We start from the raw sequence: 57,671 nt of genomic DNA, 5'->3' as shown, positions 1-57,671 counted from the left end.
AGAGAGAATCAAGTTGGCCGACTGGACACCAATGCTTGCCGCGAAGGGCTTCCATGCAATGGCAGAGCATTGGCTTGATGTGGTAAGGGCCGGAAAGCAATCTCTCTCGTTGACCCAGCGCAACTTGCATAGCCATTTGTTGGCGGAACATGTTGTCCGTGAGGTAAGTAACGGGTGAGTTACATGCGGTATCATGCTTTGTTGTTGGTGGCTTTTTGAACTGTGTCACAAAAAATATTTCGTGTTCAAAACATTTGAAGCGAAATGATTGATAGGTGCTATAACTCACTATAATAGCTGACTATTTTGCTTGGTTGTCTGTTTTTACAGCTAGATCTCTGAGTTGTAATTATAAAATATAAAGAAATATTTCACTGGTATGGTGGCGGGCGAGCTGTTAAAGTGCCGCCCCTCACACACACCGTGAGATTATTATGCTAAGCAATACCCTAAAAGGTAGCGATAAAAAAGTTTCAGTTCTAACGATTGGTTTCTTGGGGCTGTTCCTCCTGTTTTCCCTCTATGATTTGACCCTTATCGGTCAGATCATTGATACCGCTTTTTCCTATTCCACCGCCGCATTTGGCCAGTTTTGGCAGTGGCTGATGGTGACGAACCTCGTTATTGCACTGATGATTGCTGTTAGCCCATATGGCAAACAGCGATTGGGGGCGTCAAATAGTAAGCCTACAATAGGTACCTTCCGCTGGCTGGCGATGATCATGTGTACATTGCTTGCGGGAGGCGGTGTGTTCTGGTCGGCCGCTGAGCCTATCTACCACTTTATGACGATACCGCCGACGTTTGATGGGGTCGATGCACAATCTGCGTCTGCTGTTGTTCCGGCACTGAGTCAAAGTTTTATGCATTGGGGTTTCCTAGCGTGGGCTGCGCTAGGCACCTTGGCAACGATTGTTCTAATGTATGCCCATCATCAGGGCGGGGTAAAACTACGTCCGCGAGCTCTGCTGTATCCTGTTGTGGGCAACAAGTTGGAAAACCACTGGGTCGGTTCCGTTATCGATGCCTGCTCAATTATTGCGGTCGCGGCAGGGACTATCGGTCCGATTGGTTTCCTGGCTTCGCAGCTGGGTTATAGCCTAGAAGTGGTTGCAGGGATTGAAAACAACGCTTCAGCGCAGATGGTCATTTTGGCTGTGGTGGTGTCAATCTACTCGCTTTCAGCCTTTACCGGGATGGACAAGGGACTGCAGTGGTTAAGCCGTTTCAATATTATCGGCGCATTTGCATTGCTTCTAGTGATGTTGGTGTTCGGTCCGACTCAGTTCATCTTCGAGCATTTTGGTCTGGCGTTTGCGTCTTATATTCAGCACCTGCCGGAGATGAGTGTGAATGCCGGAAGTCCTGCGTGGAGTCAATGGTGGACCTGGTTCTTCTGGGGCTGGTTTATTGGTTTCGCTCCGATGATGGCGATTTTCATTGCGCGAATTTCTGAGGGTCGCAGCATACGCGAGCTGATCCTGACGATTGCGGTGGCAGCGCCAATCGTGACCAATTTCTGGTTTACCGTATTGGGGGGGACAGGGATCTTCTTCGAGCTTCAGGTGCCTGGCAGCATTTCGGGGCCGCTTGCCGACTCTGGCCTTCCTGCGGTATTACTGGCATCACTGGCGCAATTACCGTTTAACGAGCTGTTGATTCCGGCATTTTTGGTACTGACAACGACTTTTGTTGTGACTACCGGCGACTCAATGGCTTACTCCATTGCCCTTGTTGTATCGGGTGACAACCAGCCGTCTAAGGCACAGCGTTTGTTCTGGGCCTTGGCGATGGGCATTATCGCTGGGGTGCTGTTGCTGGCAGGCGACGGTGGCTTGAATGCGTTACAATCGTTCATCGTGATCACGGCGGTGCCGGTGTCTATGTTAGTCGCTGTGACCTTGATCACTGGCCCAATCGCGGTGTTGCGAATGCAGGACAAAAAAGCTACAGCCGAGTCCCAGCCGCATTGGGAAACGGCACCTGTTGCCAGTCAGCCGTAGTAAAACCAGTAAGTAGATAAAGCGCAAGCCAAATACATGGCCTGCGCTTTCATTTCACTCAACTACTGACTAGTCACTAGCCTCCCATTCTGGTATATCAAGCCGTTCTCCCTGTCATTTTTGAGCAGTACAGGCCCATCAAGGTCGACCAAGTCAGCTTGGCTGGCAACGGGAAGAGCGGCTTCCATGGCAAGTGAAGTACCAACCATACAGCCTACCATGATATCCAATCCCTGCTTCCTTGCTTGGTCAGCGAGCTTGATCGCTTCGGTCAACCCGCCGGTTTTATCCAGTTTGATGTTCACCATTTCGTAGCATCCGATCATCCCGGCAATGTCATCGCTGGTATGGCAACTTTCATCGGCGCAAAGGGGAATAGGATGCGGGATGCCTTTTAATAACCCGTCTTTGCCGGCGGGAACCGGTTGCTCAATCATGCGAATGTCATAGCTAGTCAATGCCTGGAAGAGCTCTGACAACGGTAGGTTTTCCCATGCTTCGTTGGCATCGAGAATAATCTCACACTCGGGGGCCTGCTCGCGAACGGCAGCAACACGCTCAATTACGTTTTCGGCATCAAGCTTTACTTTGAGTAGTTTTGCACCTTGGAGGCATAACTCGCGTGCTTGCCTAGCCATTTTTGCAGGTGTATCGATAGAAACGGTCAGAGCCGTGACTATTTGAGGCTTAATGTCAAAAAGTGGCGTAGGAAAACTCGTCTCGGCGTTGAATCGCCAGAGAGCACAATCGATAGCATTTCTTGCTGCACCTGCAGGCAATTGGGGAACGAGTTCTTGCTGCACAGCTCGGGCTGACAGGGTTGGGTGTTGTTCAAGCAGTCGATTGAAGTGCTCAATTTGTTCGATCACGCTATCTATACTCTCACCGTACCTGGCATACGGTGTACATTCGGCGCTTGCGCAATGATCGCCTACCTTAAACGTCGCAACGACAACATCTTGGTGGGTGCGGCTACCGCGGGCTATGACAAAGGGTCTTGCGAGCTCAAATCGTTCGTGACGGGCAGAAAATTTCACAACGGATCCTCTTATAGCTGGTGAAGTTGCTCGGCTATGGCTGAAACGCCAAAACGAACAGGATCGGTAACAGGCAACTGATATTGGCTTGCCAACTGCTTGCAGTAGGTCCGGGCCTCGTTTTCGTTTAATGCTGATGTATTGAGGCAGATCCCGACAAATGTTGCCCTTGGGTTGGTTAGACGAGCGGCAGTGAGGTTCGCTGCCATAACAGTGTCCAGCGCTGGCATAGGCATGTGGGGAAGGTGGCGGATATGCTTGCGCCCAACTTCGTGGCATAGCACCATTGCATCAGGCTGAGCACCATGCAGCAGTCCCATACTGACTCCGGCAAAAGCGGGATTGAGCAGTGAACCTTGGCCTTCAATGATATCCCAATCATGATCATTAAAATCAGGGCTAATGGCTTCAGTTGCACCAGAAATGAAATCTGCCACAACGGCATCGATGGCGATACCTTTGCCGGAAATAAAGATACCGGTCTGTCCCGTAGCGCAAAACTGAGCGTCTAGCCCTTGTTGGTTCATCTCTTTCTCTAGGGCGAGCGAGGTGTACATTTTACCAACCGAGCAGTCAGTACCGACGGTAAGAAGGCGTTTTCCCGCACGGGCTTTCCCGTTACCTACCTCAAGCTCACCATCAAAATGGCGAACGTCGAACAGCTCACAGCTATTGGTGCTGGCTCTTTGCGCCAGTAGCCTATTGTCTCCCAAGCGCTGGTGCATACCGGAGGCTAAATTAAAGCCAATATCCAATGCCTGTTCCAGAGTTGGTAGCCAAGTTTGAGGTATGAAGCCACCGGCATTGGCAGTTCCCAGCACCAGAGTCCTTGCGCCTTTCGCATAGGCATCGGCAAGAGAAAGATCGGCCAGCCCGAGGCTGACTGTTTCTGGTGTCAACCTTAGCTGGCCAGTACAGATTTCTGGGCGCCATTGCAGGATCCCTCTGGCTGTCTTGGCGGCAAGAGGGTCTGTAACATCACCGAGAAACAATAAGTAAGGCTGTGGAATTTGCATGATTCATCCTTGGTTCTTTTAGTGTAACGACACCATAATCGAGCCTTGAAAAAAGCACGAATACTTAAATGTTTCAGGGGTATAACATCAGGTTATAGTCGCTCAGTTGCTACATCGTCACTCTTTAGTATCAGCTAACGTTAAAGAAAAAGAACGGTGAAGCACATGACACTAGCTGGAAGGTTACTTAGCTTATTGCTTGGTATTGCGATATCAGGATGTACGACATACGGAAAAGTGGTCAATGACCCTAAGCTCACGCTAACGACAGAAGATACCTACTCGTTAACCACGGCGGCAAAACGGGTCAATGAAGGGGAGGTTACGGTAGCCATTGCAATGTCAGGAGGGGGAACACGGGCTGCAGCACTATCCTACGGTGTCATGAAGGCTCTAAAGGACACGTCTCTGCTGCAGGTGGATGCGTCAAAGCCGGTTATTGATGAACTGGATTTTATCAGCTCGGTATCGGGCGGTAGCTTTACTGCTGCCTATTATGGCCTGTATGGCGACAAACTGTTTTCGGATTTTGAGCAAGACTTCTTATATCACCGAGTGAGCGATGATCTGTTTACACGACTTATTAGTCCCAGAACTTGGTTCGCTACCGGAGGGAGAACCCAGCAAGCCATTGATTACTACCAAGCCAACCTATTCTATGGCGCAACTTTTGCCGATTTGAACCGGCCAAACCGACCCACGGTCGTGATAAATGCTTCAGATCTCGGGGGCGGTGTAAGGTTTTCATTTCTTCAAGAGTATTTTGATCTGCTTTGCTCAGATTTATCGACGTATCCGATTGCCAACGCGGTTACTGCTTCCTCTGCGGTACCCTTGGTTTTTAATCCTGTGGTACTGAGAAACCATGAAGGGTGTGAAGAAAGCCAGTTAATTGCCCTGTCTTTGGGTAACGAGCATAAAGCACATGCTCGGCGTACGCTTGCGGCGCTAAAGAGTTATCAAGATAAGTATGATAGGACCTTTATCCACCTTGTTGATGGCGGGATTTCAGATAATCTCGGTTTGTTGTCATTTTATGATGTCGTTGAGAGCTCTGGTGGCGGTGAGGCTTTTTTCGAGCAGGTAGGAGTGAGAGCCTTACCTCAATTCATCATGATAGTGGTCGATGCTTCGACATCACCAGATTATGAGATGGAGCGCTCAACCCAAGAGCCGACAATCAATGAGACGGTGTCAGCCATGACAGATATCCAACTGCATCGGTTTAACGATACTTCAAAGGCACTTTTTGCAAAAACCATGGAGCAGTGGGCATCCATTTTGTCTAGTGAGGATGTGCAGGTATCGACTTATTTTATTGATATCAATCTGCAAGATGTGACAGATATAAAGAAAAGACATTACCTCAATCAGATCCCGACAGATTTTAGCCTGGAACCTGAGCAGGTTGATGCGCTGATCGAAGAGGGCTACCAACAACTTGTCACTAACGATGAATTTCTGTCCTTCCTTGCTGATTTCAGAACGAGGTAAGAGCCGTAATAGCAAGGTTGGTATTGTTATAAACACCCCCTGCGGGGGAGAGTTCATACCATAAGGGGGATGAGTTTTTAAAATCTGTGTCTTGTGGGTGTGGCCAAGTCTATTATTTACGCTTTTGCTTAGTCTGTGCTTTCACGCGTTTTGAAACAAGGTAGTGCATTGCCATAAGAGAATCGTAGTTCATAAGTTACCTCTATAATTATTAATCTGTAATTAATTTACCATTGCGTAGTGTTATTACTGCCGCAAGAAGAATTTTAGTGTGATGTGTATCACTTTTCAAGTGGTTATTGGTATGCGTAATCACGGGTTGTGAAATTTAATTACAAAAAGTATTGTGTGTGAGATCGGCAGGAGAAATGGCCAATTAACCGGAATTACATTATTAGAATTGGGATAATTCACTATTGACGATGGGGGGCTCTGATAAGCATTGGCGTAGCAGGTCAATAAGCTGATTTGCCGTAGAGGATAATGGGGAATTGTCGGCAAAAAGTAGGCTGACTGAGACCGGTAGCGGCTCAGACAATGGACGCACTGTAAGTTTGTCTCGGTAGTTTTGTGCTGTCCATGGATCAACAATTGCAATGCCCATCCCCTGCATGACCAACTCTGCAGCCGTGGAGTATGAGCGCACGGAAAGTTGGAACTGATGATCGGGGCGGTGGTGCAGGATAGACTGCTTAACTGCCATCCCGAGAGGATCCCGAGCGTCAAGGCCTATTATTGGAGCTATCTCAAGCAGACTGGCAATGGAAATAGCGTATTCTGTACAGGGTAAATCTGTGGGTAATAATGCAACCATTTCAGTATGCTTCAGTACTTGACTGGTGAGCCTAGGGGGAGCGACTTGGCCAAAACTAATAGCAAAATCAAGTTGATTTTCAAGCAGGGCGTTACATAGTTCATCTTGATTACCGGTTGAGATCTCAGCTGAGATGGCTGAATGCTTGCATAGATTGGCGAGTACAGGTGGCAGTAAGCTTGTCGAAAGTACAGGTGGAGCACCGACACGTAAATGAGAGTGACCTTTTTGCAATTTGCACGTGAGTGATTGGAGGCTTCCGAGTTGACGGTAGACTTTTTCGGCTTCCGGCAATAAGGCCAGCGCTTGCTGTGAAGCAATTAAACGGCCTTTGTGGCGGTGAAACAGGGGAAAGCCGAGTTGAAGCTCGGTATGGGCAAGGATACGGGTTATATTCGGTTGCGAGACATGCAGTAATTTTGCTGCGCCTGAAACACTACCTGATTTCATTACAGCGTAAAAAACTTCAATTTGACGTAAATTCAATCGTTGTCCTTATCTCGTTTCGGCTCCAATCCTTTGAATATCAACATAACATATATCCTGTAGGTAGCAACAACCCAGCACCTCTTGCTGGGTTGCTTGCCTGGGTGCAGTTGTTCTGATTGATTATTTGTCAGCGACCGGTACCATAATGTGCACGTAAGGAGTGTCTTTCCACATTACGTAGGGGCCGCCAGAGGAAGGATCATCGGTAATGCCTTCGAGCATTGCTTTAGGGACAATGATCATAAGATGTGGCCCGGTTTCAACATAGTCATCAGCGTTCTTCGGATCAGCATGATAAGGGTCAGAGTTACTGACTCCGGCACCGCGGTCACCTTGAAGCATGTAGGAAATACCAATTTTTGTGGCTGTAAAGTCTTTCTTATTGACCATCGCTGTTAGCATTTCCATCCATACAGCATCGTTACACATTGGCATCCCGTCATTTGGAAAGGTATCGGGCATACATGTCCAACCATTAGAGCCTTCAACAACCACTTTGCCATCAACGACGATTGTTGCTTCATCACTGATAGACGCAGGGGCTGCAGATTTTGCTCTGCCTATTTTTTCTGTCATCAAGTCTTCCGCCATCTTGTCGTCTTCGGCAATGGCTGGAATGACAAACAAGCTTGTTGAAAGCACGGCAGAAACATAAAAAGCTGATTTTAAAAGATTAACCATGATTATTTCTCCACCTTGTCTGAAATCGTCATCATGGATCGAGCTGCCATATTGACATGACACCATAAAGTATAGGGGGTTATCGGTAATTAACAGGGGATTCGTGCTGGTAGCTTGCAAGGTGGGCGAAACAAAAAGCCGCCTCAAGGGCGGCTTTATAAATCTTTAAATTAACGGCTGTAAGTCAGCCAGTGACAACTCAGCGGTTGCCGTTATGCAGCGATTGCCGAGAACTCAGATTTACGTGCATTGAAACGTTCAACCAAATCATCAATGGCTGCCTGGTCGTAAGGCTTCAAGCCGCTCATCAGCATACGCTTGCGACCGGTGCCAACAACTTCACCATTTTCCTTAAAGTGGAAGTTCAAGGTAACGCTACCGCGTTTTCCTTCAACCTCGATTTCGGATTCTGCCAACTCAACAGTAGGAGAGGTCAAATCCAAACGGTCAAAATTGAGTTCCATGCTTTCGTAGATGACCAACGGACGAACGGTATTGATCATAATGTCTTTGGATTTCATCAAAGGCACCATGATGTGCGGGAAGTTCATACCCGAGAACTGAACGTAGCTCTTGGTAACTTGTTCGATAAGCGCTTTGTCTGTGGTGATTTCACCTTCACGTGTCACATGGAGGTACTCTTTGTCTGCATCATCAACAATAGCGAAGTCATTGAAGCAGCTATGTTTCGCTTTCAAGCCGATACCATCATTGATCATGCCGGCAAATTCGAAGCGCATCTTCTTACTGATGCCAGCACGAGAAAGCACAACTGAAAATAGAAGATCCCCAGGAACGCAGAAACGTTTGTTATCTTCATCATGAATGGGATTGAAATCGCCCGCGACTTTTTTTGCAAAGTGACTCGCTTGCTCACGGGTAAAGCTGAATACACCATTCTCTTCTAAGTAATATGAATCTAGAAACATGCCTAACGTACTGATAGTGGATTAATTAAACTGCCAACTATTCTACCTGATATCTTCCCGATAAATGGTCTAGCCAGTGATAGGTGCTAAACCGGGGAGGAAAATCAGCTAATAGTGACTCAAATTTCAATATAGTCTTTGGTCGATTATTATACCAAATCACTAAGTTTGATTGCATTTGTCACATTTATGGATGCTAGTATAGCGCGTAAATAATTTTTTAGTGCAACTCAGTACATAATTTTGTACTATTGCGAAAAACGACCTGAATGACAATAACATACAAATCATTATTAAAAATGATATAAGTCGTTTAATTACCTCCGGATAAGCAATGGTTCAGTTTAACCACTGGGCTGGCACGGAGGGTTCAGACAGGTTCTCAATAATTGACGAACAATGGCTAGGTTACTTTATCTGAGCAATTCCAAGATGCTATGTACAGGCATGGCACAATAAATCATCTTCTAGACGTGTAGAAGCTCAGGAAAAATAAAGTAGCACGGAAGCTGCAAAAAATAAGCACTCAGTAAACGGTGGCTTAAACACCGTTTGCTGAGTGCTCATAATAATGCCAAGCTATCTTGGTATGATGCAGCAAAATCTCGGGTTGGTAGTCTCTGCAACTGCAATAATGCAGTGCAGAGCTCTCATCTTTTCTTTATCTACTCACACTTAAATACGGTTTTCCAACGGGATAACACGTACTTTCTCCCCAACTTCTACTCCTGGCTGCTCTGGCAAAATTTCGATTAAACAGTTTGCTTCGCTCATTGAACGTAAGATACCTGAGCCTTGTTTACCGGCACTTCTTACTGTTAGGCGACCATTGGCATCGATGCCAAAAACACCGCGGCTATATTCGGTACGGCCAGGGCGAGAGCGCAGCTTTTCTTCTGCAACCGCGTTGTAGAAAGGGGCCTGCCAGTCTGTCATCCCCTGAAGCTTGCGGATAGCGGGCTCAACGAACTGCATGAAGGTAACCATAACAGCAACAGGGTTGCCCGGTAGGCCAAAGAAAGGTGTGGTATCAATATGACCAAAAGCGAGTGGGCGGCCTGGTCTCATGTTGATACGCCAGAAATTAATCTGTCCAAGTTTGTCGAGAACCGTCTTGATGTAATCAGCATCGCCGACAGAAACACCGCCGGAAGACAGGATCAAGTCGGCTTGCTCGGCAGCAGTGCGCAACGTCGTCTCGAGCGCTTGTTCACTGTCTTCGATGATTCCCAAGTCAACCACCTCACAACCGATTTTGCTTAGCATGGCATGCAGCGTATAGCGGTTTGAGTCGTAGATACAGTTTTGCTTTTGTGCCTCTCCCGGGTGCTGCACTTCATCACCCGTTGAGAAAATTGCCACTTTGACTGGCGGCCTGATAGCAACAGAGTCCAGCCCAAGGGACGCGATCATGCCGAGCTCAGGGGCTGTAATTTGTGTTCCCGCCTTAACAGCGGCCTGGCCGATGGCTAGGTCTTCACCTGCTTGGCGTACATTTTGCCCCGGCTTAATTGCTCCCATCTTTAGGTCGAAAGTGACGCTGTCACCATTCTGGGAGGCTTGTTCACGCATAATGACAGTATCGGCGTTTTGCGGCACGGGAGCACCAGTCATGATCCGAACCGCTTCACCACCGTTCAGCGGCTTATCATAACTATGCCCAGCCATGACCTGAGCGACGACATGGTAGCTGTCGCGGCCGAGATCGTCGCTGCGAACGGCATAGCCATCCATTGCCGAGTTGGTGTGCTGGGGGACGTTCACAGGCGATAAAATATCAGTTGCGACAATTTGTCCCAATGCAGATTTGAGTTCCACACTTGTCTGGGCCGTTGGTGCGACAATCTGGCGCAAGATCCTATCACGGCCTTCAGAGACTGATAGCATACCTGATGGGTCCAGATCGCTACAGGACAGTGAAGGAGCTGATTGTTGCTTGGCAAAATCGGCGACAAACTGCGTTAGCTTGTCGAGATCATTGATATCCAGTTGCGGCAATTTAGTCTGTGCCGCAACATTTGCTGCAACAGCGATAATGTTGCTGTCTTCAGGAAACAGCCACGGTTTACCAATTTCTTTTCGGTGCAGCTCGATCTTAGGAAAACTAAGTTGTTTGAAGCCTTCGACGAGGATAAGGTCAAGCGCATTGAGATCCAGCTCGGCAATCAACTGGGGTAGGGTTGCCTCTTCCTCGGGTGTCTCTGTGATCATCGCCCGGCGATAACGAGAAGAGATCAGCATCTGTCCGGCGCCAGCTTTGCGCAGCCGGTAGGAATCTTTGCCTTCTTTGTCGATATCGAAGTTATGGTGGGCATGCTTGATGACGGCAACGCGGATCCCTAGCTCGACTAACTTGGGCAGCATAGCTTCTAATAGGGTGGTTTTACCCGTTCCGCTCCATGCGGCAAAGCCGAGTATCGGCAGGGAGGTTTGAATTGGGTTCATAATGCTTGTCCGAATTGTTCTAGTTCTTCTGGCGTATTTAAATTGACGAATGCATTGGGTTGATCAGTGAAATCGACGGTGATCATATTGCATTGGCGATAAAGCAAGATGATTTTACGATCGCCGTTTTCCAAAAATTGTTCCAACTTGGGCAGAATACGGCGGTTAACCAAGGTCACGACCGGTTGGATGTGCTCGCCATCATGGGCGACGGCAATATCGGTGTCGCTATCGCAGGCGCTACACATTCTCGCAACGAGATCATGCGGCAGGGCTGGACAGTCGCATGGTACAAAGCCAATCCACTCGGCATCGAGGTGGTGGAGTGCTGCATGCATGCCACCCAGAGGCCCTGGGTAATTTTTGATGTGATCGCCAAAGACTTTGCCATATTGGCGGTAGGTGTCTTGGTTTCTGTTGGCGTTGATGGTGATAGCAGAGGTTTGTGCTCGCAGGGTATCGATGACATGCTCAATCATCGCGCGTCCCGCAAGCGTGACTAATCCTTTGTCGTTGCCACCCATTCGGCTGGCTTGGCCACCAGCTAAAATGACCCAGCTTGTGTTATCCGGCGTAGGCATATTTGTTATTGTCCTCGTTAACGAGCTGCAATTCGGCTCGTTCAATGAGTTGTGAGTCTGAAATTGTCCATTGGCGACGGCACAGCTCGGTCAGTGCATTCTTCTGGTGGCTGGTAATGACCAGGCTGGTGCCCCGTGATAATAAATCTTTGCACAGTACAACCAGACGGTCTGTCGACTCCTGGTCAAGGCTGGCACTGGATTCGTCCATCAAAAGCACGGCAGGCTTAGTAACCCATGCCCGGGCCATAGCGACACGCTGCCTTTCTCCACCGGAAAGCACAGAAATATGCTCATCGGCCAATGTTTCCAAGCCTACCATACGTAGGGCGTTGATTGCCTCGATACGGCGCTCTCGTCGCTCGCGAATGGTGAATTTAAGACCATAACAGACATTATCCAGCACGGTTCCATCAAACATGTATGGTGTTTGATGCATATATACAACACCATTATTGGATTGGGCACAGAACAAACGGCGTAATAGCGAGGGTTTGTTGATATTGATAGCGCCTGTAGTAGGGCGCTGTAATCCGCTAAGTACTTTTAACAGAGTCGTTTTACCAACGCCGTTGTCACCACTGAGATAGACGGCATCTCGTGGCCCGAGGACAAGGTTAGGAATGTGAAATAACAGCCGGTCTTTGAATCTAACCGATAGGTTTGTGGCCTCGATTGAGAGTTGTGTCATCAAATTCTCCGGCTTAGTTAGTGCGAAGGTGGGCTTTGCCACGCGCCACAGATAGGAAAAAGTTTAGTCCTAATGCCAAAATCAGCAGCACCATTCCTAAAGCAACACCTTGAGCGAAAGCACCTTTGGAGCTTTCTAGGGCAATGGCAGTGGGAATATTCCGTGTTGAGTTGAGGATATTACCACCAACCATCATAGAACAGCCAACTTCCGTAATGACCCGGCTAAATGCAGCGATGATAGCTGCCAGCAAAGGAAAACGGCTTTCCCACATTAGGCTCATGAAGGCTCTGGGCAAGCTGGCACCCAATGTCAGCGAAGTTTCCCAAGCGCGTTTGTCACTGTTTTGGAAGGCGGCGTGCATCATGGACACCAAAATGGGCAAGCAGATCAGCATCTGGCCCAGAATCATCGCCTGCTGAGTAAACAGCATTTTCCAGTCACCCAGCGGGCCTGCCCGCGAAAGCAGCATATAGAGCAAAAGGCCGATCACCACCGTAGGGATGGATTGGCAGGTATTGAATAAAGATAAAATCAACCAGCGACCCGGAAACCGACCATAGGCAAGGGCGAAACTGATCAGCAAAGCTGGCAATAGCACAATGCCAATTGCCAGCAGTGAAACCGAAAATGAAACACCCACGATCCCCCAGAGAGCGGCATCGCCGCTAAACAGCAGTTGGATCGCTTGGTGTGTGGTTTGCCAGATATCCATTTACTGAGTAATAGCATCCGCGACAAATAGCTGTTCGCCGTGTCGCTTGTAGTTGTTGATCATGTTTTGCGCCTTCGAGTTAACCAACCAGTCACTGAAAGACTTGGCACCTTGGTAGTTGATGTCAGGGTAACGGCTCGGGTTAACAAGGATCACCTGGTAAGGGTTGAACAGGCGAGAATCGCCCTGCAGAACAATTTTCAGATCAAGTTTATTCTGGTACGCAAGCCAAGTTCCGCGGTCGGTCATAGTGTATGCCTGCAACTCGGACGCCATATTGAGTGTCGGGCCCATGCCTTGGCCAACGGCTTTATAACCACCGAAGTTCGGTTCGATGTTGGTTTGTGCCCAAAGCGTCAGTTCTTTTTTGTGGGTACCCGAATCGTCACCGCGGGATACGAAGGTTTCGTTTTGGTCGGCAATGGTTTTCAGTGCGGTTGTTACATTTTTCATCTCACCGATGCGTGCTGGATCGGACTTCGGACCCACAATCACAAAATCGTTGTGCATTAATTTACGCGGCAGTACACCAAATCCTTTTTCCACAAACATGGCTTCTGCCTTTGGTGCGTGGGTCATTACTAGGTCGACATCGCCATTTTCGCCCATACGAAGGGATTTACCGGTACCGGCAGCAAGCACTTCTACCGTGTAACCGGTATCTTTTTTGAATTCAGGCAGCAGGTAGTCCAGTAGACCTGAGTGATAGGTACTGGTTGTGGTTGCCAATCGTATCGTCATATTTTCTGCCGCTTGAATTGCAGCTGAAGAAGCAAGGGCCAACACAACAAGAGTAGTTTTCAATAGTTTCATAGTTCTTCCTGACTGAACGTCATTTTGTCATTTATTTTACGCAAGTGAAGCGAAGCTCTCCAAGGGAGATATTCTTCATCGTGATGCGTGAGTCAATAAGCAAATCAAATGCCAACTTGAACAAGTTGCGTATAATAACGCTAGCATTGTCTATAAGATAATGATTTAAAACAAGATGTTCGTCACTACTCACATTATTTATAAAACATTTTGAAACATCTTTGACAGGCATATTGATAGTGAGACAAAATGTCCCACCACCATAACCATAAATTATTTAGGTTTTTATGACTGAAAATCCATCAGTGTCTTGGTCTGCGGTTTCTGTTTTGGTTGTTGACGATGAGCCGGGAATGCGCGCCATCCTGAAAAAAGCACTGAGTAAGCAGTTTGCTCAGGTTGATGTCGCAGGAAGCATCGAGGAAGCGGAAGAGCTTCGCAAGCGGTGCCATTTTGATCTGTTGATTGTTGATATCAACTTGCCGGGGCGATCTGGTATTGAATGGCATGAAGCCTTTGACCCTCAAACGCGCCGAAGTGATGTGATTTTCATGACAGGCTATGCCGACTTGGAAACGGCGATCAAAGCCCTGCGTGCTGGCGCGTCAGATTTTATTCTCAAACCGTTCAATCTTGATCAGATGATGCAATCGGTGCAGCGCTGTATTGAGCGACGCTTGGTGGAAAGGCAGAACTTTGCCTTGCAACGCGATGTAGAGCGAAGTTATCCCGTTGATATTATCGGTGATGCGCACAGTACGTTATCGATGAAGAAGCTTATTGGTCAGATAGCCCCTTCCCAAGCTGCCGTGTTGGTCGAAGGTGAATCGGGCACGGGTAAGGAACTGGTTGCCCGTGCACTTCATCAACTGAGCAAACGTAGCGGTCCTTTTGTTCCTCTGAACTGCGGCGCGATCGCGCCAGACCTGCTCGAAAGTGAATTGTTCGGTCATGTTTCGGGGGCTTTTACTGGTGCGAAGAAAGGCCGAGAGGGCCTGTTTCGGGTGGCCAACAACGGTACCTTGTTCTTAGATGAAATTGGTGAAATGCCGTTGTCTATGCAGTCTTCATTGCTGCGTGCCCTGGAACAGAAATCGATACGGCCGGTCGGTGCCGAGCGAGAAGTGCAGGTGGATGTCCGCATAGTGGCGGCGACAAACCGTAACTTGAAAGAGGAAGTGGCCGAAGGCCGGTTCCGTCGAGACTTATACTATCGCCTCAATGTGCTAACAATCGAGTTACCCGCTTTACGTGAGCGGTTGGATGATATTCCTGCGCTCGCCCATCACTTCACCCAGCAGTTGGCAAAAGACTTAGGCTCAAAACCGGTTAACTGGACCCACGAAGATATCAGCGCCATGCAGGCCTATGATTGGCCCGGGAATATTCGTGAGCTACGCAACATGATGGAGCGTTGCTTGCTGCTGGGTAAACCGCCGGCAGATTACTGGCGTGAATTGGCCGGCGAGGCACCAGCCAGAGCTGAGCTGATGAGTGACCCTGTCACTCAGGATCCAAGCCAGTCGGTCGACGCGGCCTTGTCCGCGGATGGCAACGAGAATCATCAGCCTTGTCGCTGCCAGGACGATGATATGACCTTCTGTTATCCAAGTGATTGGACTCTTAAAGAAGTCGAAAAAGCGCACATCATGCAGGTTGTAGATTCCCATGCGGGAAATAAATCAGCGGCGGCCAGGCAGCTAGGAGTTGCCCGCAAAACGCTGGAACGCAAATTCAAGGAATGGGCAGATGAAGCCCTGACGACCACCGAACAATAAGGCCGACTATGAAACAGTGCATTGCGATCTGGGTCCGTCGTTTTCGGACTATGGTTCGTTATCGGTTACTGTTGCTGACATCTGTACCGATTATTATTACCTTGCTGGCGTTGATCGCCCTGACAATGTACTGGACGGTGATATACACCTGGCAGAATGCATTGATGAATGTGCGCGCTGATCTGGCGGTTGCCCACCATAGCATGGAGTTGTTGCAAAAAGAGCAGCGGATGCGGCTGGGCTCCCTGACGGAATCCTACCCATTCCAAACATTGCTGAAAGAGGATCAAAGCCAGCTTATTGATTGGGTCAAGCAGCAGGCGGGTCAGTATGATCTGGATTTTGTTGTTATCCACCCGGCTTCCGCATTAGGAGAATTCCCCAAAGCGAATCGCCATTTATTACTCCAAGGCAAGGAGCAGACCTTCTTCGAGCGGCTAGCGTCGTATGAGTTGGATGATCTGCACCCGGATCTGCCCGCACGCGCGCAAATTCCGCTGCTCAGTGAGAATAACCTCGTATCTGATGGCCTGATAAGCCGCAGCTTAATTCCCATCTTTAACCAGCAGGGCGATCTGCAATGGATCATCGATGGTGGGATTTTGCTCAACAACAGCACCCAGCTTGTCGACCGTATCCGTGATCTGGTGTACGCATCGGATACCCTTCCAGAAGGCAGTATTGGCACGGTCACGTTGTTTATGAACGATATCCGGGTCAGTACCAATGTTCCGCTGGATAGCGCTCAGCTCAATGGCCGAGCGGTGGGCACTCGCGTGTCAGATGATGTCAAAAAATCGGTGCTGGAACAGGGCGAGATGTGGGTGGACCGTGCTTTTGTTTACGATGATTGGTATGTCTCTGCCTATGAGCCATTGAAAGACTACAATGGCGATATTATCGGCATGCTTTATACCGGTTACCTTGAGTGGCCGATGATCAAGATATACCTGACCAATATTGTCGAGCTTGGGGTGGGGATTGTTTTCGTTTTGCTGATCTCTGGCGTGATTGTCTATCGCGGCGCGAGAGATCTGTTCAGGCCAATCGAGAAAATGCACCAAGTGGTTTCGGCAATCCAGTTGGGTCTGGATCGCCGCATCGGCAGCTTGGATCTGACCCGCGGTCATGAACTCCAAATTCTCGGCAAGCAGTTTGATACCATGCTCGATCAGCTTCATCAGCGCAATGAAGCAATCAAGCAAGCGTCGCTGCAGCTCGAGGATAAAGTACAGCGGCGTACCCAAAGCCTGAGAGAGAAGACCGAAGAGCTGGAGCAGCATATCAAACTGTTGAATCAAGCCAGAAGTAAACTGGTCAGTAATGAAAAATTAGCGGCTCTAGGTGAACTAACGGCAGGGATTGCCCATGAAATCAACAATCCTACGGCTGTTATTTTAGGTAATGTTGAGCTGATGCAGCTAGAGCTCGGTACCGATAGTGAACGTGTTCGAGAAGAGCTCGAAGCGATTCACCAGCAGATCGATCGTATTCGCAATATTACCCGAAGCTTGCTGCAGTATAGCCGCCAGGGCGGGGTACAAGATGAAGTGACTTGGCAGCATTTGAACCCGATAGTCGAAGAGAGTCTGACTCTAGTCAGGAGTGGTACCAAAAAGTTCGATGTCGAGATCCAAACAGAACTGAACGCTCGTTGCTGTGTGGAAGTCAACCGCCATCAAATGCTGCAGGTACTGGTGAATTTGCAGATGAATGGTATCCATGCCATGGATGATCAAGGTACGTTGCAGGTGATAACTGAAGATTGGTTGGATGATGCTGGTAGTCCGGTTGGGGCGATTGTGAAAATCGTCGATCATGGTTGCGGGATCAGCGAAGAAAGTATCGAGAGGATTTTTAACCCTTTCTATACCACACGGAGAAGCGGTACTGGGTTAGGGTTATCGGTGAGCCAAGGTATTGTGAGTGGTATCGGTGGCGAAATAGTGGTGGAGTCCGAGTTGGGCAAAGGGTCGGTATTTACCGTCTATTTACCGGAAAAAGCGAATAATAGTACTAAGATGTCTGTTGATTTAGAGACGATATAGCAGGATAGGAAGTAAAAAGGGCATGTTGTTGACATGCCCTTTTTACTTTAATGAACGCTTTAATAATAAAAGTTTCATCGCTCTTTACCGTAGGAGGTTACATAAGTACGAGGCCAACGACCATAAATGCCAAGCTGGTGAAAATGGTACGTGTGATAATGCCGGTGTGAGTTGGATTGATCATTTCTTGATGCTGCATATATTACCCTTTTATGACAACTTGAAGATATTTGTGATTTTATTTTCACTTTTCCATCATAGATCAACTTTCTCGTGAATAAAGCAATAATTGAAAAAATTGTGCACATTGTCATTTTGGGCTAGTTGGTGCCCATACCAATAAGAGCAACTTTATTCTAGATTGGTGAGTTTAGGGATCAGCAGTTTTTGTCCTGCAAAAATTGTCGCATCGCTTAGATGATTGACTTGCTTGATTAAATCGACAGAAATGTTGTTGGTCTGGGCCAGCTGATTGAGAGAATCGCCTACCTTGATGTCTATGACATCATAATGTTGCTTGGCATAGTTAGATGCGTGCTTGTGTTCAAAAAAAAGGGTCTTGTTTTTAAGCGGCATCAAGATCTTATTGTCTTGATCCCGGCGGGTATAGCCAGCGGTGTAACCGGGGTTATAGTGATACAGCTCCTTGCTGGATAAACCTGAGAAGGTGGCGACGGTGCCCAGCTTGACCTTTCTGCTGATGGTTATCTCTTCGAGCACAGGTTTGGCTTGGATTGGGTGGAGAGGGATGTCATACCGGTAATTGCGGTGTTTTACCAAATCAGCCATCGCCAGTAGTTTCGGTACGTAATGGCGGGTCTCTTTGGGTAGCTGCAGTGACCAGAAGTCGGTGGATTTACCCTCTTGCTTGTTCTTTTTGATTGCAGCCCTGACCCTGGCGCCCCCGGTATTGTATGCCGCAATGGCATGCAGCCAGTCTTGGTTGAATTTGTCATATAGGTATTCGAGTAAATCCAATGCTGCCTCTGTGGAAGAAACGATATCGCGCCGGCCGTCGTATCCCTTGATGATTTCTAACCCGAATGCCTTTCCGGTTGGTTCGGTGATCTGCCAGAGGCCCGCTGCGCCTTTGTGCGAGTACGCGAATTGATCAAAGCTGCTTTCAACAAAGGGTAAGAGTACCAGTTCTATTGGGAGTTCGCGGGCGTTCACTTGCTGGTAAATATAATAAAGAAAAGGCTCAGCCCGGGCAGTGACTTTTTCTATGTGGTAGGGGTTGTTGACATACCAACGTTTGTAATAGCGGATAGTGCGGTTGTTTGGTACCTCTATGGTTAGCCCACTGGCCAGTAAGTCCCATAGATCGGGTGTTTGTTCCGTTTGGGCTTCCTGATTTTCGCGGTTTAAGGAAAGCTCCGGGTGGGGATGGCCAGAATTTGTGGTATCTGAGCCGGTAGCAATGAAGCTGCCTTCAAACAGGCGTTTGTCGATTTCACATTGGGCAATGGCATCTTCAGACAGAAACTGTATTGAAGCTACTGATGTGGTCAAGGGGGCCAAGTCACTTTGATTAACGGTGCGAATGGATTGGCACCCAGCAGCGCAACTCATTAACAAAAATAAAAAAATACTTCTCATAAACATAATAAATTGTCGCCAGTCAAAAATTTATTTTGATTTATGTCATTATTTTGACGGTTGTATTTATGTTAGCAGCATTCATAAAGATTGAAAGCCAATGACTACGTTAAAATGCATGTCTGTCCGAGAATATGTGTTCTTACTCAAAATGAGACAAATTTCACAATATTGCGGAGTAACAGCTAGGCTTTACGATACTGATAGCGAGTTGGATAGACGTATTTATGCAAAGCACCTATTTCCCGGCCGGTACGGTATTGAGAGTCCGATGCAGTACCTATTGGCATTACGGTATCGCTGATGGGTATGGTTATGTGATTCATAATTCGAAAAAAAGGCGTCGGGTTGAGCGTGAAACCGAAACTGAATTTTCCGAAGGACGGGTGATTGAAATCAGTGATATCATTGGGCCGAACCCACATGCAGCAGTGCGCTATGCGAAAACTCAGCTTGGCAGGACATATAACTTATTTAGCCAAAACTGCGAGCAATTTGTACGAGAAGCCCACGGGCTGCAGATCGAGTGTACCCAGTTTCAGAGATTGGTTGTGGCAGCTGCCGGGGGATATATGACGCTCAGTGCGCCATCGATGCTGGGGAAAATGGCCGGGATGGGGGTGTTATTAGGCGCTGTGTTAACGTCGTCGGAAAAGCAGCCTTATCAGAACGCTGTGAATGGGGCCAAGCTGGCGGTAGGGGCGAGTTTGATCCTACCGTCATTGCTCCGCCGTATACTGTAGCGTTGTTTGTATGACAGGTGTTGCTTATTCCTACGGGGTATCTGCAACAAATTTCAAATAGTTAGATCTCGCCCACAGAAATTTTTGTTTATTGGACGTATGTTAACAAAAGGTGACTGAGTAAATACACTAATGCGCGAGAACTTCTGTGACGATTTTAATTGAACGCCATCATGACAGAGCTCATGATGACATTACTATGCTTAGCGAAAAGATTGCAGGTCAGCTTGAACAGGAGTATGGCCTAACTTGGTCCTGGCAAGACGATAAAATGCATATCAAACATTCTGCAGCAAAAGGTTTCTTACATGCTGAAGAAGGGAAAATAACAATCCAGCTCCAGCTGATGGGCTTTGCTGCCGCATTCTTTGCAACTACCATCGAAAGCCACATTACCGAACAACTGGATAAACATTTGCTTGCCAGTTGATTCACCGTATATAGCAATTTCTTCTATAAAGAGCTCATTTGAGCTCTTTTTTTATCTCTTTGATTCATAGCGTTTTTTCTGGCCTGCTCTGTGACAAATCTCACAATCATACCCTTCGGCGCGATAAAGTGTTGTTTTAGGGAGAACATTCTAATTGAAATTCGTAAATTACATACAAGCAGTCAGGCAATACCCACTGGCTGGCACTATCGCAATAGTATGGAGGGGAAACTGATGGGAATTTTCAAACAGACTGCGGAAGAATCAAACAAAGAGCAGATTCGTGACGCAATGGTATACAACATTTGGTTGGCAGGCCTTGGTGCTTATGCCAAGAGTGCTGAAGAAGTTAATCAGTTATCAGACAAAGGTAAGAGCCTGTTTGATGAGTTGATTGAACGTGGGCGCGCAGTGGAGTCAAAGACGAAAGAGCGTGTTCACACCGCACGAAGCCAGACTTCAGTGGCGATTGAAGAACGCATGCACAACATGGTTCAGAAATTCATTGGGCTGGATAACGAGCGTCTTGATCGTGTTGACGACAAGATCGACCAGCTAACCGCTAACATCGAAGCTCTTGTTGAACGCCATAAGGCACAAGCTGAGAAAAAGCCGGCAGCTCGCAAGCGTCCAGCTGCGAAAGAGACTGAAAAGGCGGCACCTGCAGCCAAGAAACCAAGTGTTGCACGTCGTAAAACAGTAAAAGCGGCTCAGCCTGTTCCAGAGGCTAAACCAGAAGTAGAGAAGAAAGAGGTCGAAGCGCCGGTAAAGCCGCAGACCGTAGCAGCAACTAAAGCTGTTGCGGAGCCAAAAGCAGCAGCTGAAGGCACCAAGCCAGCTGAAAGTGCAAAACCTGAAGTGGTCTAAGCATAGCTATCAATAGATATGCAGCCGTAAGTTCAATCGCGCGTGCTTAAAGTAAGATAACGCAAGAGGATATGATTATGAGCAACAATACAGTAGTGAAAGCGGCAAAAAATGTCGTTGAAAGTGGTGAAGGCATTGCACGTAACATTTGGTTAGCAGGCCTTGGTCTTTACAGCCGTAGCTTGGAAGAAGCCCAGCAAATCAACGAGAAGTCAAACCAAATGTTTGATGAGCTTGTTGAGCGCGGGAAAGAAGTAGAAATCCAGGCGAAAGAGTGCATTGGTAAGAACACGGAAAAAGCAACAGAGGAAGTAGAAGCAGGTATGAATGATCTGTTCTACCGCCTAAGTGGCGTTGACCGAGAGAAGCTTGAGCGTATGGACGAGAAAATCGACAAACTGACTCAAGCCGTTGAGAAATTGGCAGAAGCAGAGTAACTGCCAATACGGAGCTACGTTTATGCCAGCCAGACAATAAGTAGCTCCGGGCTGAGCAACCGTTCCCAGTCTGCAGGTTGTGAAGCCTTTAGGTTGCGCGTGGGCCATGCACGCGCACCTTTTTTATTATTTTTTCTGCCTTCGGTGGTAGAGCTTTTTTACACCCTTGAAAACAAGATTTTTTACCTTAAATAACAGAAAAATAGACACTTCTTTTAAAATATCATCATTTTTTTACTACGAGATATTGACCAAACCGCTTGTTTAATTCTAACTTTGTAAATGAATTGTAAAAGAGGTGGTGTATATGGATAGTTGGCGTAATAGGGCTTTCAACAAGGTTTTATTCCGTATTATGCGGCAACGTCTTGCAAATTGTGAATCGACCGAAGAAATGCGGGATCTCATTTTATCAATTGATAACTATGGGCCTTTTATTGCGGCACCAAAAGGGATGGAGATTACACCAACTCGTTTTTCAGATGTGCCTTGCGACTGGGTCGACATGCCCAAGAGCAGTGGTAATAAGATCATTCTCTATTTTCACGGTGGCGGCTTTTGTTTCCACAGCCCGAAAATCCACAGTGCTTTTTTAGCTCGTCTTGCGAACTATACCAATGCTCGGGGGTTGATGGTTAACTATCGCCTAGCACCTGAGAACCCTTATCCTGCTGCTCCCGATGACTGCTTTGCGGTGTATCGCGGATTGCTGGTTAAAGGCTACCATCCCCACCAAATTTTCTTTGCCGGCGACTCAGCCGGTGGAAACCTAGTGCTGACAACCATGCTACGTATCCGGGACGCTAAGCTGCCGCAGCCTGCAGGGGGGATCATGATGTCACCTGTAACAGATATGGCTGTCACGGGGGCATCGGCATTCAAGAAGTGCAAGGATGACCCTTTTTTCGACTTGAGTACCTTGCTACTGATGCGTAACAACTATATCGGTATGCAAAACCCCTGTGATCCAGATATCTCTCCCTATTATGCTGACCATCATGATTTGCCGCCGACATTTATTACCGCGGGCACCGAAGAATTATTGATGGATGATGCGACGCACCTTGCTGAGCGATTAGGGCAGGCCGGAAATGATGTGACGATCAATGTCGTGAAGGGGGTGCCGCATGTTTATCCGCTATTCTATCAATTGAGCGAAGCCAGGGATGCATTGAAGCTAATGACTGCCTTTGTGCGAGAAAAGTTCAAGGAAGCGGGCGAATCCATCGATAAGAAAGCCAGTTAATATCCAAGCCGTAGCGTTGTCGGCGCTACTCTGATAACAGAGCCCAAATGCTGAGGGCTCGTGTTATTGATCCACGCCAGGCGATTGGATTTAGTTTGTTAAGGTCGAGAGCTTTTGCTTTTGGTAGTGCATAGCTGACTCCGATACTCTGCCACTGTTACCGCTCTGCAACCATTTTTTAATCCTTCCTGCATCGCCTATAGGTGTGAGTTTACCGTAGGCATCTAAGGTGACAATCAGTAGCTGCTTGCCTTCCACCTCGGTGATCATCGCCAGGCAGTGACCTGCAATATCCAAATAGCCGGTCTTACTCAGCGCAACGTCCCATTTTTGGCCTCGTACCAGCGCATTGGTGTTGGTATAACCCAACTTGTACCTAGGCTTCTTGAAATAGGCGGTATGCACTGGAGTGGTGCTGTACTGTCTGATTTTTGGATAGTCGTAGGCTGCCTTGATCATTTTCGTAATGTCGGCAGCGGTAGAAACGTTGTCAGGGTTCAAGCCGGAGCTATCGACGAATACCGTGTCAGTCATACCCAACGACTTGGCTTTGGCGTTCATGGCCTTGATGAAGGCACCATAGCCACCAGGGTAGTGTCGGGCTAACGCTGCCGTGGCAAGGTTCTCAGAAGACATCAGGGCGATGTGCAGCGCTTCGCCCCGGCTTAGGGTAGAACCCATCCGGATCCGTGAATAGCCGTTATAGATCCTTTCTTTGTCCAGCTGTTCAAAACTGATGGCTTCATCCAGCGCAAGATCGGCATCCAGTACCACCATGGCCGTCATGACCTTGGTCAAAGACGCAACGGGCATGATGATATCTGCGTTTTTTTGGAAGAGCGTTTTGTTGGTGTCGAGATCGGTCACAAACGTACTCACGGACGCAGTCTGGATATTGTCAGTGTTCAGTTTACTGGCATGGGCCGCTGATACGGCTAGGGCCAAGCAGACGGCGATAAAATGATTGAGATGGCGAAACAAAACCACTCCTTGTTGATATAACAGTGTATGACATAGAGATACTGACAAGGGTAGCTTGGGGGTAGGTGATGGTAAAGTCAGTTTACGGTTAAGTGTAGGGTTGATGCCCCTTAGTCTACTTTGTCTTCCCACCACTGGTACATGCAAAAGACAAAACCTAAGGCTCCAAGGGAGATCATCAGTTGCAGAGCGAACTCATTGAGTAGATTGGGCTCGAAGGATGAGGCCATGATTGCTATCGTTGCAAAGGCATAGGCCAGGTAGCCCCAGGAGCTGGCGCGGTAGAACTGCAGTATTTCCAGCGCAATAAATAACAGTGAGGACGCGATATAGAAGCGGTAGAATTTAGCGATGATATCGGTATAGATTTCACCCGCGAATCTAACCATTAGCCAGTGAAAGCACGCGTAAAATACAACAATACAGATAGTCGATTCTGATAGGCTCTTAATTAACTTAACGTTCATCCACAATGTTCCAAAAATAACGCATAACAACAGAATGACATACTCTACCTGATGATGTTATTTCAAAGTGTAAGAGTGTATTTTTAGTTAAGTAAAAGATTGAAAAGTATTAGGAAAAACAGCTTTTAATAAATAAAATAAAACACCCCGTCAATAGATGGGGTGCTTTGATATATTTGGCCGTTATTTTTTTGCGGCAATTATGTCACTAGCTCCGATACCAAATCCTGGTGGGTGAAGAAAGGGGACTTCGCATTTTCTGTCAGATAAGGCTCTACCATCGAGATCAAACGCAGTACTCCTGAGCGTGCCAGGTCACTCTCGGTGTAGTGATCATCTAGAAGTGTCTGGTAATTAAGCCAGTTCAGACTCACTAGCAATAAGTTATCTGCCAATAGAGGCAGGCTTTGCTCATCACATTTTAGCTTGCCCAAGACAACGAGGTGTTTGAGCATGTCATTACATAAATGACGGAGCTTAAGGATCAAGCTTCTGATTTTGCGCTTAATCTGTGGGTTTTGGCCATTTAGGCTGTCCAAATTTCTGAACAAGAAGCGGTAATGGGTAAATAAAGCCATTACAGTGTGCATGAAAGGCCAGTAATCATCGAAGTCCTTGACCTGACTTGCATATTCATTGCTGATGGTTGTCAGTGAATTTTGCAACTCGGTGACCAGAGTGGCAATAATTTCATCTTTGCCGCGGAAATGGTAATAAAGGTTTCCTGGGCTGATCCCCATCTCGGTGGCGATGATTAATGTACTAACTTGTGCAACACCATCACGATTAAACAGCTCAAGACTAACTGACAAAATCCTATCTTTGGTTTTCATCATCTTTTCCTTGTTATTCGAGCTTCACATCCGGCAACCCCATTAATAGCATTATTTGGGATTGCCGAAGGTGACGGGGTGAACGTTATTGTTCTTCAGCGACAAGGTGAGGTAGTACTTCACGCAGGAAGTCGTACTCAGCTTGCATCTGATCTTTCATGTCACCGCAGATAAATGAAACGAGCGTGCTACCTACCAGAGGGATCGCAGACTTCACATCCATTGTCACATGATTCGATGTTGTGATTCCCGGACGAGTCGTCGGTTCGCTGAACACCATCTGGCCAGTAATCGTTGCCGGTACACCCAAGATCTCAATCTGCAGCTTGCAAATCAGCTGATCATTTTCTTGCCAGTGCCATGACTCGGTCTGCTTGATAGTATTGAAGCTACCTAGCAGGCTTTTAAGTACTGCAGGCACATTGGCAGGCATATCACGCTGGGTTTCAACACGGAAACCATCTTCGGTTTCCTCAAGCTTGTTGATACGAACGTTTTTACCGCCAAGTTTCTGGTATTTCTCAGTGATGAGCTCTTCTTCACTGAAATAACGCAGCAAGGTATCAAGATCTTCTTTGTAATCGTGGATAACTGAAACTTGCATTGCTTAATTCCTTACATATGTATTTCGCGCATGATGCTGTTGAGCGCAACAACATCGGCCGACGGTTGCTTAGGCTCTGCCTCTTCGCCGTCATGCTTGCCGTGATTTGGGTTGTAGCCTGTAGCCATCAGCAGCTCACCCAGTTTCGGATATACGCCATGGACGAAGGCACCCAGTAGGCCAAGCTTGGTCGCAATGCGTTTAGGCTTCTCGATAATCGCTTTGATAATCAAGTCAGCGGCTTCTTCTGGAGTAAGCAGCGGGATACCACCTTCTGCTTCACGGTAATGATCGGAAATCATACGTGTCTCAACAAGAGGCATATTGATGGTGGTAAAGTCGATTCCCTGGCCGCCCAGCTCAGTACTCGCGGTACGGGTAAAGGTATCCAATGCTGATTTCGACGCGGCATATGCCGAGAACAATGGCTGGTTGGTCAACACCGCAATCGAAGAGACGTTGATGATGTGGCCTTCGCCGGCTTCGATCATTTCTGGTAGGTTACCCAAAATCATACGAAGTGAACCGAAGTAGTTGATTTGCATGGTTCGTTCGTAATCATGAAGGCGGTCAGTCGCTTTCTCAACCGAACGGCGGATAGAGCGCCCTGCATTGTTGATCAAGATATCGACTTTGCCGTGATCATGTTTAATCTGCTGGATCACCTCTTGAGCCGGTGCATCTTGGCTGAGGTCGCACTGGTAGATAAAGGCTTGGCCACCCAAGCGTTCAATCTCATTACGAACTTGTTGCAGACGCTCAAGGTCACGGGCAATCAATACGAGACGGGCTTTGGTCTTCGCCAGTTTGATAGCTGTGGTGTAACCAATACCTGAAGAGGCGCCGGTGATCACTACGACTTTGTCATTAACACAACCTTGTAGGGTTTTCTCGACATGCAGTTCAGGATCTAGGTTGCGCTCCCAGTAGTCCCAAATCTTGTCTGCGTAATCCGCTAGGCGAGGGCAACAGATGTTGCTGTCTGACAGTGCATTTAGCGTGTTGCTGCAGTCAAACTGCGTCGGGTAGTTGAAGTAGGTCAGCGCATCTTGCGGCATGTCCATTTCTTTACTGATGGCATCAATAAAGCGCTTAAGCACAGGGACTTGACCTAACTGGGTCCAGAAGTGCGACGGGATCATACGGAATACACGCATGTCCAGGCGCATCGCCATGCGCGGCGCATGGCCAGCTTCGGCGAATAGGTTGATTACTTCGCCAGAGCGGTATGGATCCGGGTCGACGATATGGAAACACTGGTTATCCAATTCAGGTTTGTGCGAGATATGGTCGATAGCATCGGCAACATAATCAACAGGCACTAGGTTCAGACGACCGCCCTCAAGGCCAAGAAGAGGAGCCCATTCAGGAAGAGCGCGGCGTAACTTCTGGATAATCTTAAAGAAGTAGTAAGGACCGTCGATGCGATCTGCTTCGCCAGTTTTCGAATCACCGATCACGATACCCGGGCGGTAGGCACGCCATGGGATTGTCGATGTTTCTTGTACCAGTTTTTCCGCATTGTGCTTAGTTGAGAAGTAAGCGTGCTCAAGGCCTGTTGCTTCATTGAGCATGTCTTCGCGGAACCAACCACGGTACTGGCCCGCAACAGCAATTGAACTGAAGTAATGGAAACAGCCAGCATTAATGCGCTCGGCGAAACGTAGTGTGTGTTCCGTGCCGTCAATATTGGCGCGCATCATATCTTCCTCGCTTGCAGTCAAATCATAGATGGCCGCAAGGTGGAAGAACTGGTCAATTTTTCCAGTCAGCTTTTTGGTATCTTCCGCTGAGATACCCAAGTTTGGTTCGGTAATCGAGCCCTTGATGCAGTGAAACTTGTTCTTAGGCAGATTATGTTTTTCTAACAGAGCTTCCAGTCTATCTTCAGAAATTTTGTCGTAGTTTAGCAGGTAGATATCACCAGGACGTTTAGCCAGACGTTGTAATAACTGAGAACCGATAAATCCAGTTGCGCCGGTAATGAAATAATTCATGACCACTCCTTACGCGGTATTTATTTTACATTCAATTGCAGAGTAATTAACTGGTCAGATGACCGATTTCAGTGTGCATCTAGTGGCACAATTCCTCAAAGAAAAACCTATCAAATTGTGGCCTAGATCAATATTCTTAAAGGGTATTTCATATTTTAGAGTAATTGCTCACATTTTTTCTTTTTGGGTTTCATTTGTCACATCAGACCAGTGATAAATCTCGTATATATGACGCATGATAAATATTAATAAATTCATATAGTTGAAATAGCTATCTATCTTGACTTTATTGAGTGAACTATCTGTAAAGGATTAAGTTTTAAGCATTAAAGGTGTGCCAAAAAACATCAGACCAGAGAAAAGCAATGTTCGGGAGAGCATTGGCAAGGCTGTTGGCAGGTTGTGATTGCAAACGTTTGTTGGTGTAGGAGGGTGAGGGCTAAATGATTGCACTTTGCTGGTGGCGGTATTAAGTCGAAACTTGGGTTTTGCTATCTTTATACGTTTGATTTAACTCGGGGAAAGTAAAAAGGGGCATTACGCCCCTACATACAGAAACCCGAAATTTATTTGCCGCTCCAGACCTGCTGACCGCTACGGCTGAAGTTGTAGCCGCCGAGTTGGTCGCCTCTTGCCTGGATATGGCCATCTCCCAATGCGTGCAGCAGCTTTTGTTGCAGCTCCCTAAAGTAGATGTTTTTGGGGAGCACGAGCTCAAAGGCTTCGGTGCAGAGAGGAATAAACCCAAGGCCGACTTCGCCCGCGGTGCTCTGGCCCGCACATCCCACATCGGCATCCCCCCTGGCGATATAAGATGCAAGCTCACGCTCACTGTTGCAGGTATCAACGCTGTTAAGCATGTCGATGGTAAAGGCATGGTTGTGAAGCCATTCCGATAGCGCCCTCATACTGCCAGCGCCTTCTTGACGCAATGCCCAGCGCCAGCGGGAGGACAACAGTTCCTGGGGCTGGATAGAGCGACTATTGACGCAGTCGGCAATCTCCCGCGAGACAACCAGGCCTTGCTGGCGCTCGAAGGCATGAATAAGCACCCAATTTCGGTGGCCACTGTATTGCTGCAGCAAAGCAGGATGACGGAGGCTGGCTTCTTCTGCATGGCCCCAGTGAATGGCGCACATATCGACATGGCCTTTGCTCAGCATTGCGAGCCCCTGACGGGTGCCGGTAGAGGTATAGCCGATAAGGGCTGTGCTACCAAGTTTGTTGGCCATGTCACCTACGATCATTTGTAGCAAGGGATCATCCGAGCCGGCAATCAACAACCGATCATTCAAGACGCCATTGTGGCAGGATTCGAGTAGCCATTTATCAAGCAGCGCCTTTGGGAATAGCCATTTGCCTGTGACTTTCGTTGCTGGAAGCAACCCATCATTTGCCAGCGAATAGACTTTCTTTTCGTTTAAATCGAGGTACTCGGCAACTTGTTTGGCATTCATAAACTCAGGGTAGGCGCTATCCATCATTTTTCGCCTTGTTGCTGGTGGCTTGTCTGCTGTTGATCGGTATCACCTTTGTGTGCGGGCTTATTGGCATCATCGAGCGATTCGCTAGCGGTTTCTCCTTTGATATCAAGGACGAGGTTTTCCACGCCGTTGTATACCTGGAAGCGGTGTCCCTTGGCTCGGGCAATCATAGTGATCCCCAGTTTTTGCGCCAGCTCGTAACCCATCTGGGTTGCCCCTGAACGGGAGAGTAAGACCGGGATCCCCATTTGTGCAACCTTGATGACCATTTCGGAGGTCAACCGGCCGGTGGTGTAGAAAATCTTATCGGAACCTTGCTCGCCCTTGAGCCACATTTCGCCAGCAAGGGTATCTACCGCGTTATGGCGGCCAACATCTTCGACAAAAGAGAGAATAGCGGTGTCTTTGCACACCGCGCAGCCGTGTACGGCACCGGCGGCCTTGTAGGTTTCGTTGTGGTGGGTCAGTGCCTCAAGCAAGCCATACAGCTTAGATTGCCGAATGCGTGGCTGGGGAAGCTGGACCCCCTCGAGCTTTTTCATTACGTTGCCAAACATTGTGCCTTGACCGCATCCGGACGTAACGGTTTTCTTTTCCAGCTTTTTTTCTAGCCCGTCGGTATTTTCGCGGGTGATCACGGCAGCCGAATTGGTTTCCCAGTCGATGATCAGCGATTCGATAGCATCGATATCTTCGATAAAACCCTGGTTCTTGAGGTAGCCGAGTACTAAAGCAGAAGGGCGCTCGCCCAAGGTCATCAGGGTAACTATTTCAACCCAGTTCAAATAAACCGTAAGAGGGTGCTCACAGGCAATTTCTTTCTCCATCATATCGCCATATTCATCCATAACCTGAACGGTCATCGTCTGATTAACAGATGAATTTGTTTTAATTATTTTTGGCAGTTGGTTCATCAAATTATCCTGCTGTTGATGGTGATTATTTTGTGGCATCTAAAGGAGGCCTTCCTGTTGGATGGGTACATGTATACGCAACACGGTCTGGAACGTCTACTTTTAAAACATAGATTAAGTCGTTGTCTTGTGTATAAGCAAACATCATTCCAACTTATTTGTATCGGGAGATGTCGCGGTTTTTGGAATGGCTTATTAAAGTTGGTCTGTTATTTGCTTGTAGGAAGTATTCACGTGTTAACCGAACCCAAGGGTTAACGGTTCCAACCAGCTAAGGAGCGAATGTGCCTGAACAATATAAGAATGAGTCGCTGTGGCCGATAGCGTTTCGCTTGGTGTCGCAAGAGAAACAAATTGGGCGTTGGACAACACTTTCTTGGTCTATTGAAGACGTTTGTCTGTATGACGAAGATGAAAAAGCCGCATTGGCGAGGCTGGACGATGGATATGTCATGCCACTGGAATTACATCGCCATGAACGCTCGGACTATCGTTTCAATCTTAGCTCTCGTGATCCGCACTTATTCATTGTTTGTGAAGAAGAAAATGAACAGCTATCGCCCTTGCTTATCACCGCGGCTCAAGGGCTCGCCAGCAGTTATATGGATGGCGACTATCAGGTTCTTCATATCAAAGCTCCTTTGCAAATCCAAGCCTGGATGGAGGCATTCATAGGTCGTCACGGCGAGCAAATCGAATATCGCCGTAAACGTTGTAAGAACAAAGAGCAAAAAGGGCGTTCTAGTGGCAACTAACTTCTTTCAGCGTTGGTCTCAGCGCAAAATCAAGGCCAAGGATGAAGGCGAAGTTGAATTAGAACAGGAGCTTGTCGAACAAAAATTGCCATCTTCCGTTCTAGATAGCCCAAGTGACAACGAGGTTGTGGAACGAGAGAAAGATGACAACGGTTCTGAGTATTCCGCTATAGATACCGCAGAAGAACAGGCGGATGCATCACTGCCCGAGTTAACCCTAGCCGATGCCGCAAAGGTGACATTTGACTCTGGAGTATCAACCTTTATGAAAGCAGGGGTTGAAAAATCTGTGAAAAAAGCGGCTTTGCGCAAGCTGTTTCACTCTGATGAATTCAACTATATCAGTGATATGGACGATCACACCGAAGATTTCTCCAATGTACCTGTGCTTGATACCAAGGTAACTCAGCAGCTACGCCAATGGGTAAACCATGCTGCTGAAAAGGTAGAGGAAGCAATCAATGCCCCTAATGCTCCACTGGCAACGGAAGATGGGGCTCATTCCGTCGCGGCAATTGCAGATCAGCGAGGGAACGATACACCAGATGTCTTGCCGACTGACGAATCTGCAGAGGCGGCTGAAGCCGATGTTGAAACTGGTGTTGCATTCACCATCCCTACTGAAATGGTGAAAGAAGAACCCGAAGCTTTAACAGGAGCTGGGGCATTTTCTGATGGCAAATTGGTTAAAAGGGCCAACAAAGGTTCGCAAGAAGGATAAGTTAAATTTGCCTATGTCGTTGATGGACCAATGGCAACGTCATAAAAAATTGAAAGTCAGTCAGCCATCATTCGATGAGCGAAATATAAGCAACTGAGACAAAAAGGGAAAAATACCCTTAAAAATGATCGGGACATTTTGGCGCAATAGCTTCCAGGTAGTGGGACAAATTGTCGCTTTTGGGCTTGGTCAATGTGTCCCAAAGAGATTATGGCTCCCTATAAGTCATTTTATTCCGTGAAAAGTTGGATCGGTTATTGCTCTAGTAATGAGTATGAAGCGCAGCGTTAAGAAAAATCTTTTCTAAACATAGCGTTTCAATCGCCACTGACTAACGGTGACGAGTAGACAGGAATAATAATGTTAAATAGTACACTAAAAGCACTTTCTGCTTACGATGAGCAAAATGGAAAAGCAAGACTGGCCGCTATCAATGGCACCGTTGAGCTTTCCAATCTAATTCCACCAACGGTTTCTTATGAAAGCCGGGGGAATGTGTTGCTCGTTGGCGCAGAAGAAGTCATTACAACGCTTGAAGCGCAGTTTGCTTCGTTAAAGTCGGTAACCCTGCTTGCCACAACGAAAGCAGATAACAGTGACAAGCGAGACAATCTTTATTTTGCTTCTAAAGTGACCGTCAAAGGTTACTTGGGCGCATTTGAAGTGTCTTGTGATGTAGAGAGCATGTTGACGACAGTGAATCTGGCAAAAGTGGCCATTGGCCAAGAGTGCTTTGATTTGATCGTGGATATGACGGAAACCGGTTTATCTGACGTTGAGATTTGTGCACCTGGTTATTATGCCGTTGGCACGGGTAGAGCAAAACTGGCTAATGTGGTTGATGATCTCCCTGCGATGATTGGCACATTTGATAAGCCGAAGTATTTCCGTTTGGATCCTGAACGTTGTGCACACTCTTCACGAGGTGTAACTGGGTGTGAACGTTGCGTTGATGCGTGTCCCGCTGGTGCACTGTCAAGTACCGGTGATCGCATAGAAATAAACCCATACCTTTGCCAAGGCGTGGGAACTTGTGCCACTGCGTGTCCGACAGAAGCCATTTCTTATGCGCTACCTGATCCGGCCAACACTCAGCACTTTGTTTATCGATTACTGGAAAACTACCGAAAAGCGGGTGGTGAATCGCCAACGCTGCTTTTCTATGGCAATCGAGACCAAGCAACGGTTAACGAAACCCTTGCAGAGCTTCCTGAGTCAGTCATTCCTGTTGCGTTGGAAGAGTTAGCGACAGTTGGGATTGATACTTGGTTTAGTGCCCTGGCTTACGGTGCTCATCAGGTGCTTTTGGCAACCCATACCTCTTATATTCCTGACACTATCGATCGTGTGCTTCGCAATGAGCTTGCAATCGCTCAGTCGTTTTTGGCTGAAATGGGTTATGAGGTTGAGCGTATTACTTTGTTTGATTTTGCAGAGGCGAAAACCTTTACCGGTTTTGATGCTGCTCTATTGAATATTGCAGCTCCCCTTGAAGGGAGTAAACGCGAAAAGTTGTTTACTGCTCTTGATGCTCTGTATGAACAGGCCAGTGTGAAACCTGCACACTCTGCGGTTGCAGAAAATGCACCTTATGGTTCGGTTGATTGCCGGGCTGAGGATTGCACCCTTTGCATGGGATGTGTGTCTGTCTGTCCGACACGAGCTCTACATGCCATTGGTGAGCGTCCCGGCTTGCTGTTTATTGAGCAAGATTGTGTGCAATGCGGTATGTGTGAAAAGGCATGCCCTGAAAAAGCCATTACTCTGAATCCGGGAGTAACTTGGAATGCTCAGGTTCGTCAAGAAGCACAAGTTCTGCACGAAGAGGAAGCGGCGTGCTGTACCAGTTGCGGTAAACCGTTTGCACCGGCTTCTATGGTGAAGATGTTGACTGAAAAGCTGCAAAACCACTCACATTTTCAGGGAGAGGCGATTCGTCGTCTGAATATGTGCGAAGACTGTCGTGTTCGCGATATTTTCTCGACGATCGTCGATGATCCTGAAAGTCAGTTAAACGTGTAGGAATAGCAAATGGAATCAGTACTACAAACTCGTCAAGAAGAATCTGCACTGCGCGTAGAAATCTATGGTTTGCTGGCCCATCTGTTTCGCAAGGCACCGGACCAAACCGTTTTGGATTGGTTTTCTGCGTTGGATGTGGAAGCGAATCAACATGCTGGAAGCCAAAATACCATGGCAGCTGCTTGGCCTGTTGTGAAATTAGCTGCTCAGACGACATCGGTGTTGGCGGTTGAAGAAGAGTATCAAGACTTGTTCATTGGCATTGGTCGCGGAGAAATCGTGCCTTTCGGATCATGGTATCTGACCGGTTCAATGATGGAAATGCCTCTGGCCCATCTTCGCCGTGATCTCGCCCAACTAGGTTTTCAGCGCGATGAAAGCGTAAAAGAGCCGGAAGATCATATCGCAGCCTTGCTCGAAGTGATGGCGATGCTGGTGGAGGGAGGAGACAAGCATCTGCAGCAAGTCTTTTTCAACCGTCATATCGCTACTTGGTTTGAGCGGCTGTGCAAGGATCTTAAAGTGGCTAGCAGTGCAGTGTTTTATAGCGCGGTTGCCGAGCTTGCTTTGCAGTTCCTTCTGGTCGAAAAAACACGATTGGTAGAGGTGAACTAGACTTTACCTAATTTTCATTTTGAGTGACGACGTAACCGCTACCAGCTTCGAATGAGGGTGCTCAGGATGTCGCTGAGGAAAAGTTGACCGTCGTTATTATTACGAAAAACTTAGCAAAAAAATTGATTTCCAAAGCGAGGAATTCGGATTTGGAAACACGATAAAGGAGCAAGCTTTTATGAGTGAGCAGAATAAACCTAATCAGAGCCGTCGCCAGCTATTGAAAAATATTGGTTTGAGTGTGGCTGCTGGTACCGTTATTGCGGGTACGGCAACGGCGGTTCAGGCAAAGGTTGAACAGCCTGAAAACAATAAAAATGACAATACAACTGGCTATCGCGAAACCCAACATGTTCGCGATTACTACGAAACCTTGTAAGGCGGAGCCATAAATGAAACTGACAAAACGTTCCGACAACGTAAGCAAGGACGAAAACCAGCTGGGTATTTCGCGTCGTTCCTTTATTCGTAACTCTTCACTGGCGGCTGCTGGTGGAATGGCCGGCGCGAGCTTGTTTGCGCCGGGTATGATGAAAAAAGCCGAAGCCAAGGAGGTTGATCCTAAGGCGCCGGTAGAAGTGAAGCGTACTATCTGCTCCCACTGCTCTGTTGGCTGTGGCATTTACGCTGAAGTGCAGGAAGGTGTGTGGACCGGCCAGGAGCCAGCTTTCGATCACCCATTCAATGCTGGTGGCCACTGTGCGAAAGGTGCGGCACTGCGTGAACACGGTCATGGTGAGCGCCGCATTAAATACCCGATGAAGCTGGTCGATGGCAAATGGAAAAAACTGAGCTGGGAACAGGCGCTCAACGAAGTGAGCCAGCAAGTGATGAAGATCCGCCAAGAATCGGGTCCGGACTCTGTTTACTGGCTTGGTTCGGCGAAGCACAACAACGAGCAGGCTTACCTGTTTCGCAAGATGGTTTCGCTTTGGGGAACGAACAATGTTGATCACCAGGCCCGTATCTGTCACTCGACCACAGTTGCCGGTGTAGCAAACACCTGGGGCTACGGGGCGATGACCAACTCGCTTAACGACATGCACAACTGTAAGTCGATTCTGTTTATTGGCTCTAACCCAGCCGAAGCACACCCGGTTGCAATGCAGCATATCCTGATCGCCAAAGAGCGCAACAGCTGTAAGATTGTGGTGGCTGATCCGCGCCGTACCCGTACGGCGGCAAAATCAGATCACTATGTATCCTTGCGTCCGGGTTCTGACGTTGCCTTCATTTGGGGGGTGCTATACCACATCTTCAAAAATGGCTGGGAAGACAAAGAATTCATTCGCCAGCGCGTTTGGGGGATGGATGAAGTTCGCGCCGAGGTGGCGAAATGGACACCAGCAGAAGTCGAGCGTGTAAGTGGCGTCGCGGAAGCGGATGTATACCAGACCGCGAAACTGCTCTCCGAAAACCGCCCAGGCTGTGTGGTTTGGTGTATGGGGGGAACCCAGCATACCACAGGTAATAACAACACCCGTGCCTACTGTATCCTTGAGCTAGCCCTTGGCAACATGGGTAAATCGGGTGGCGGTGCCAATATTTTCCGTGGTCACGATAACGTTCAGGGGGCAACGGACTTTGGCGTGCTTTCTGACAACTTGCCGGGTTACTACGGTCTTTCTGAAGGTGCTTGGAAGCACTGGGCGAAAGTATGGGATGTGGACTACGAATGGTTGAAGGGTCGCTTTGACCAGGCTGAATACCGTGGCAAGAAACCAATGAACAATGCCGGTATTCCTGTTTCGCGCTGGATTGATGGCGTGCTTGAAGACAAAGCCAACATCGAGCAGAACGACAACATCCGCGCCATGTTCTACTGGGGCCATGCGGTGAACTCGCAAACCCGTGGTACCGAAATGCGTAAGGCGATGGAAAAACTGGATATGATGGTGATTGTTGATCCGTATCCAGGGGTTGCCGCGGTAATGAACAACCGCAAGGACAATGTTTACCTGCTACCGGCAACGACGCAGTTCGAAACAACCGGATCGGTAACCGCGACCAACCGCTCAATTCAGTGGCGCGATCAGGTGATCGAACCTTTGTTCGAATCCAAACCTGACCACGAAATCATGTACCTGCTGTCTCAGAAGCTGGGGCTTTCCGAACAGTTGTTCAAGCACATCCGTGTTGAGAATAACCAGCCGGTGATTGAAGACATCACCCGCGAGTACAACAAAGGTATGTGGACTATCGGTTACACCGGTCAGAGCCCTGAGCGTCTTAAAGAGCACCAGCAGAATTGGCACACCTTCCACAAAACCACCCTTGAAGCCGAGGGCGGTCCTGCGAACGGTGAGACCTACGGTCTGCCATGGCCATGCTGGGGTACGCCGGAGATGAAGCACCCGGGTACTCATATTCTTTACGATACCTCGAAAACAGTTGCCCAGGGTGGCGGTAACTTCCGTGCCCGTTTTGGTGTGGAACGCAATGGTGAAAGCCTGTTGGCTGACGACAGCTACTCACTGGGTTGTGAGCTGGAAGATGGCTACCCAGAGTTTACCGACAAGATGCTCAAGCAACTGGGTTGGTGGGACGACCTGACAGCCGAAGAGAAGGCCCAGGCCGAAGGCAAAAACTGGAAGACTGACCTGTCCGGTGGTATCCAGCGCGTTGCCATCAAGCATGGATGTATTCCGTTTGGTAATGCCAAGGCCCGTACCGTGGTATGGACATTCCCGGATGCTGTTCCGCTGCACCGTGAACCGCTGTACACGCCGCGCCGTGACTTGGTAACGGACTACCCAACCTGGAATGACAGCGAAGCCATGTTCCGCCTGCCAACACTGTACAAGTCCATTCAGGACAAAGACATGTCTGGTGAGTACCCGATTGTTCTGACTTCTGGTCGATTGGTCGAGTACGAGGGTGGTGGTGACGAGACGCGTTCTAACCCATGGTTGGCAGAGTTGCAGCAAGAGATGTTTGTTGAGGTGAATCCGAAAGACGCCAATGATATTGGCTTCAAAGACGGTGAGATGGTTTGGGTTGAAGGTGCCGAGAAGGGGCGTATCCATGTTAAAGCCATGGTGACCCCGCGTGTGAAACCGGGTATGGCGTTCATTCCGTTCCACTTTGGCGGTAAGTTCCAGGGCGAAGATCTCCGTGGACGTTATCCTGAGGGCTGTGCGCCGTTTGTCTCTGGCGAGGCGGCCAATACGGCGACCACCTATGGTTATGACCCTGTAACGCAAATGCAGGAAACCAAAGTAACCCTCTGTAAAATCTCTAAAGCGTAAGGAGTCATTCTGATGGCACGTATGAAATTTCTTTGTGACTCTAAACGTTGTATCGAGTGCAACGGTTGTGTGACAGCTTGTAAAAATGAAAACGATGATGCGCTGGAGTGGGGTATCCAACGCCGTCGAGTGGTAACGCTTAACGACGGCCTGCCGAATGAAAACTCCATCTCGGTGGCCTGTATGCATTGTAGCGATGCGCCATGTATGGCGGTGTGTCCTGCCGACTGTTTTGTGCAGACCGAGGACGGCATTGTTTTGCATGACAAAGATCTCTGCATTGGTTGTGGCTATTGCCTGTTTGCTTGTCCGTTTGGTGCGCCGCAGTTCCCTAAGCAAACGGCATTTGCTGAACGCGGTAAGATGGACAAATGTACCTTCTGCGCCGGAGGTCCGAATGTGGAGACTGGATCGATTGAAGAGAAACAGAAATACGGTGCTAACCGTATTGCTGAAGGTAAGTTACCTATGTGTGCCTCTTTGTGTTCGACTAAGGCGCTGTTGGCGGGGGATGCAGCCAAAATCTCCGATATTTATCGCGAGCGTGTCGTTGCTCGCGGGGCAAAAGAAGCGGGTTGGGCAAGTACTGACGACCTTGCCTATGACGCCTCTGAGGTGCGCAAGGCTTAAACCGAGCCATTGACTCAGTGGCAATCACGCGTTGATTTTGCAAGCTGTGATTGCCACTTGTATAGAGATCTGAACATAACTGTTGAATTAACAGTCGGGAGAAATATGACTAAGCGAATTCAACACTGGCTATTCTTGCTGACCACAGCCTTGGTATTGATGTTTTCACTATCGGCGGCAGCTAGCAATGAATCCAGTGCTAACACTGAATCTGAGCGCTTGGGCGAATCCGTTGTAAGGCATGAAGTTATCGGTTATGCCGGTGCTGACTATTGGCGTGCGGTCAAGGATGGCCAAGAGGGCTATACCACGTCTAAGTCACCTGAGCATGGTGTGCTGATTAGTGTTCCGGGACAGACCTGGTTCATTATGAAAGAGAAGTGGATGTCACCGCTTGGTGCATTGGCGATTTTTGGTAGCTTGGTGATGGTGGCGTTGGCATATGTTGTTGTCGGTCCTCTAAAGCTGAGTAAGCCTAAGACAGGGCGTAAAATCAAACGCTGGAGCCGACTCGATAGGGCGCTGCACTGGAGCTTGGCGTTTACTTTCCTGACACTAGCTTTCAGTGGCTTGACTTTGGTCTACGGTAAGTACTTTATTAAGCCGATCGTGCCTACAGAGCTGTGGGGCTGGGTCATATACGCGGCCAAGCAATATCACAACTATATTGGTCCTTTATTTGCCTTCTTTTTGATCGCCGTTCTGGTTAAATGGTGGCGTAAGAGCATCTTTAATAAAGTTGACATGCAGTGGTTCATGAAAATGGGCGGCATGGTTGGCAAGCACAAGGGAAGCCATCCATCGGCGGGGTTCTCCAATGGCGGTGAAAAAGCAATTTTCTGGCTGTTGATTTTCTTTGGTGCTTTTATCGTAGCGAGTGGATTCGTGCTCGATTTCCCGATCTTTGACCAAACCCGTCGTGATATGGAGCTGTCCCATCTCGTCCATATGCTATCGGCGCTGGTATTGATTTGTGGCTTTATTTTCCACATCTATATTGGCTTGTTTGGTATGGAAGCCGGTCTGGATGGCATGATCACAGGGGAGGTTGATGAGACTTGGGCAAAAGAGCACCATGACCTCTGGTACGAAGAAGTCAAAGACTTGCCTGAAAATCAGCCCGGCTACGATGATAAGGTCGAAGCGGCCAAGAAAGGCAGTGCTACTCAGGATAATGTCTAACGACAGACTATAGCGGCAAAACCGGCAGCAACCCTGCCGGTTTTTTTATGGCTTTACATCCTAACGCACTATAACTTTTTATTTGTTGTCTATAATTAGACTAATGTCGTAGACGTTTTGCTTATAACCACATGAAAACAATGGTATAAAGCTTATAAGAGAGATGAAGAAAGGACACGGCTATGCTTTTCCCTTATCGAAATATTGTTGTACTAACAGGAGCGGGTATCTCTGCGGAGTCAGGCATCCGTACTTTCCGTGACCAAGATGGGCTGTGGGAAAACCACCGCATTGAAGATGTGGCAACGCCAGAAGGATATTACCGTGATCCGGCACTGGTACAGAACTTCTATAATCAGCGCCGCCAGCAGTTAGAGAGCGGGACGGTATTTCCCAATGATGCTCACAAAGCGCTAGCAAGGCTAGAGCAAGAACTCGATGGCAAAGTTACTATCGTAACCCAAAATATTGATAACTTGCATGAAATGGCCGGAAGTAAAAACGTTATCCATATGCATGGGGAACTGTTGAAAGCGCAGTGTAGCGAAACAGCTCAAACGGTAGAGTGGAGCGGTGATATTACGCTTGATGACCACTGCCACTGCTGTCAAATGCCGGCTCCTATGCGACCTAATGTGGTTTGGTTTGGTGAAATGCCAATCGGAATGGATAGGATCCATGAAGCTTTGATGGAAGCTGATCTATTCATTTCCATTGGTACTTCCGGTGCCGTATATCCTGCAGCCGGTTTTGTACACGAAGCAGCGATGCACGGTGCACATACCATTGAACTGAATTTGGAGCCAAGTGAAGTAGAGAGTGAGTTTGCCGAGAAACGCTATGGCCCAGCTTCTTTGTTGGTACCTAATTTTGTTGATGAAATCCTAGGCTAGATTACTGAGTATCAAATTTCTCCAATACAACGCCCGCATAGCGCGGGCGTTTGACCGTTTGAGCTATTTATTAGCTCAGCATTCGGACATACTTGCTTTGACAGGCAATGGCTTAGTGAAGAATTTTGCCTTAGCGTGATCATATATCCAGTTATAGATAATGGCGTACAGTAAAAAGAAAATCACTATTCCCAAGTCCAAAATAAATACAGTCCAGAAATCGAGCTGCAATACCCACATCAAAACTGGGATGGTGATAAAGATCAGCCCGCCTTCAAAACCTAAGCCATGAAGAATACGGGTTTTAGTCGTTCTATTTAGGCGATCTTCTCCTGCAAACTTATCGAACAGCACGTTGTAGATGTAGTTCCACGCCATTGCAATCAGTGACATTGCAACGCTTAGTCCACCGACAACGGCTGGGTTATGCCTGGTGAAAATCGTGGCTGCCCCCATCAAAATCACAAGGGCAAACACTTCAAATAGCACGGTGTGCAAGATACGTTCTTTAATCGTCATAATTATAATCCTGAGCTAATGTTATGCGTGCATAATATCGCTACTCATGATTCAATCTAGTTAGTTATCATCACTTTTACTGATAGTATGTACAATCTTGATCAACTCCAGATGTTTGTTATTGCTGCAAAATTAGGATCTTTTTCAGCCTGCGCTAGGCAACTCGGAAAAGTCCAGTCTGCGGTTAGCCAGGGGATAGCAAACCTTGAAATCGATTTGAATGTCGAACTGTTTGATCGCTCTACTCGCAAGCCGACGCTCACGAAACAAGGCCAGCATTTGCTCAGATTTGCTGAAGCCACGTTACAGCAGAGCTTTGAATTGCAGAGTGCGGCCAAGGCGTTGAGTGATTTCCAGGAGGCTGAAGTTACCATCTTAATTGATGATAATTTGTTGATAGACAAACTCGGTACGATTGCTGATGAGTTCAGTCAGCGCTTTCCATCGACAACTTTGACGACCATGCTGGCCAGTAGCACTGATATCCCCAACCTTTTGCTGAACGGAAAAGGGGATCTGGGAGTGATGTTGACTGACATGGTGTATTTCAAAGAACTGGATGTTCGCTACATCGGCAGTATTCGATTTGTGCCCGTAGCTTGCCCAGAACATGTTTTATCGAAACATGACAGTGTCACACCAGCTGATTTGATCCCTTACCGCCAGCTTATGGTTCGAGGTGAGGGCGGAAAATCTATGGCTTATATGCCACCTATTTCGTCTAACCAGTGGTGGACGAACGATCACCATGTGCTCATTCAGTACGTTGAGAAAGGCTTGGGTTGGACATATCTTCCCAGCCATGAGGCGAAGCAAAGAGCAAAATTAGGGAAAATGAAAATACTGCCTGTTACGTTTGATCACAAGGAGTGGCAGGCTCCGGTTGAGTGTGTGGCTCCAAAAGGAAAAGCAGTAGGTCCGGCGGTGAAGTGGCTTAATACAGCGATGAATGGCTTGCTAGAGGATATATGACTCAAACAAAAACTCGGGCCTGAGCCCGAGTTTTCTATACTAAGTGGGAGATTACTGACCTGCTTTTAGCTTCTGGTAGTACTCTTCATAGATAGTGTTTGCACCGTTAACGCTGTCCTGCCACTCACCGGCATCCATCACTTCTTGCGGCGGGTAGATGCTTGGGTCGTTAACAAATTCGGCTGGAAGCTTGTCTTTTGCTGTTGCCACAGGGGTTGGGTAGCCGATTTCCAGCGCAATTTTTGCTGCGTTCTCAGGACGCAGTAGGAAATCGATCATCTTGTGGGCAGCATCGGTATTCTTGGCATTAGCCGGGATAGAAATGCTGTCCATCCAGAAGATGGCACCTTCTTTTGGCCATACGATATCAATTGGTGCGCCTTCTTGACGAGCCATGTAAGCAGAACCGTTCCACAGCATACCCAGAGAGGTTTCGCCTGCCATGTAAGGGTTAGCAGGGTAGTCAGAGTTGAATACCAACACATTTGGCATTAGCTTCTTAAGCTCTTCGTAGGCGGCTTTAATTTCTTCAGGATTTTTGGTGTTCGCAGAGTAGCCAAGTTTACGTAGGGCGATGTGAAAGAATTCACGCGCGTCATCCATCATCATCAGCTGGCCTTCCCATTTAGGGTCCCAAAGGTCGGCCCAGCTACTAACTTCTTCTTTGTCCATCATATCTGTGTTGACACCGATACCGGTCGCACCCCAGATGTATGGGATCGAGTAGTCATTCTTAGGATCGAATGGCTTGTGCAGGAAGTTAGGATCGATTTCATCAAAGTGGCTTAGCTTTGACTTGTCGATTTTTTGCAGCATATTTTCTTCACGCATTTTCGATACATAGTAGGTTGAAGGAACCACTAGATCATAGCCGTCACCATGGGTTTTTAGCTTTGCGTACATGGTTTCATTCGACTCGTAGGTCGAATAAATCACTTTAATACCCGTTTCTTTCGTGAACTGTTCCAGAACTTCTGATGGAATATATTCAGACCAGTTATAGAAATAAAGCTCTTTATCTGCAGCTGTTGCCATGTTCGAAAACATTGCCATTGCGCAAACACCGCCGGCCATTAAAGAAGACCATTTTTTCATTGTTATATGCTCCAAACTAAATGGGATTTTGAGAGTGTTCTCTAGCGAATGTACTAATTATGGATGAAAACCATCTCGGTGAAGTACTTACCGCTTCTCCTGCAAATTGTCGTTATGTTCACCTATGAGGGTAAACATCGGAAATATCCCCAATAAATTGAGTAATATGCTGTTAAAAATCAACGTTATTACAGCGATTTTTAAGAGCATATTATAACAGGGAATTGAATGGTAAAGATAAGGAATATCTTACCTTAATAACTGTATGAACTATTAATAGCCGATATTTGTATATTTTCGATATAAAAAAGGCAGCCGCTTGGCTGCCTTGGATTTATGGCGAAGAATTACTGGCCTGCTTTGAGTTCCAGGAAGTAATTCTCGTAGCGGATGTTCATCTCACCAACCGCATCCTGCCACTCACCACGGTCAAGATCTTCTTGTGGTGGGAACAGGGTAGGGTTGTCTTTGTATTTCGCGTTTGATGCTTCAACTGCAGTCAGGTAGCCAGTTTCTTCTGAAATTTTGGCTGCAACATCAGGACGCAATAAGAAATCGATCATCTTGTGTGCTGCTTCAACGTTTTGGGCATTCTTAGCAATAGCTAGGCTATCAACCCAGAATATACCGCCTTCTTTAGGCCAAACCAATTCAATTGGTAGACCTTCTTTCTGGGCTGCGGCAGCTGAGCCATTCCAGAGCATACCCAGGCCAACTTCACCTGCAAGGTAAGGAGCGGCAGGGTTGTCGGAGTTGAACACCAAAACATTTGGCATCAGTTTTTTCAGTTCTTCGTAAGCTTCATCGATCTGTTTTGGATCGGTGGTGTTACCAGAGTAACCTAATTTACGCAGAGCAATGTGGAATACTTCGCGCGTGTCATCCATAAGCATCAGTTGGCCTTCAAGCTCAGGATTCCAAAGGTCCGCCCAACTATCGAAATCAGCAGGGTCGTACATGTCAGTGTTGACTGCCAAGCCTGTCATTGCGATAACGTGTGGGATCGAGTAGTCGTTGTTTGGGTCAAAAGGCTTATCCAGATAATTCTTATCAAGCTCTTTGAAGTTGGTTAGCTTTGATTTATCGATTTTCTGTAACATGCCTTCATCGCGCATTTTAGCAACGAAGTAAGTTGACGGCACAACCAGGTCGTAACCTTGGGGGTGGGCTTTTAACTTAGCGTACATAGTCTCGTTCGACTCGTAAGTCGAATAAATCACTTTAATACCAGTTTCTTTCGTGAACTGTTCGCGTAGCTCCGTAGAAATGTACGGACCCCAGTTCATAAAGACTAATTCCTTGTCTGCCGCATTGGCAACATGAGTAAACATTGCTGCAGCGCATGCAGTACCGGCTAGAAAAGCGGACCATTTTTTCATTAGATTATCATCTCCAAAACCCTTTTAGGGTGTTAATACAAAACAAGTGGCCCGAAGGCCACTTGCTCGTTCTTTGGCTGAAGCCAAATTTAAAGCGGTGTTGCAAGCCTTATTTGATCTTCTCCCGTGCCAGCAGTTGAGAACTGACAACTAGGATCAGAGACACAATTAGCATAATTGTAGCCAATGCGTTCACTTCTGGTGAAATACCCACTTTAACCATGGAGTAAATCTTCAAAGGCAAAATTTCGTAACTCGGACCTGTTACAAATGAACTGACAATGACGTCATCCAGCGACAGGGTGAAGCTTAGCAACCAACCAGCGGCAACCGCAGGCTTGGCTAGCGGCAGGATAATCTGCTTTAGGATGACCCATTCGCTTGCGCCCAAATCACGTGCAGCTTCGAGCATTTTCACATCAAACCCTTTCAAGCGGCTGTAAACCGTTACCACCACGAATGGTAGGCAGAATGTAATGTGCGAAAGCAGCAAGGTGAGGAAGCCAAGCTCCGCGCCAACCAAGATAAACAGCGCCAGCAGCGAGATTGCCATTACGATGTCTGGTGACATCATCACCACGAACAGCATGCCGTTGACAAAATGTTTGCCGCGGAACTGGTAGCGGAAGAGGGCAACCGCCGTCAAACTACCAATAATCGCTGCCGCAGTTGCCGAGAACACGGCAATATTCAGCGAATGCCATGCCGCCTGCATCAAGCTGTCGTTGTTTACCAGCTGGTGATACCACTTGGTGGTAAAACCTCCCCATTTCATGCCGAATTTGCTGGCATTGAATGAGTTAACAATCAGGATAATGATTGGTGTATATAGGAAGGCATACACCACAGTCATAAAACTGAATTTAAATGCGCGTCCCATTATTCAAGCTCCACTTTACGGTTAAGCAGTTTGCCTGCCCGGTAGTAGGCGTACAGCATGACTGCCATCGCGATCGTCAATGCAATACTGGTTGCTGCACCGAACGGCCAATCACGGGCGTTCAATACCTGGCTCTTAATCACGTTACCGATCAGCAGATTCTTCGCTCCGCCAAGTAGGTCGGACACATAGAACATACCAAGAGCAGGTAGTAGCACCAGTAGACAACCAGCAATGATGCCTGGCATGGTCAGTGGAAAAATCACCTTCACGAACGTTTGGAACTTGTTCGCACCCAAATCGCGCGCGGCTTCAATATAGTTGTGATCGAGTTTCTCAATCGCCGAGTACAGCGGTAGCACCATAAACGGCAGAAGAATGTAGACCAAGCCAACCATTACCGCATACTCGGTGTACATGATACGTAGCGGCTTATCGATAATGTCTAGGTAGAGCAGGGTATTGTTCAAAATACCTCGGGTACCCAACATGATCTTCAGACCATAAGTACGGATCAATGAGTTGGTCCAAAACGGCACAATCACCAAAAACAGCATAAACGGACGCCATTTCTCTGGCATCTTTGCAATCGCATAGGCAAACGGATAACCAATCACCAAACAAAGTAGTGTGGCCACCAGCGCCATATAGAACGAGTGCATCATGACCTTGGCATAAAGCGGATCAAACAACCGGATGTAGTTGTCCAATGTGAAGGTCATTTCAATCAGGTTTGCATCATCTCGGGTCAGAAAACTGGTGCCGATGATCATCAGGTTGGGAATAAATACAAACAGCAATAGCCAACCAACAATGACGGTTATGATGATGTTTTGAAGATTAAGCTTCTTGTTCATCTGCTAGCACCACTTCCCAGCTTTCAACCCAAGTAACCGCAACTTTTTGATCCAGAGAGTGGTCCACATCAGGATCATCTTCGTTGAAGAATTCACTTACCATGACAGACGTGCCCGTCTCCAGCTCGACCACAGAGTCAAGCGTCATACCTTTATAGGTACGCTCACGGATATAACCAATGATGCCTTGTGCTTCGTCACCATTGTTGATTTCTTCCAGGCGAATATCTTCAGGTCGCAGCAATACTTTAACCTTGTCACCCGGGCTAACTGGCAGCTTGCAGTGGATCATTGAAGGGCGGCCTTCAACATTTGCCAATACACGGGTTTCATCCAAGCGCTCTTTGACGACCGCATCAAACACGTTGATTTCGCCAATGAAACGCGCGACAAATAGGTTCTCTGGCTCTTCGTAAATTTCACGAGGAGAGCCATCTTGCTCAACGTTACCAGAGCGCATAACAATGATACGGTCTGACATTGAAAGGGCTTCTTCCTGATCGTGGGTAACGAAAATGAAGGTAATACCCAGTTTACGCTGCAGCTGTTTCAGCTCGATCTGCATCTGTTTGCGAAGTTTGTAGTCCAACGCCGACAGGGATTCGTCCAACAACAATACTTTTGGCTTGTTCACTACCGCTCGTGCGATTGCAACCCGCTGCTGCTGACCACCAGAAAGCTGGTGAGGCTTACGAGGGGCAAACTTCTCTAGTTGCACCATACGCAGCGCTTCCATTACGCGAGGCTCAATCTCACTCTCAGCGACTTTCTGCATACGCAGGCCGAAAGCAACATTGTCAAAGACTGTCATATGCGGGAAAAGAGCATAACTCTGAAATACAGTATTTACGTTGCGTTGTTCCGCTGGAATACCTGTTACGTCTTTGCCGGCAATAACAATCTGTCCCGCATCGGCATTTTCAAAGCCGGCGATTAGTCGAAGAACAGTTGTTTTACCACAGCCAGAAGGGCCAAGGATGGTAAGGAATTCACCATCGTTCACATTCAGATCGAGACCAGTGATAATTTGCTTGCCATCGAAGCTTTTGCCCAGCCCTTTAAGCTGAATCACCGGTGCTTTAGTTGTTTCTGCAGCGTTCAATTCTACAAGATCTCCACCCAGGGGTTTCATAGATAATCCCCCCAACTATTAGGTTGAATTTAGGGGGCGCATAATAGTCCCGTAAACGCGTAATTCAAAGCGTTTTTTTCCAATTTCTTAGACTATTTTCATACTAGCGAACATCTGTTTAATAACAGCTTGGATGCAGTGTCTGTACCCGAATGAAATTTACTTTAAAATCAAGGCATAAGCATATGCATTCCGTAGGCGTAATCTATTAATCATAGTGTATTCAGACTGACTAGCTAATTCGCCCTCCAAAGTCACACTCTGGACGGAAAAGCAGCTTTTTGTCGCAAAGTTTCTCTATCGGGCCTAACTAGCGTACAATCACGGGCCTAGTGTGTAATATTTAGTGAAATACAAATGAATAACAAAACATTCCAAGTTGGCGGCTCAATCGAAAGAGCGTTGAAAGGTGAGAGTGATCTTCAGTCACTGTCTGTGCTTCAAGAAGCCTGGAAGATCACAGCCAAGAATTTTCTGACTTTCTTGCCAGCGGTTATTGGTTTGTTTCTGGCACAAGTTGCGCTGCTTCTGCTGGGCCTGCAAGTGCAACTTGGAAGTGCTGCCGTGTTTTTCGATGCCGTTATAACTGGCGGCGAGATGTCTGCCTCGGTCATTGAGGCGGGTTATATGGCAAATTTCTGGTCGGATGTATTAAGTGCTCCTCTGTTGGCGGGCGTTAGCTTGATGGCATTGAACCATGCAGTTGGTCTGCCAAGTAAACCAAGCTACTTGGTCAAAGGGTTTCCTTTCGCCCTGGTTTCAGTTATCACGGTGTTGCTCAGCGCTTCGTTACAGGGTATCGCCAATGCGATTTTCCCTATTTTCGGTATGCTGCTTTCGATGGGCTTTAGCATGGCAATTATGCTGGTTTGCGAAAAACGTTTATCACCACTGAAAGCAATTCAGTTTTCACTCGTGGCAACTTTGCGTAAACTACTGCCGATGACAGCTATTTTTATTGTCATCCTAACGATGTTTATTATTTCATTTGCCACTGCTGGTATCGGTTTAATTTGGACGATCCCATTCTTCTTTAATGTGAAAGCCATTATCTACCGCAACCTTTTTGGTGTCTCGCTTCATGTCACGACAGTTCAGAAAGGACAAAATGATAACGACCAAAACCAGCAGGGGGATCCAAAGGTTTTTGACGCGTGATAAAAAATATAACAACCAGTAAAGTTGCCATTTTTGCATTAGTCAGTGGATTGACAGCATGTGGCGAAATCCCATTCCAAAGCTCCAACGATGAGGCCGCCTCGGCCTCATCACAAAATGCCAAGCCAGACTTTTCCAAAATCACCGACGTTACTCTGAAGAAAGCGGCTTTCTTCGACTTTCTTCGCCCTGCCGTTGAGCACGAAAATCAACGGATAATAGAAGAGCGCCAGTTCCTCGAGTCGGTTTTATCTTCAGTGAATACCGGTGAATCGCTTTCTCGAGATCAATACGCCTACGCCGAAAAGCTCGCTGACGCCTACAAGCTTCCGCTTGACGGTAATATGATTACTGCCGATTGGCTCGCTGCGATACTGGAGCGTGTTGACGTCCTTCCCGAGTCGCTTGTCCTTAGTCAGGCGGCAAATGAATCTGGGTGGGGAACGTCACGCTTTGCAGTGGAAGGCAACAACTATTTTGGCCAATGGTGTTATCGTAAAGGCTGCGGTTTGGTTCCTAATGCACGGAATGAAGGAGCAAGCCATGAAGTGGCGGTATTCGCATCACCGTATTTATCGGTGCAAGCCTACTTCATGAACGTGAATACCAATCGTGCCTATCAAGACTTACGTGATATTCGCTCTGCACAGCGTAAGGCCGGCGAAGAGGTTGAAGGTACGAAGCTGGCAGAAGGACTAAGCCGTTATTCAGAGCGAGGTCATGCATATGTTGATGAAATTCAAGCAATGATCAAGCATAACAATCAATACTGGCGCCAAGGATAAAGGATGAAGTTGACCCATTGGCTAGTTGCGGGCGTAGTTGCCAGCACTTCGCTCTATGCTCAGCAGGCAGCGGCTCAGAACATAGAGATGCGTTACAGCACACTTTACAGTAAGCTCAAGCAAAATGTTAAAGAGGGACATGATGATGTCAAATTGGCACTGTTCCTTCTGAATCAGCAGGATGGCAGTGTCTGTCAAATCCACAAAGGATCGATGCGTAAAGATGAGCATTATGAAGAGTTAGAGATCCCGGCAAACAATGAGCTGACGGTGCCAATTGATAGTAATTTGCGCCAGGCCAACCCAGACGTTACCTATGTCATTGACGATGGCATTACCTGTGATGTTTCGATGCAAGTTATAGCCAAGCAAGATTACGGGACATCAATCCAGCAAGTCGAAGTTGCCAAGCTAGTTCCTCAGATGAATCAGCTGTTGTCAGATCTCGGCGGAATGTTTTCGGGATGGTTCATGCCCGATGTCGAAGGGGTCGTCGTACACTTTGACAGTGGTGATACCAAGGTTATCGAGTTATCGTCACTGGCTGAGGGCGAAACCGTTACATTCAGTCATCCTGCCGTTAAGATTACCCCCTGGGTTCCACGTAGCTAGCCACTAATTGAATTAAAAACCCGAGTCAAAATGTACTCGGGTTTTTATACACTCGGTTTGAACCTACTTCAGAGAGCAATAATCAAAGTTGCACAGCTGATGCTTCTGCAAATCGCCATATGTCGACTTGTCCCACTTATAGATGTTTTCAAACTCTGCACTTTCCAGCGGCGGAATATAGCCAACATCATACTGGCTGAGGTAATATTTTTTAAATAACTCTAACTTGTAATCTTTGTCATACCAATAGGTTAACTTGGATATCGCATTGTTCGGAAGTCTGGCTTTAATGCTGTTAAGTTCATCTTGTGCTTTGTCGGGATTTGCTCCGGTGTAGGGCTGATCCTCTCCAAAATAAATCTGGCACTGAGCTTCACTACCCAAGTCGTGTGCCGCCTTCATTACCGCCTCACGAACAACAAAATGATCGATGTGTGACCCATTGGCAAGCAAGACAAACGCTGCACAATCTTGCTGTTTGAGTATCGGGGTTATATCTGCAGCAATTCGGTTGTAGACGTCAATTTCAGCTTGCCTGAAATCAGCAAAAGTACCGGCAGGTCCTCCACCAGCAGTCGGGGATCCTTCATATAATCGCAATGGAGCATCGTAGAACCCTGCTGTTTTATAACGGAAGTTATCCCAGTTGCCGAACATTTCAGTGTGGGCGCTAAAATCTTCATTAAAACGCATTTTCGTTATATCAAGCACCCGCTTATTGGTTAAGATATCCAGATGGTTAGTTGAGTAATTTGACAGGCTAAAGAATACCTCTGTTACATTGGTTTTGTGCTCAATACTACCTTCATTGGCTAATTTGCTGATGAGTCCACCAAAGGTAAGTAGTATGTCATCGGGATGGGGGCTTAAAAAGTAGAGGTTTTGTTCCGGTATTATTGAATATGTCTGTGCGGATACAACACTCGGTGCTATGGCGAGGGCAAGAACAGTAACGGCTGTTTTTAACGGGCTTTTTACTATCTTCATTTTTCACATCCTAATTGTTTTCAAACTATGAGGTGACTGCTTTAAACGCCGAACATAACAAAGAATATTGCAAGAATATGGAATGAACGGCCATGCTTTTATTTGCTGACAATCCTAGCAATATGTTTCGCTTGATAAGTAATTTATAGTTATTTATTTGTAAGCAACTTCTTACAAACGCGCTAAAACAATACTCAGATCCAATTAACCAACAAACAACTTGCCCAGCTTGTTAATTAAACATATAACTAGTTCGGAAGTATTTAGCAGGATCTCTTATGGAAAAGAAAAATATACTTGTTGTGGATGATAGTGAAGAAATTAGAGATGCGCTCAGCGAATATTTAAGTCGTTCAGGGTTTAACGTTGTTACGGCTTCTGATGGCGATGAAATGTGGCAACAAATGGGTGTTCAGGAACCGCATCTTATTGTGCTGGATATAATGCTTCCAGGTGAAGATGGCTTTACGCTTTGCAGTAAAATACGATTAAAATCACATGTTCCCATTATTATGCTGACTGCGGTGTGTGATGAGGTTGATCGCATTACGGGATTGGAAGTCGGAGCCGATGATTATATTACGAAAACATTTAGCCCTAGGGAGTTATTGGCGCGAATCAAAGCACTATTGCGCCGTAGTGAGTTCAATAGCAGCACGTTATTTAGCCGAAGGATTAGCTTTCTCGATTGGACTTTCGATACGGTCAAAAGGCGATTGGTCCATGCTGATGGTGAAACCGTTCAGCTTTCAGGTGCGGATTTTTCCTTACTGAGCTTATTTGTACAGAACCCGAATAAAATTTTCAGTCGGGATGAAATCGCCCAGTGGGTGTGGGGAAGAGAAGCAGAGCCTATGGAACGTGGGATCGATGTGCAGATGAGCAGGCTTCGGAAGCATCTTCATGATCATGAACGCTCAATTATCCTGACCGTGAGAAATAAAGGATACATGTTGGCTGTTGATACCCTTTTTGAGTCATAATTAATTCATGAATAAGTTTCCTCCGTTTTTCAAGTCAATTACATTTCGAGTTGGGGCTACATTACTGGTAGTTATTATTATTGCCGAATTAATCGCTGGGGCAATTTGGTATCATGCCAATGAAGAAGAGAAAAAAGATAGTATAAAACAAACCGCTTTGAGTATAGCTGAGGGAGCATTAGATACCTACAGTTACTTTCAATCGCTCCCGGTTAACTATCGCCACTTAATTCTCAGCCAGTTGCGAGAATCAGGCGGAACGCGTTTTTTTATCTCTATCAATGATAAATATATTCCCAATAATACCCTTACAAGCTTCCGTTATACACCATGGTTGATACAAGAGCTGGAGCAAGAACTGATGTCTTCACTTTCCGGGGTCGAAGAAATTCATGTTGCGTTAACGAAAAGAGAAGATATACGGGTTTTTAATTCTGCTATCAGGCTGAATGAACTGCCGGAGATTTGGACCAAGTACAGCTTGGTTTTGGGTGAGTTAAATCTCCCTATTTTAGTGATGCAAATCAAAATGTCCGAGCAAGAATGGTTTTATATCGCTTCGGTTTTACCCGTGACATTTTCGAGTTTATCTACACCGTTTATAGAGCAACGTCAGTTTATTTTTCTTGGTATTACCTCAGTGCTATTGATGCTTTGCACGGCGTGGATCGTCCGAAAGGAGCTGCGCCCCATTAAATCATTGGCAAAGGCGGCCACACTGATGGGCTCTCAGTTAGTGGTCAAAGAGATCAAAGAGGAAGGGAGTTCAGAGATGAAGGCTACGGTCCACGCCTTTAACAAAATGAACCGGAGAGTGCGGTCGTATATCCGTGACCGAGAAATGCTATTCAGTGCGATATCCCATGATTTGAAAACGCCACTTGCTTGTCTCAAATTGCGGACTGAAATGCTCGATGATGAACAGACAAGGTTGCGGTTTGAAAAGCTGCTCAACGAATTCGAGTTGCTGCTAAAAGGGGCCTTGCAGTGTATTCGCGAAACCGACATTCATGAAGAGCCTGAGACAATCGACATCGGCAGCCTCTTAGTTCAGTGTGCCGACTATTATAACCGTCATAAGCCAACGGTGTCTCTTGAACACATCCTGGACACTCACTACATCGGCAAACCGGTCGCGATAAAGCGTTCAATTTATAACCTGGTTGATAATGCGGTTTTGTATGGTGAAAAGGTGGATATCTCGGTACTGAACTCAGCGTCATACCTTGTGATCACCATACGAGACTATGGGCCTGGGATTGAAAACAAATTGCTGGAAAAGGTTTTTGAGCCTTACTTCAGAACCGGAGATCAAGACGTCGACGGATCTGGCCTCGGGTTAACGATTTCAAGAAGTATTGCACGTTCTCATGGTGGCGACTTGATACTGAATAACCACCCTGAGAGGGGGCTGATAGTAGAATTATTTTTATCGAGAGATGTATGAAAAAGGTTTTAATTGCAGGACTTATCACTTCAATTTTTTCAGCTCACGCAGCTCAGGATCTGCAATTCCTCCATTGGTGGACATCTGAAGGTGAGGTCAATTCCGTCCAGGTTATCAAACAAGAGCTGGTAATGAATGGGTTTAACGTCTTGAGTGTTCCTGTTGAGGGAGGAGGCGGGAAAATTGCTAAGTCAATCCTCCAGGCTCGAGCAATTGCCGGCAACCCACCGGATGTCGCGCAACTGGAGGGCCCGTCGATTAAGTCGTGGGCAGCACTTGGTTTTTTGCACAACATCAACGATGCGGCTCAACAACACTCGTGGGACGAGAATTTGTTTAAGGTTGCCCGTGAAATACACCGCTATAACGGTGAATATGTTGCCGTTCCTGTAACCCTCCATCGCCTCAATTGGATGTGGGTAAACCACGACGTGCTGGAGCGTTATCAGCTCGCTATCCCGGAAACGTGGGAGCAGGTAATCGAGGTATTTTCGCAACTACAGGAGCGCGGGGTTGCGCCACTGGCTATTGGGAATGAGCCATGGCAGATTGTCCAGTTGTTTGAGAATATTGCTTTTGGCTTAGGAGGCGCTCAATACTACAAAAAAGCCTATATTGAACTGGACGCCGAGGCGCTTTCCAGCCAGACCACATTGGAAGCGTTGCACTTATTTCGGCAGATTAGTTCGCTAGTCTTACCTTATCTGACCAAGCAAACCTGGGATTCGGCAACCCGGCAATTGCTCGAGGGGAGCCGGGCTTTTCAAATCACTGGAGATTGGGTAGCCGGTGATCTGATGGCGTTAAACGGTCATTTCCCGGAAAAGATTGGTTGTTATCCCACGCCAGCCCATGAGCCCGGGTTTATTTACAATATGGATAGCCTGGTGCTGTTCAAGAGCCCGCACCTCAAGGCTGAGGTGGCGAATCAGGTTGCAAAATCAGTATCTACCCCCGAGCTCATATCGGCTTTCAACAAACAGAAAGGGTCAGTGCCACCATACCATAATGCGTCTTTATCAGGCTTCAGTTCATGTGCTATTGATGCTTATCAGGATTTCCAGCTGGCAGAGAAGCAGGGCAATCTAGTACCGAGCATGATTGATTCGATGGCTGTTAGCCCGGTTATAGAAAAAGCGGCTGCAAACGAATTATTTCGCTTCTTCAATGACCCATCAATAAAGCCGGAGGATGTCATTTTGCATATGCAAAGCATGGGGGCGAGCAATATAAGTTTGTGAGTTGATATTGAGGCCCGGTAAAACCCGGCTTGCTTACCGGGTTTTATCGTTGGCGCACAGAGGGTAGGGTTATACTGTTAAATCGCGATCCGTTGCTTTGATTCTGATCCCGCCTTTTTGGTGTTCTGTTACCTTCAATCCATGAGGAGTTTCGTATGAGATATATAGTTTGGCGTGGTCATTGCACCATTTCGACACTTGAGAAGTTAAAAGAGAGTTGGGTAAGTAGCGAGAGTGGCAACATTGGGAAAAATTGAGTTGGGCTTGCCGTTTGAATTCAGAAGCTATGCGGGGATAGAACAAATCAAGCTTTTCATTTCCGTCTTTATTGCAGAAGTGTAAGTTTGCTTTTAATTGTCCTTTTCGGTATCTCAACTTTAGCTTGGCTGGAATATTGTCATTGATTACGGGTATCTGGACATCCACAGTCTTTTCAATCGGTTCATGCGGTAGAAAAAGTTTAGTAAGCATAAGACCTCCTTGGTTAAAGCCATCTTATGCACTATTAGAGAAAATATTTTCCACCGATGTCACACATACTGAATGGCAGCTAAATAAGATGTGAGTTCTATAGTGGACGATCAACCTTTTACATTTCCACACACTTTATCTTCGGCTACGCCGAGTTATTTAACAGGCAAAAACGAAAGTTACCTATCATTGCCCCCTCATACCGTGTGAAAAAGGCGTTGTATACGACCGTAGCATTCATACTGAGGCTTTATTAATCAAAAATGCTAGTATCGCTGTGATTAGCATTAAAAAAACTGGTCAGCGCACCGACTTATCTTCATTTAATGAACAAAAAACTGATTCATCGCAATTCATTTAACTGCTCTCATCTGGATACTTGGTTGCCATATTACTTAGTTGAACAAAATGAGTGGGACATGGATAACTTAATTGAGCGTTTTTTACGTTACGTGAGCTTTGAAACTCAATCAAACCCTGCCAATGCCCACTGCCCGAGTACTGAGGGGCAGCGTGTATTAGCTCAGCAACTGAAAGAGGAGCTGGTTGAACTTGGTCTTTCAGATGTCACATTGGATGACAATGGTTATCTGACAGCCCTGCTGCCATCAAATGTTAACCATGAGGTGCCTGCAATTGGTTTTATTGCCCACATGGATACAGCCCCTGACGCTTCCGGCAAAGATGTGAAACCTCAGATTGTTGAGAACTACCAGGGCGGAGATATCGCGCTAGGTATTGGTGACGAAGTATTGTCGCCAATCCAGTACCCTGATCTCAATAAGCTTCATGGCCACAACCTGATCACAACGGACGGGACGACACTGCTTGGTGCGGACAACAAAGCGGGTATTGCGGAAATCATCACTGCCGTCGCTTATTTAAAGGCTAACCCTGAAATTGAACATGGCGACATTTGCATCGGCTTCACGCCGGATGAGGAAATTGGCCGCGGTGCAAACTTGTTTGATGTTGAAAAGTTCGGTGCAAAATGGGCTTATACCATTGATGGCGGTCCTGTCGGTGAGCTGGAGTATGAGAACTTCAATGCGACGTCGGCTGATGTTATTTGCCATGGTGTCAATGTCCACCCAGGGACAGCCAAGAATAAGATGGTCAATGCCATGAATATTGCGGCGCAGTTCCAGCTGATGATGCCAGCGGAGGAAACCCCTGAGTGTACAGAAGGCTACGAGGGCTTTTATCATCTCAAATCAATGGAGCCAGCCGTCGCACGCACTGAACTTGGCTATATTATTCGCGATTTTGACCGCGAAGGGTTGGAGCGCCGCAAAGCCTTCATGCAGGCCAAAGTAGACGAGCTTAACGGTAAGCTGACCAAAGGTCGTGTCGAGTTGGTTCTAACTGACTGCTACAACAATATGCGCGAAATGGTTGAGCCTCACCCACACATCATCGAACTGGCGAAACAGGCCATGATTGAGTGTGATGTAAAACCTGAAATCAAGCCGATCCGAGGCGGTACAGACGGCGCTCGCCTGTCGTTTATGGGGTTACCTTGTCCAAACATCTTTACTGGCGGTTATAACTTCCATGGTATTCACGAGTTCATCACGATTGAAGGTATGGAACAAGCCGTAAAAGTGATTGTGAAGATTGCCGAGAACACGGCAAAGTATAAGCAATCCTAATTGCTAACCCGATACAGTTGTTCAATGAGATACCCAGCATTCGCTGGGTATTTTTTTGGCTATCGCTTGGCCACTAATCGAGACAACATCTAACAAGCTCGGGTGGTTGTTTTTGTTCTTTTGTGCTAACTTTGCCCATATATGGACAAGTGGAGTAACGATGATGAATGCAGCGCAAGCAACCCAATCCCAGCAACTTGCACAGGCGGGCAATACCGTTTTGCCAGTTGTATTCAACATTCTTGATAAGTGGTCATGCAGCCAAAATCAGCAGATGGCTCTGCTTGGCTTAACCAGCCGCTCAACACTGAATAAGTATCGAACTCATCCCGAGTCTGCCAAAGTGTCAAAGGACCTCTTGGAAAGAATGAGTTATATACTAAACATTCATAAGTGCCTACGTATTATGTTTACTGCAGAAGAGAGTGTTTATAATTGGGTGCAAAAGCCCAATAACCATCCTTTCTTTGCCGGCCGCTCGGCAATGGAAATTATGTGTCAGGGAAAAGTGGTTGACTTGTACCAAGTCGCATCGCGATTGAATGCATGGCGTGGTGGACAATCTTGATGGACATCAATATTGAAGAAATGGGTAAGTCGTCTTTTTATGAACAGCTTTGTTATCGTTTGATCCCATCTAAATACCCACCCATAAACCTGTATGAAGACGTGGCTGAGCCAGAGCAGCTGGAAGCTATTTTTGCGATTGAGGCAATTACGAATCCCAGGTTAGCAGAGGAAACCGGAGATTTTGGCCGTATTCATCCAGAAGAAAGGTTGGTAGGGATCCCTCATTGCAGTTATGTAATGGCAGCGTTTACCCACGTGAATCCCGATGGTGCCAGATTCAATACTTCTGATTTTGGCGGCTATTATGCGTCACCCGAAGTGAATACCGCAATCAAAGAGACGGTGCATCATATTGAAAGAGTGATGGGTTATACTAACGAGCCTGCGCAGGATATCCAGATGCGCTGCATCGATGCATGGTTCAATGCTGACTTGGTGGATTTACGTGAACGGCATCTGCTCGATTCGCCGCTGTACCACCCGACGAATTATGCCCACTCGCAAGCGTTGGCAACCGAAGTCAAATCGGCAAGAGGCGATGGCATTGTCTATCAGTCCGTTCGCCACCAGGGGCATGACTGTTATGTGCTGTTTAAACCGGTACTGGTAACCAAGGTGTGCCAAAGCCGACACTTTACCTACAAATGGAATGGAGATTCAGTCAATTCGGTGCTTGAACTGAGCTTGATGTGAATCTTGAGACATTGGTCAACCAGCACAAAAAAGCCG

The 57,671-nt window shown here is 47.2% G+C and carries 55 protein-coding genes (1 of these 55 cut by a window edge); 29 read left to right on the top strand and 26 right to left on the bottom strand.

Going from position 1 to position 57,671, the window contains the following annotated elements; translation table 11 throughout:
• Together PTW35_RS09445 and PTW35_RS09440 are read left to right on the top strand one after the other, a co-directional pair.
• Nucleotides 1-178 carry the final stretch of a Gfo/Idh/MocA family oxidoreductase gene (locus PTW35_RS09445; RefSeq protein WP_281024767.1) on the top strand. 782 nt of this gene lie to the left of the window's left edge, so only the last 178 of its 960 coding nucleotides appear in the window; its start codon lies beyond the left edge, outside the window; it ends in the stop codon at nucleotides 176-178.
• Nucleotides 179-434: 256 nt separating this feature from the next.
• A complete protein-coding gene (locus tag PTW35_RS09440) occupies nucleotides 435-2,003 on the top strand; it encodes a BCCT family transporter (protein WP_281024766.1) in 1,569 nt (522 codons plus the stop codon).
• A gap of 62 nt (nucleotides 2,004-2,065) precedes the next feature.
• Here the strand turns inward: PTW35_RS09440 and dgcA are convergent, their stop codons facing one another.
• Both dgcA and dgcN read right to left on the bottom strand, forming a co-directional pair.
• On the bottom strand, nucleotides 2,066-3,040 hold the full coding sequence (dgcA, locus tag PTW35_RS09435; RefSeq protein ID WP_281024765.1) for an N-acetyl-D-Glu racemase DgcA: 975 nt from the start codon (nucleotides 3,038-3,040) through the stop codon (nucleotides 2,066-2,068).
• Between the two features lie 11 nt (nucleotides 3,041-3,051).
• Nucleotides 3,052-4,056 (bottom strand): N-acetyltransferase DgcN, encoded by a 1,005-nt coding sequence (gene dgcN, locus PTW35_RS09430; protein WP_281024764.1) that lies wholly within the window; start codon nucleotides 4,054-4,056, stop codon nucleotides 3,052-3,054.
• 165 nt (nucleotides 4,057-4,221) lie between these two features.
• Here dgcN and PTW35_RS09425 point away from each other — a divergent pair, with 165 nt between their 5' ends.
• Nucleotides 4,222-5,550 carry a patatin-like phospholipase family protein gene (locus PTW35_RS09425; protein ID WP_281024763.1) on the top strand — a complete coding sequence of 443 codons (1,329 nt, stop codon included), beginning with the start codon at nucleotides 4,222-4,224 and terminating at the stop codon, nucleotides 5,548-5,550.
• 394 nt (nucleotides 5,551-5,944) lie between these two features.
• Here PTW35_RS09425 and PTW35_RS09420 read toward each other — a convergent pair whose 3' ends face one another.
• The 8 genes from PTW35_RS09420 to PTW35_RS09385 all read right to left on the bottom strand — a co-directional run bounded on the left by PTW35_RS09420 (nucleotide 5,945) and on the right by PTW35_RS09385 (nucleotide 13,708).
• Entirely contained in the window at nucleotides 5,945-6,850 is a 906-nt protein-coding gene (locus PTW35_RS09420) for a LysR family transcriptional regulator (RefSeq protein WP_281024762.1), read from the bottom strand.
• Between the two features lie 123 nt (nucleotides 6,851-6,973).
• Nucleotides 6,974-7,534, bottom strand: coding sequence for a hypothetical protein (locus tag PTW35_RS09415; RefSeq protein WP_039461302.1), 561 nt, complete (start codon nucleotides 7,532-7,534; stop codon nucleotides 6,974-6,976).
• 212 nt (nucleotides 7,535-7,746) lie between these two features.
• A complete protein-coding gene (locus tag PTW35_RS09410; protein WP_039461300.1) occupies nucleotides 7,747-8,463 on the bottom strand; it encodes a DUF3581 domain-containing protein in 717 nt (238 codons plus the stop codon).
• 675 nt (nucleotides 8,464-9,138) lie between these two features.
• Entirely contained in the window at nucleotides 9,139-10,908 is a 1,770-nt protein-coding gene (locus tag PTW35_RS09405) for a bifunctional molybdopterin-guanine dinucleotide biosynthesis adaptor protein MobB/molybdopterin molybdotransferase MoeA (protein WP_281024761.1), read from the bottom strand.
• A complete protein-coding gene (gene mobA / locus PTW35_RS09400; protein ID WP_281024760.1) occupies nucleotides 10,905-11,489 on the bottom strand; it encodes a molybdenum cofactor guanylyltransferase MobA in 585 nt (194 codons plus the stop codon). The genes PTW35_RS09405 and mobA overlap by 4 nt, the downstream gene beginning before the upstream one ends.
• On the bottom strand, nucleotides 11,473-12,180 hold the full coding sequence (locus PTW35_RS09395; protein WP_281024759.1) for an energy-coupling factor ABC transporter ATP-binding protein: 708 nt from the start codon (nucleotides 12,178-12,180) through the stop codon (nucleotides 11,473-11,475). Before PTW35_RS09395 ends, mobA begins: the two co-directional genes overlap by 17 nt.
• A gap of 13 nt (nucleotides 12,181-12,193) precedes the next feature.
• Nucleotides 12,194-12,895 (bottom strand): ABC transporter permease, encoded by a 702-nt coding sequence (locus PTW35_RS09390; protein WP_281024758.1) that lies wholly within the window; start codon nucleotides 12,893-12,895, stop codon nucleotides 12,194-12,196.
• Nucleotides 12,896-13,708, bottom strand: coding sequence for a substrate-binding domain-containing protein (locus PTW35_RS09385; RefSeq protein WP_281024757.1), 813 nt, complete (start codon nucleotides 13,706-13,708; stop codon nucleotides 12,896-12,898).
• 287 nt (nucleotides 13,709-13,995) lie between these two features.
• Here PTW35_RS09385 and PTW35_RS09380 point away from each other — a divergent pair, with 287 nt between their 5' ends.
• Nucleotides 13,996-15,486 carry a sigma-54 dependent transcriptional regulator gene (locus PTW35_RS09380; protein WP_281024756.1) on the top strand — a complete coding sequence of 497 codons (1,491 nt, stop codon included), beginning with the start codon at nucleotides 13,996-13,998 and terminating at the stop codon, nucleotides 15,484-15,486.
• An 8-nt stretch (nucleotides 15,487-15,494) separates the two neighbouring features.
• Nucleotides 15,495-17,534, top strand: a complete 2,040-nt coding sequence (locus PTW35_RS09375) for a HAMP domain-containing sensor histidine kinase (protein ID WP_281024755.1) — start codon at nucleotides 15,495-15,497, stop codon at nucleotides 17,532-17,534.
• Between the two features lie 351 nt (nucleotides 17,535-17,885).
• Here PTW35_RS09375 and PTW35_RS09370 read toward each other — a convergent pair whose 3' ends face one another.
• The gene (locus PTW35_RS09370) at nucleotides 17,886-19,046 is read right to left on the bottom strand and encodes a transglycosylase SLT domain-containing protein (protein ID WP_281024754.1); all 1,161 of its coding nucleotides are present in this window, start codon (nucleotides 19,044-19,046) and stop codon (nucleotides 17,886-17,888) included.
• A 314-nt stretch (nucleotides 19,047-19,360) separates the two neighbouring features.
• On the opposite strand from PTW35_RS09370, the gene PTW35_RS09365 reads away from it, so the two are divergent.
• The 5 genes from PTW35_RS09365 to PTW35_RS09345 all read left to right on the top strand — a co-directional run bounded on the left by PTW35_RS09365 (nucleotide 19,361) and on the right by PTW35_RS09345 (nucleotide 22,856).
• Complete coding sequence (locus PTW35_RS09365; protein ID WP_281024753.1) at nucleotides 19,361-19,876, top strand: lecithin retinol acyltransferase family protein; 516 nt, start codon at nucleotides 19,361-19,363, stop codon at nucleotides 19,874-19,876.
• A 148-nt stretch (nucleotides 19,877-20,024) separates the two neighbouring features.
• Nucleotides 20,025-20,306: a polyhydroxyalkanoic acid system family protein gene (locus tag PTW35_RS09360; RefSeq protein WP_281024752.1), complete on the top strand. Its 282-nt coding sequence runs from the start codon at nucleotides 20,025-20,027 to the stop codon at nucleotides 20,304-20,306.
• Between the two features lie 234 nt (nucleotides 20,307-20,540).
• Complete coding sequence (locus tag PTW35_RS09355; protein WP_281024751.1) at nucleotides 20,541-21,173, top strand: phasin family protein; 633 nt, start codon at nucleotides 20,541-20,543, stop codon at nucleotides 21,171-21,173.
• 77 nt (nucleotides 21,174-21,250) lie between these two features.
• The gene (locus PTW35_RS09350) at nucleotides 21,251-21,610 is read left to right on the top strand and encodes a phasin family protein (protein WP_039461284.1); all 360 of its coding nucleotides are present in this window, start codon (nucleotides 21,251-21,253) and stop codon (nucleotides 21,608-21,610) included.
• A gap of 355 nt (nucleotides 21,611-21,965) precedes the next feature.
• The gene (locus PTW35_RS09345) at nucleotides 21,966-22,856 is read left to right on the top strand and encodes an alpha/beta hydrolase (protein WP_281024750.1); all 891 of its coding nucleotides are present in this window, start codon (nucleotides 21,966-21,968) and stop codon (nucleotides 22,854-22,856) included.
• A gap of 90 nt (nucleotides 22,857-22,946) precedes the next feature.
• On the opposite strand, the gene pbpG is transcribed toward PTW35_RS09345, so the two are convergent.
• From pbpG to fdhD, 7 genes are all read right to left on the bottom strand, one after another.
• The gene (gene pbpG / locus PTW35_RS09340; protein WP_281024749.1) at nucleotides 22,947-23,837 is read right to left on the bottom strand and encodes a D-alanyl-D-alanine endopeptidase; all 891 of its coding nucleotides are present in this window, start codon (nucleotides 23,835-23,837) and stop codon (nucleotides 22,947-22,949) included.
• Nucleotides 23,838-23,947: 110 nt separating this feature from the next.
• Nucleotides 23,948-24,304: a hypothetical protein gene (locus tag PTW35_RS09335; RefSeq protein WP_281024748.1), complete on the bottom strand. Its 357-nt coding sequence runs from the start codon at nucleotides 24,302-24,304 to the stop codon at nucleotides 23,948-23,950.
• A gap of 200 nt (nucleotides 24,305-24,504) precedes the next feature.
• Entirely contained in the window at nucleotides 24,505-25,140 is a 636-nt protein-coding gene (locus PTW35_RS09330) for a TetR/AcrR family transcriptional regulator (protein WP_281024747.1), read from the bottom strand.
• A gap of 82 nt (nucleotides 25,141-25,222) precedes the next feature.
• Complete coding sequence (locus PTW35_RS09325) at nucleotides 25,223-25,741, bottom strand: DUF2505 domain-containing protein (protein ID WP_281024746.1); 519 nt, start codon at nucleotides 25,739-25,741, stop codon at nucleotides 25,223-25,225.
• 11 nt (nucleotides 25,742-25,752) lie between these two features.
• Nucleotides 25,753-27,738 (bottom strand): SDR family oxidoreductase, encoded by a 1,986-nt coding sequence (locus PTW35_RS09320; RefSeq protein ID WP_281024745.1) that lies wholly within the window; start codon nucleotides 27,736-27,738, stop codon nucleotides 25,753-25,755.
• 566 nt (nucleotides 27,739-28,304) lie between these two features.
• Nucleotides 28,305-29,219 (bottom strand): helix-turn-helix transcriptional regulator, encoded by a 915-nt coding sequence (locus tag PTW35_RS09315; RefSeq protein ID WP_281027476.1) that lies wholly within the window; start codon nucleotides 29,217-29,219, stop codon nucleotides 28,305-28,307.
• Nucleotides 29,219-30,136 (bottom strand): formate dehydrogenase accessory sulfurtransferase FdhD, encoded by a 918-nt coding sequence (gene fdhD, locus PTW35_RS09310; protein WP_281027475.1) that lies wholly within the window; start codon nucleotides 30,134-30,136, stop codon nucleotides 29,219-29,221. The genes PTW35_RS09315 and fdhD overlap by 1 nt, the downstream gene beginning before the upstream one ends.
• A gap of 284 nt (nucleotides 30,137-30,420) precedes the next feature.
• Between fdhD and PTW35_RS09305 the strand changes: the two genes are divergently transcribed.
• The 9 genes from PTW35_RS09305 (at nucleotide 30,421) to cobB (ending at nucleotide 40,202) form a co-directional block, all read left to right on the top strand.
• Nucleotides 30,421-30,891, top strand: coding sequence for a DUF3305 domain-containing protein (locus tag PTW35_RS09305; RefSeq protein ID WP_281024744.1), 471 nt, complete (start codon nucleotides 30,421-30,423; stop codon nucleotides 30,889-30,891).
• Complete coding sequence (locus PTW35_RS09300) at nucleotides 30,881-31,612, top strand: DUF3306 domain-containing protein (protein ID WP_281024743.1); 732 nt, start codon at nucleotides 30,881-30,883, stop codon at nucleotides 31,610-31,612. Before PTW35_RS09305 ends, PTW35_RS09300 begins: the two co-directional genes overlap by 11 nt.
• 360 nt (nucleotides 31,613-31,972) lie before the next feature.
• A complete protein-coding gene (locus tag PTW35_RS09295) occupies nucleotides 31,973-33,634 on the top strand; it encodes a 4Fe-4S binding protein (protein WP_281024742.1) in 1,662 nt (553 codons plus the stop codon).
• Between the two features lie 9 nt (nucleotides 33,635-33,643).
• Nucleotides 33,644-34,249: a molecular chaperone gene (locus PTW35_RS09290; protein ID WP_281024741.1), complete on the top strand. Its 606-nt coding sequence runs from the start codon at nucleotides 33,644-33,646 to the stop codon at nucleotides 34,247-34,249.
• A gap of 178 nt (nucleotides 34,250-34,427) precedes the next feature.
• Nucleotides 34,428-34,628, top strand: a complete 201-nt coding sequence (locus tag PTW35_RS09285; RefSeq protein ID WP_039461274.1) for a hypothetical protein — start codon at nucleotides 34,428-34,430, stop codon at nucleotides 34,626-34,628.
• 13 nt (nucleotides 34,629-34,641) lie between these two features.
• The gene (locus PTW35_RS09280) at nucleotides 34,642-37,497 is read left to right on the top strand and encodes a formate dehydrogenase subunit alpha (protein ID WP_281024740.1); all 2,856 of its coding nucleotides are present in this window, start codon (nucleotides 34,642-34,644) and stop codon (nucleotides 37,495-37,497) included.
• A 12-nt stretch (nucleotides 37,498-37,509) separates the two neighbouring features.
• Nucleotides 37,510-38,127 carry a formate dehydrogenase FDH3 subunit beta gene (fdh3B, locus tag PTW35_RS09275; RefSeq protein ID WP_281024739.1) on the top strand — a complete coding sequence of 206 codons (618 nt, stop codon included), beginning with the start codon at nucleotides 37,510-37,512 and terminating at the stop codon, nucleotides 38,125-38,127.
• Nucleotides 38,128-38,232: 105 nt separating this feature from the next.
• The gene (locus PTW35_RS09270; RefSeq protein WP_281024738.1) at nucleotides 38,233-39,309 is read left to right on the top strand and encodes a formate dehydrogenase subunit gamma; all 1,077 of its coding nucleotides are present in this window, start codon (nucleotides 38,233-38,235) and stop codon (nucleotides 39,307-39,309) included.
• Between the two features lie 182 nt (nucleotides 39,310-39,491).
• A complete protein-coding gene (gene cobB / locus PTW35_RS09265; protein WP_281024737.1) occupies nucleotides 39,492-40,202 on the top strand; it encodes a Sir2 family NAD+-dependent deacetylase in 711 nt (236 codons plus the stop codon).
• A gap of 75 nt (nucleotides 40,203-40,277) precedes the next feature.
• Here cobB and PTW35_RS09260 read toward each other — a convergent pair whose 3' ends face one another.
• Nucleotides 40,278-40,721 carry a PACE efflux transporter gene (locus PTW35_RS09260; protein WP_281024736.1) on the bottom strand — a complete coding sequence of 148 codons (444 nt, stop codon included), beginning with the start codon at nucleotides 40,719-40,721 and terminating at the stop codon, nucleotides 40,278-40,280.
• An 87-nt stretch (nucleotides 40,722-40,808) separates the two neighbouring features.
• Between PTW35_RS09260 and PTW35_RS09255 the strand changes: the two genes are divergently transcribed.
• On the top strand, nucleotides 40,809-41,693 hold the full coding sequence (locus tag PTW35_RS09255) for a LysR family transcriptional regulator (protein WP_281024735.1): 885 nt from the start codon (nucleotides 40,809-40,811) through the stop codon (nucleotides 41,691-41,693).
• A gap of 51 nt (nucleotides 41,694-41,744) precedes the next feature.
• Here PTW35_RS09255 and PTW35_RS09250 read toward each other — a convergent pair whose 3' ends face one another.
• From PTW35_RS09250 to potA, 5 genes are all read right to left on the bottom strand, one after another.
• Complete coding sequence (locus PTW35_RS09250) at nucleotides 41,745-42,788, bottom strand: extracellular solute-binding protein (protein WP_281024734.1); 1,044 nt, start codon at nucleotides 42,786-42,788, stop codon at nucleotides 41,745-41,747.
• Between the two features lie 347 nt (nucleotides 42,789-43,135).
• Nucleotides 43,136-44,167, bottom strand: a complete 1,032-nt coding sequence (locus tag PTW35_RS09245) for an extracellular solute-binding protein (RefSeq protein WP_281024733.1) — start codon at nucleotides 44,165-44,167, stop codon at nucleotides 43,136-43,138.
• Between the two features lie 109 nt (nucleotides 44,168-44,276).
• Complete coding sequence (gene potC, locus PTW35_RS09240; protein ID WP_039461261.1) at nucleotides 44,277-45,047, bottom strand: spermidine/putrescine ABC transporter permease PotC; 771 nt, start codon at nucleotides 45,045-45,047, stop codon at nucleotides 44,277-44,279.
• Nucleotides 45,047-45,904, bottom strand: coding sequence for a spermidine/putrescine ABC transporter permease PotB (gene potB / locus PTW35_RS09235; protein ID WP_281024732.1), 858 nt, complete (start codon nucleotides 45,902-45,904; stop codon nucleotides 45,047-45,049). The genes potC and potB overlap by 1 nt, the downstream gene beginning before the upstream one ends.
• Nucleotides 45,888-47,006 (bottom strand): spermidine/putrescine ABC transporter ATP-binding protein PotA, encoded by a 1,119-nt coding sequence (potA, locus tag PTW35_RS09230; RefSeq protein ID WP_044624495.1) that lies wholly within the window; start codon nucleotides 47,004-47,006, stop codon nucleotides 45,888-45,890. Before potA ends, potB begins: the two co-directional genes overlap by 17 nt.
• Nucleotides 47,007-47,393: 387 nt before the next feature.
• Between potA and PTW35_RS09225 the strand changes: the two genes are divergently transcribed.
• From PTW35_RS09225 to PTW35_RS09215, 3 genes are read left to right on the top strand one after another with little or no spacing between them, the layout of a single operon-like run.
• The gene (locus tag PTW35_RS09225; protein ID WP_039461258.1) at nucleotides 47,394-48,194 is read left to right on the top strand and encodes a membrane protein; all 801 of its coding nucleotides are present in this window, start codon (nucleotides 47,394-47,396) and stop codon (nucleotides 48,192-48,194) included.
• Complete coding sequence (locus PTW35_RS09220; protein WP_281024731.1) at nucleotides 48,191-48,979, top strand: glucosaminidase domain-containing protein; 789 nt, start codon at nucleotides 48,191-48,193, stop codon at nucleotides 48,977-48,979. Before PTW35_RS09225 ends, PTW35_RS09220 begins: the two co-directional genes overlap by 4 nt.
• A gap of 3 nt (nucleotides 48,980-48,982) precedes the next feature.
• Entirely contained in the window at nucleotides 48,983-49,591 is a 609-nt protein-coding gene (locus PTW35_RS09215) for a DUF2987 domain-containing protein (RefSeq protein ID WP_281024730.1), read from the top strand.
• A 63-nt stretch (nucleotides 49,592-49,654) separates the two neighbouring features.
• Here PTW35_RS09215 and PTW35_RS09210 read toward each other — a convergent pair whose 3' ends face one another.
• Nucleotides 49,655-50,578: a PIG-L family deacetylase gene (locus PTW35_RS09210; RefSeq protein WP_281024729.1), complete on the bottom strand. Its 924-nt coding sequence runs from the start codon at nucleotides 50,576-50,578 to the stop codon at nucleotides 49,655-49,657.
• 278 nt (nucleotides 50,579-50,856) lie between these two features.
• Between PTW35_RS09210 and PTW35_RS09205 the strand changes: the two genes are divergently transcribed.
• Genes PTW35_RS09205 through PTW35_RS09195 form a run of 3 tightly spaced genes read left to right on the top strand, consistent with a single transcriptional unit; the run spans nucleotide 50,857 to nucleotide 54,249 of the window.
• Nucleotides 50,857-51,561 carry a response regulator transcription factor gene (locus PTW35_RS09205; protein WP_281024728.1) on the top strand — a complete coding sequence of 235 codons (705 nt, stop codon included), beginning with the start codon at nucleotides 50,857-50,859 and terminating at the stop codon, nucleotides 51,559-51,561.
• Between the two features lie 7 nt (nucleotides 51,562-51,568).
• Nucleotides 51,569-53,008, top strand: a complete 1,440-nt coding sequence (locus PTW35_RS09200; protein WP_281024727.1) for an ATP-binding protein — start codon at nucleotides 51,569-51,571, stop codon at nucleotides 53,006-53,008.
• Nucleotides 53,005-54,249: an ABC transporter substrate-binding protein gene (locus tag PTW35_RS09195; RefSeq protein ID WP_281024726.1), complete on the top strand. Its 1,245-nt coding sequence runs from the start codon at nucleotides 53,005-53,007 to the stop codon at nucleotides 54,247-54,249. Before PTW35_RS09200 ends, PTW35_RS09195 begins: the two co-directional genes overlap by 4 nt.
• 69 nt (nucleotides 54,250-54,318) lie before the next feature.
• Here PTW35_RS09195 and PTW35_RS09190 read toward each other — a convergent pair whose 3' ends face one another.
• On the bottom strand, nucleotides 54,319-54,720 hold the full coding sequence (locus PTW35_RS09190) for a hypothetical protein (protein WP_281024725.1): 402 nt from the start codon (nucleotides 54,718-54,720) through the stop codon (nucleotides 54,319-54,321).
• Between the two features lie 419 nt (nucleotides 54,721-55,139).
• Here PTW35_RS09190 and pepT point away from each other — a divergent pair, with 419 nt between their 5' ends.
• The 3 genes from pepT to PTW35_RS09175 all read left to right on the top strand — a co-directional run bounded on the left by pepT (nucleotide 55,140) and on the right by PTW35_RS09175 (nucleotide 57,635).
• The gene (gene pepT / locus PTW35_RS09185; protein ID WP_281024724.1) at nucleotides 55,140-56,372 is read left to right on the top strand and encodes a peptidase T; all 1,233 of its coding nucleotides are present in this window, start codon (nucleotides 55,140-55,142) and stop codon (nucleotides 56,370-56,372) included.
• Between the two features lie 160 nt (nucleotides 56,373-56,532).
• Nucleotides 56,533-56,940, top strand: coding sequence for an MbcA/ParS/Xre antitoxin family protein (locus PTW35_RS09180; RefSeq protein ID WP_281024723.1), 408 nt, complete (start codon nucleotides 56,533-56,535; stop codon nucleotides 56,938-56,940).
• Entirely contained in the window at nucleotides 56,940-57,635 is a 696-nt protein-coding gene (locus PTW35_RS09175; RefSeq protein ID WP_281024722.1) for an RES family NAD+ phosphorylase, read from the top strand. The genes PTW35_RS09180 and PTW35_RS09175 overlap by 1 nt, the downstream gene beginning before the upstream one ends.
• Nucleotides 57,636-57,671: the final 36 nt, after the last annotated feature.

Source organism: Photobacterium sp. DA100 (assembly GCF_029223585.1).
Classification (GTDB): Bacteria; Pseudomonadota; Gammaproteobacteria; order Enterobacterales; family Vibrionaceae; genus Photobacterium.
The sequence above is the reverse complement of the archived record's forward strand: the minus strand, read 5'-3'. Positions and strand labels throughout refer to the sequence as shown.

Excerpts from the sequence above, each read along its gene's own strand:
- PTW35_RS09365 (WP_281024753.1), top strand. The coding sequence starts at position 19,361 with ATGCAAAGCACCTATTTCCCGGCCGGTACGGTATTGAGAGTCCGATGC.
- PTW35_RS09200 (WP_281024727.1), top strand. The coding sequence starts at position 51,569 with ATGAATAAGTTTCCTCCGTTTTTCAAGTCAATTACATTTCGAGTTGGG.
- PTW35_RS09205 (WP_281024728.1), top strand. The coding sequence starts at position 50,857 with ATGGAAAAGAAAAATATACTTGTTGTGGATGATAGTGAAGAAATTAGA.
- PTW35_RS09335 (WP_281024748.1), bottom strand. The coding sequence starts at position 24,304 with ATGAACGTTAAGTTAATTAAGAGCCTATCAGAATCGACTATCTGTATT.
- PTW35_RS09215 (WP_281024730.1), top strand. The coding sequence starts at position 48,983 with ATGAAGTTGACCCATTGGCTAGTTGCGGGCGTAGTTGCCAGCACTTCG.
- PTW35_RS09385 (WP_281024757.1), bottom strand. The coding sequence starts at position 13,708 with ATGAAACTATTGAAAACTACTCTTGTTGTGTTGGCCCTTGCTTCTTCA.
- cobB (WP_281024737.1), top strand. The coding sequence starts at position 39,492 with ATGCTTTTCCCTTATCGAAATATTGTTGTACTAACAGGAGCGGGTATC.
- PTW35_RS09395 (WP_281024759.1), bottom strand. The coding sequence starts at position 12,180 with ATGACACAACTCTCAATCGAGGCCACAAACCTATCGGTTAGATTCAAA.
- PTW35_RS09345 (WP_281024750.1), top strand. The coding sequence starts at position 21,966 with ATGCGGCAACGTCTTGCAAATTGTGAATCGACCGAAGAAATGCGGGAT.
- PTW35_RS09320 (WP_281024745.1), bottom strand. The coding sequence starts at position 27,738 with ATGAATTATTTCATTACCGGCGCAACTGGATTTATCGGTTCTCAGTTA.
- PTW35_RS09325 (WP_281024746.1), bottom strand. The coding sequence starts at position 25,741 with ATGCAAGTTTCAGTTATCCACGATTACAAAGAAGATCTTGATACCTTG.
- PTW35_RS09280 (WP_281024740.1), top strand. The coding sequence starts at position 34,642 with ATGAAACTGACAAAACGTTCCGACAACGTAAGCAAGGACGAAAACCAG.
- PTW35_RS09355 (WP_281024751.1), top strand. The coding sequence starts at position 20,541 with ATGGGAATTTTCAAACAGACTGCGGAAGAATCAAACAAAGAGCAGATT.
- potC (WP_039461261.1), bottom strand. The coding sequence starts at position 45,047 with ATGGGACGCGCATTTAAATTCAGTTTTATGACTGTGGTGTATGCCTTC.
- PTW35_RS09425 (WP_281024763.1), top strand. The coding sequence starts at position 4,222 with ATGACACTAGCTGGAAGGTTACTTAGCTTATTGCTTGGTATTGCGATA.
- dgcN (WP_281024764.1), bottom strand. The coding sequence starts at position 4,056 with ATGCAAATTCCACAGCCTTACTTATTGTTTCTCGGTGATGTTACAGAC.
- PTW35_RS09245 (WP_281024733.1), bottom strand. The coding sequence starts at position 44,167 with ATGAAAAAATGGTCCGCTTTTCTAGCCGGTACTGCATGCGCTGCAGCA.
- PTW35_RS09290 (WP_281024741.1), top strand. The coding sequence starts at position 33,644 with ATGGAATCAGTACTACAAACTCGTCAAGAAGAATCTGCACTGCGCGTA.
- PTW35_RS09350 (WP_039461284.1), top strand. The coding sequence starts at position 21,251 with ATGAGCAACAATACAGTAGTGAAAGCGGCAAAAAATGTCGTTGAAAGT.
- PTW35_RS09375 (WP_281024755.1), top strand. The coding sequence starts at position 15,495 with ATGAAACAGTGCATTGCGATCTGGGTCCGTCGTTTTCGGACTATGGTT.
- pepT (WP_281024724.1), top strand. The coding sequence starts at position 55,140 with ATGGATAACTTAATTGAGCGTTTTTTACGTTACGTGAGCTTTGAAACT.
- PTW35_RS09380 (WP_281024756.1), top strand. The coding sequence starts at position 13,996 with ATGACTGAAAATCCATCAGTGTCTTGGTCTGCGGTTTCTGTTTTGGTT.
- PTW35_RS09330 (WP_281024747.1), bottom strand. The coding sequence starts at position 25,140 with ATGATGAAAACCAAAGATAGGATTTTGTCAGTTAGTCTTGAGCTGTTT.
- mobA (WP_281024760.1), bottom strand. The coding sequence starts at position 11,489 with ATGCCTACGCCGGATAACACAAGCTGGGTCATTTTAGCTGGTGGCCAA.
- PTW35_RS09250 (WP_281024734.1), bottom strand. The coding sequence starts at position 42,788 with ATGAAAAAATGGTCTTCTTTAATGGCCGGCGGTGTTTGCGCAATGGCA.
- PTW35_RS09195 (WP_281024726.1), top strand. The coding sequence starts at position 53,005 with ATGAAAAAGGTTTTAATTGCAGGACTTATCACTTCAATTTTTTCAGCT.
- PTW35_RS09180 (WP_281024723.1), top strand. The coding sequence starts at position 56,533 with ATGATGAATGCAGCGCAAGCAACCCAATCCCAGCAACTTGCACAGGCG.
- PTW35_RS09260 (WP_281024736.1), bottom strand. The coding sequence starts at position 40,721 with ATGACGATTAAAGAACGTATCTTGCACACCGTGCTATTTGAAGTGTTT.
- PTW35_RS09405 (WP_281024761.1), bottom strand. The coding sequence starts at position 10,908 with ATGAACCCAATTCAAACCTCCCTGCCGATACTCGGCTTTGCCGCATGG.
- PTW35_RS09410 (WP_039461300.1), bottom strand. The coding sequence starts at position 8,463 with ATGTTTCTAGATTCATATTACTTAGAAGAGAATGGTGTATTCAGCTTT.
- PTW35_RS09440 (WP_281024766.1), top strand. The coding sequence starts at position 435 with ATGCTAAGCAATACCCTAAAAGGTAGCGATAAAAAAGTTTCAGTTCTA.
- PTW35_RS09270 (WP_281024738.1), top strand. The coding sequence starts at position 38,233 with ATGACTAAGCGAATTCAACACTGGCTATTCTTGCTGACCACAGCCTTG.
- fdh3B (WP_281024739.1), top strand. The coding sequence starts at position 37,510 with ATGGCACGTATGAAATTTCTTTGTGACTCTAAACGTTGTATCGAGTGC.
- PTW35_RS09175 (WP_281024722.1), top strand. The coding sequence starts at position 56,940 with ATGGACATCAATATTGAAGAAATGGGTAAGTCGTCTTTTTATGAACAG.
- PTW35_RS09285 (WP_039461274.1), top strand. The coding sequence starts at position 34,428 with ATGAGTGAGCAGAATAAACCTAATCAGAGCCGTCGCCAGCTATTGAAA.
- PTW35_RS09390 (WP_281024758.1), bottom strand. The coding sequence starts at position 12,895 with ATGGATATCTGGCAAACCACACACCAAGCGATCCAACTGCTGTTTAGC.
- PTW35_RS09415 (WP_039461302.1), bottom strand. The coding sequence starts at position 7,534 with ATGGTTAATCTTTTAAAATCAGCTTTTTATGTTTCTGCCGTGCTTTCA.
- PTW35_RS09190 (WP_281024725.1), bottom strand. The coding sequence starts at position 54,720 with ATGCTTACTAAACTTTTTCTACCGCATGAACCGATTGAAAAGACTGTG.
- PTW35_RS09255 (WP_281024735.1), top strand. The coding sequence starts at position 40,809 with ATGTACAATCTTGATCAACTCCAGATGTTTGTTATTGCTGCAAAATTA.
- potB (WP_281024732.1), bottom strand. The coding sequence starts at position 45,904 with ATGAACAAGAAGCTTAATCTTCAAAACATCATCATAACCGTCATTGTT.
- PTW35_RS09225 (WP_039461258.1), top strand. The coding sequence starts at position 47,394 with ATGAATAACAAAACATTCCAAGTTGGCGGCTCAATCGAAAGAGCGTTG.
- fdhD (WP_281027475.1), bottom strand. The coding sequence starts at position 30,136 with ATGAACCAACTGCCAAAAATAATTAAAACAAATTCATCTGTTAATCAG.
- PTW35_RS09295 (WP_281024742.1), top strand. The coding sequence starts at position 31,973 with ATGTTAAATAGTACACTAAAAGCACTTTCTGCTTACGATGAGCAAAAT.
- PTW35_RS09315 (WP_281027476.1), bottom strand. The coding sequence starts at position 29,219 with ATGGATAGCGCCTACCCTGAGTTTATGAATGCCAAACAAGTTGCCGAG.
- PTW35_RS09210 (WP_281024729.1), bottom strand. The coding sequence starts at position 50,578 with ATGAAGATAGTAAAAAGCCCGTTAAAAACAGCCGTTACTGTTCTTGCC.